General features: G+C 49.8%; 56 protein-coding genes, 1 riboswitch and 1 other annotated feature (2 of these 58 only partly in view). Of the genes, 34 read left to right on the top strand and 22 right to left on the bottom strand.

The features are described from left to right. Positions 1-424: the 5' portion of a gamma-glutamyl-gamma-aminobutyrate hydrolase family protein gene (locus tag QL223_RS06040; protein ID WP_002542161.1), read on the bottom strand. 356 nt of this gene lie to the left of the window's left edge; only the first 424 of its 780 coding nucleotides appear in the window; it begins with the start codon at positions 422-424; the stop codon falls past the left edge of the window. A 313-nt stretch (positions 425-737) separates the two neighbouring features. Between QL223_RS06040 and QL223_RS06035 the strand changes: the two genes are divergently transcribed. From QL223_RS06035 to arsJ, 20 genes are all read left to right on the top strand, one after another. Further along, positions 738-2147 carry a glutamine synthetase family protein gene (locus tag QL223_RS06035; RefSeq protein WP_281544190.1) on the top strand — a complete coding sequence of 470 codons (1410 nt, stop codon included), beginning with the start codon at positions 738-740 and terminating at the stop codon, positions 2145-2147. A 115-nt stretch (positions 2148-2262) separates the two neighbouring features. Further along, on the top strand, positions 2263-2739 hold the full coding sequence (locus QL223_RS06030; protein WP_281544189.1) for a YchJ family metal-binding protein: 477 nt from the start codon (positions 2263-2265) through the stop codon (positions 2737-2739). A 63-nt stretch (positions 2740-2802) separates the two neighbouring features. Next, entirely contained in the window at positions 2803-2988 is a 186-nt protein-coding gene (locus tag QL223_RS06025; RefSeq protein ID WP_002542157.1) for a hypothetical protein, read from the top strand. A 199-nt stretch (positions 2989-3187) separates the two neighbouring features. Continuing rightward, on the top strand, positions 3188-4441 hold the full coding sequence (locus tag QL223_RS06020; protein ID WP_281544188.1) for a beta-propeller fold lactonase family protein: 1254 nt from the start codon (positions 3188-3190) through the stop codon (positions 4439-4441). Positions 4442-4677: 236 nt separating this feature from the next. Beyond that, positions 4678-4817: a sequence feature (His leader region), on the top strand. Positions 4818-4894: 77 nt separating this feature from the next. Continuing rightward, positions 4895-5791 (top strand): ATP phosphoribosyltransferase, encoded by an 897-nt coding sequence (gene hisG, locus QL223_RS06015; RefSeq protein ID WP_281544187.1) that lies wholly within the window; start codon positions 4895-4897, stop codon positions 5789-5791. A gap of 3 nt (positions 5792-5794) precedes the next feature. Next, entirely contained in the window at positions 5795-7090 is a 1296-nt protein-coding gene (gene hisD, locus QL223_RS06010; protein WP_281544186.1) for a histidinol dehydrogenase, read from the top strand. Between the two features lie 19 nt (positions 7091-7109). Next, positions 7110-8150, top strand: a complete 1041-nt coding sequence (gene hisC, locus QL223_RS06005; RefSeq protein ID WP_156168218.1) for a histidinol-phosphate transaminase — start codon at positions 7110-7112, stop codon at positions 8148-8150. Positions 8151-8174: 24 nt separating this feature from the next. After that, positions 8175-9242: a bifunctional histidinol-phosphatase/imidazoleglycerol-phosphate dehydratase HisB gene (hisB, locus tag QL223_RS06000; RefSeq protein WP_046305804.1), complete on the top strand. Its 1068-nt coding sequence runs from the start codon at positions 8175-8177 to the stop codon at positions 9240-9242. Further along, positions 9242-9844 (top strand): imidazole glycerol phosphate synthase subunit HisH, encoded by a 603-nt coding sequence (gene hisH / locus QL223_RS05995; RefSeq protein WP_062662602.1) that lies wholly within the window; start codon positions 9242-9244, stop codon positions 9842-9844. The genes hisB and hisH overlap by 1 nt, the downstream gene beginning before the upstream one ends. 6 nt (positions 9845-9850) lie before the next feature. Continuing rightward, positions 9851-10588, top strand: coding sequence for a 1-(5-phosphoribosyl)-5-[(5-phosphoribosylamino)methylideneamino]imidazole-4-carboxamide isomerase (gene hisA / locus QL223_RS05990; RefSeq protein WP_002542149.1), 738 nt, complete (start codon positions 9851-9853; stop codon positions 10586-10588). Then, positions 10570-11343 carry an imidazole glycerol phosphate synthase subunit HisF gene (hisF, locus tag QL223_RS05985; protein WP_002542147.1) on the top strand — a complete coding sequence of 258 codons (774 nt, stop codon included), beginning with the start codon at positions 10570-10572 and terminating at the stop codon, positions 11341-11343. The genes hisA and hisF overlap by 19 nt, the downstream gene beginning before the upstream one ends. Beyond that, complete coding sequence (gene hisIE / locus QL223_RS05980) at positions 11340-11972, top strand: bifunctional phosphoribosyl-AMP cyclohydrolase/phosphoribosyl-ATP diphosphatase HisIE (RefSeq protein ID WP_054778798.1); 633 nt, start codon at positions 11340-11342, stop codon at positions 11970-11972. The genes hisF and hisIE overlap by 4 nt, the downstream gene beginning before the upstream one ends. A 151-nt stretch (positions 11973-12123) precedes the next feature. Continuing rightward, on the top strand, positions 12124-13119 hold the full coding sequence (gene pseB, locus QL223_RS05975; RefSeq protein ID WP_281544185.1) for a UDP-N-acetylglucosamine 4,6-dehydratase (inverting): 996 nt from the start codon (positions 12124-12126) through the stop codon (positions 13117-13119). Further along, on the top strand, positions 13116-14264 hold the full coding sequence (pseC, locus tag QL223_RS05970; RefSeq protein ID WP_281544184.1) for a UDP-4-amino-4,6-dideoxy-N-acetyl-beta-L-altrosamine transaminase: 1149 nt from the start codon (positions 13116-13118) through the stop codon (positions 14262-14264). Before pseB ends, pseC begins: the two co-directional genes overlap by 4 nt. 7 nt (positions 14265-14271) lie before the next feature. Then, complete coding sequence (gene pseF / locus QL223_RS05965) at positions 14272-14973, top strand: pseudaminic acid cytidylyltransferase (protein ID WP_002542141.1); 702 nt, start codon at positions 14272-14274, stop codon at positions 14971-14973. Continuing rightward, the gene (gene pseG, locus QL223_RS05960) at positions 14970-16556 is read left to right on the top strand and encodes a UDP-2,4-diacetamido-2,4,6-trideoxy-beta-L-altropyranose hydrolase (protein WP_281544183.1); all 1587 of its coding nucleotides are present in this window, start codon (positions 14970-14972) and stop codon (positions 16554-16556) included. Before pseF ends, pseG begins: the two co-directional genes overlap by 4 nt. Further along, entirely contained in the window at positions 16553-17605 is a 1053-nt protein-coding gene (pseI, locus tag QL223_RS05955) for a pseudaminic acid synthase (protein WP_281544182.1), read from the top strand. Before pseG ends, pseI begins: the two co-directional genes overlap by 4 nt. Positions 17606-17751: 146 nt before the next feature. Then, positions 17752-18093 carry a metalloregulator ArsR/SmtB family transcription factor gene (locus tag QL223_RS05950; protein ID WP_002542138.1) on the top strand — a complete coding sequence of 114 codons (342 nt, stop codon included), beginning with the start codon at positions 17752-17754 and terminating at the stop codon, positions 18091-18093. A 12-nt stretch (positions 18094-18105) separates the two neighbouring features. Next, positions 18106-19107, top strand: coding sequence for an ArsJ-associated glyceraldehyde-3-phosphate dehydrogenase (locus QL223_RS05945; protein ID WP_281544181.1), 1002 nt, complete (start codon positions 18106-18108; stop codon positions 19105-19107). 54 nt (positions 19108-19161) lie between these two features. Further along, complete coding sequence (gene arsJ, locus QL223_RS05940) at positions 19162-20382, top strand: organoarsenical effux MFS transporter ArsJ (protein WP_281544180.1); 1221 nt, start codon at positions 19162-19164, stop codon at positions 20380-20382. Positions 20383-20429: 47 nt separating this feature from the next. Here arsJ and QL223_RS05935 read toward each other — a convergent pair whose 3' ends face one another. The 8 genes from QL223_RS05935 to QL223_RS05900 all read right to left on the bottom strand — a co-directional run bounded on the left by QL223_RS05935 (position 20430) and on the right by QL223_RS05900 (position 28797). Continuing rightward, a complete protein-coding gene (locus tag QL223_RS05935) occupies positions 20430-21428 on the bottom strand; it encodes a formate dehydrogenase subunit gamma (protein ID WP_281544179.1) in 999 nt (332 codons plus the stop codon). Between the two features lie 54 nt (positions 21429-21482). Next, positions 21483-22088 carry a formate dehydrogenase FDH3 subunit beta gene (gene fdh3B, locus QL223_RS05930; protein WP_002542131.1) on the bottom strand — a complete coding sequence of 202 codons (606 nt, stop codon included), beginning with the start codon at positions 22086-22088 and terminating at the stop codon, positions 21483-21485. 15 nt (positions 22089-22103) lie between these two features. After that, positions 22104-24959 (bottom strand): formate dehydrogenase subunit alpha, encoded by a 2856-nt coding sequence (locus tag QL223_RS05925; protein WP_281544272.1) that lies wholly within the window; start codon positions 24957-24959, stop codon positions 22104-22106. Between the two features lie 21 nt (positions 24960-24980). Beyond that, the gene (locus QL223_RS05920) at positions 24981-25190 is read right to left on the bottom strand and encodes a twin-arginine translocation signal domain-containing protein (RefSeq protein WP_281544178.1); all 210 of its coding nucleotides are present in this window, start codon (positions 25188-25190) and stop codon (positions 24981-24983) included. A 56-nt stretch (positions 25191-25246) separates the two neighbouring features. Next, positions 25247-25858 carry a molecular chaperone TorD family protein gene (locus QL223_RS05915; protein WP_002542128.1) on the bottom strand — a complete coding sequence of 204 codons (612 nt, stop codon included), beginning with the start codon at positions 25856-25858 and terminating at the stop codon, positions 25247-25249. Between the two features lie 9 nt (positions 25859-25867). Next, entirely contained in the window at positions 25868-27553 is a 1686-nt protein-coding gene (locus QL223_RS05910) for a 4Fe-4S binding protein (RefSeq protein WP_281544271.1), read from the bottom strand. 211 nt (positions 27554-27764) lie between these two features. Beyond that, the gene (locus QL223_RS05905) at positions 27765-28355 is read right to left on the bottom strand and encodes a DUF3306 domain-containing protein (protein WP_281544177.1); all 591 of its coding nucleotides are present in this window, start codon (positions 28353-28355) and stop codon (positions 27765-27767) included. Beyond that, complete coding sequence (locus QL223_RS05900) at positions 28345-28797, bottom strand: DUF3305 domain-containing protein (protein WP_062662628.1); 453 nt, start codon at positions 28795-28797, stop codon at positions 28345-28347. The genes QL223_RS05905 and QL223_RS05900 overlap by 11 nt, the downstream gene beginning before the upstream one ends. Positions 28798-28986: 189 nt before the next feature. Here QL223_RS05900 and QL223_RS05895 point away from each other — a divergent pair, with 189 nt between their 5' ends. After that, on the top strand, positions 28987-29817 hold the full coding sequence (locus QL223_RS05895) for a formate dehydrogenase accessory sulfurtransferase FdhD (protein ID WP_002542124.1): 831 nt from the start codon (positions 28987-28989) through the stop codon (positions 29815-29817). Further along, complete coding sequence (locus QL223_RS05890) at positions 29810-30709, top strand: helix-turn-helix transcriptional regulator (RefSeq protein WP_281544176.1); 900 nt, start codon at positions 29810-29812, stop codon at positions 30707-30709. Before QL223_RS05895 ends, QL223_RS05890 begins: the two co-directional genes overlap by 8 nt. 9 nt (positions 30710-30718) lie before the next feature. Here the strand turns inward: QL223_RS05890 and QL223_RS05885 are convergent, their stop codons facing one another. Both QL223_RS05885 and QL223_RS05880 read right to left on the bottom strand, forming a co-directional pair. Continuing rightward, on the bottom strand, positions 30719-32755 hold the full coding sequence (locus QL223_RS05885) for a cache domain-containing protein (protein WP_002542122.1): 2037 nt from the start codon (positions 32753-32755) through the stop codon (positions 30719-30721). Positions 32756-32773: 18 nt separating this feature from the next. Next, on the bottom strand, positions 32774-34153 hold the full coding sequence (locus tag QL223_RS05880; protein WP_281544175.1) for a sigma-54 dependent transcriptional regulator: 1380 nt from the start codon (positions 34151-34153) through the stop codon (positions 32774-32776). 327 nt (positions 34154-34480) lie between these two features. Here QL223_RS05880 and QL223_RS05875 point away from each other — a divergent pair, with 327 nt between their 5' ends. The 5 genes from QL223_RS05875 to QL223_RS05855 are packed head-to-tail and all read left to right on the top strand — an operon-like array spanning position 34481 to position 38975. Next, complete coding sequence (locus QL223_RS05875) at positions 34481-35233, top strand: substrate-binding domain-containing protein (RefSeq protein WP_239644012.1); 753 nt, start codon at positions 34481-34483, stop codon at positions 35231-35233. After that, complete coding sequence (locus tag QL223_RS05870) at positions 35233-35934, top strand: ABC transporter permease (RefSeq protein WP_046305761.1); 702 nt, start codon at positions 35233-35235, stop codon at positions 35932-35934. The genes QL223_RS05875 and QL223_RS05870 overlap by 1 nt, the downstream gene beginning before the upstream one ends. Positions 35935-35942: 8 nt before the next feature. Next, positions 35943-36644, top strand: coding sequence for an energy-coupling factor ABC transporter ATP-binding protein (locus QL223_RS05865; RefSeq protein ID WP_281544174.1), 702 nt, complete (start codon positions 35943-35945; stop codon positions 36642-36644). Beyond that, a complete protein-coding gene (mobA, locus tag QL223_RS05860; RefSeq protein WP_002542117.1) occupies positions 36628-37212 on the top strand; it encodes a molybdenum cofactor guanylyltransferase MobA in 585 nt (194 codons plus the stop codon). The genes QL223_RS05865 and mobA overlap by 17 nt, the downstream gene beginning before the upstream one ends. Continuing rightward, positions 37209-38975: a bifunctional molybdopterin-guanine dinucleotide biosynthesis adaptor protein MobB/molybdopterin molybdotransferase MoeA gene (locus tag QL223_RS05855; protein ID WP_281544173.1), complete on the top strand. Its 1767-nt coding sequence runs from the start codon at positions 37209-37211 to the stop codon at positions 38973-38975. The genes mobA and QL223_RS05855 overlap by 4 nt, the downstream gene beginning before the upstream one ends. A gap of 225 nt (positions 38976-39200) precedes the next feature. Here QL223_RS05855 and QL223_RS05850 read toward each other — a convergent pair whose 3' ends face one another. Both QL223_RS05850 and QL223_RS05845 read right to left on the bottom strand, forming a co-directional pair. After that, positions 39201-39779, bottom strand: a complete 579-nt coding sequence (locus QL223_RS05850) for a thymidine kinase (protein ID WP_281544172.1) — start codon at positions 39777-39779, stop codon at positions 39201-39203. 115 nt (positions 39780-39894) lie between these two features. Continuing rightward, positions 39895-41475 (bottom strand): Na+/H+ antiporter NhaC family protein, encoded by a 1581-nt coding sequence (locus QL223_RS05845; RefSeq protein ID WP_281544171.1) that lies wholly within the window; start codon positions 41473-41475, stop codon positions 39895-39897. Positions 41476-41564: 89 nt separating this feature from the next. Continuing rightward, positions 41565-41746, bottom strand: a riboswitch (Lysine riboswitch). Between the two features lie 415 nt (positions 41747-42161). On the opposite strand from QL223_RS05845, the gene QL223_RS05840 reads away from it, so the two are divergent. After that, positions 42162-42560 carry an H-NS family nucleoid-associated regulatory protein gene (locus tag QL223_RS05840; protein ID WP_002539529.1) on the top strand — a complete coding sequence of 133 codons (399 nt, stop codon included), beginning with the start codon at positions 42162-42164 and terminating at the stop codon, positions 42558-42560. A 156-nt stretch (positions 42561-42716) separates the two neighbouring features. Here QL223_RS05840 and QL223_RS05835 read toward each other — a convergent pair whose 3' ends face one another. Beyond that, positions 42717-43694 carry a lytic murein transglycosylase gene (locus QL223_RS05835; protein WP_281544170.1) on the bottom strand — a complete coding sequence of 326 codons (978 nt, stop codon included), beginning with the start codon at positions 43692-43694 and terminating at the stop codon, positions 42717-42719. 9 nt (positions 43695-43703) lie between these two features. Then, positions 43704-43979 carry a YcgL domain-containing protein gene (locus QL223_RS05830; protein ID WP_039850128.1) on the bottom strand — a complete coding sequence of 92 codons (276 nt, stop codon included), beginning with the start codon at positions 43977-43979 and terminating at the stop codon, positions 43704-43706. Positions 43980-44288: 309 nt separating this feature from the next. Here QL223_RS05830 and minC point away from each other — a divergent pair, with 309 nt between their 5' ends. The 3 genes from minC to minE are packed head-to-tail and all read left to right on the top strand — an operon-like array spanning position 44289 to position 46050. Next, on the top strand, positions 44289-44954 hold the full coding sequence (gene minC, locus QL223_RS05825) for a septum site-determining protein MinC (RefSeq protein WP_281544169.1): 666 nt from the start codon (positions 44289-44291) through the stop codon (positions 44952-44954). A 19-nt stretch (positions 44955-44973) separates the two neighbouring features. Further along, the gene (gene minD / locus QL223_RS05820; RefSeq protein WP_002539537.1) at positions 44974-45786 is read left to right on the top strand and encodes a septum site-determining protein MinD; all 813 of its coding nucleotides are present in this window, start codon (positions 44974-44976) and stop codon (positions 45784-45786) included. A 3-nt stretch (positions 45787-45789) separates the two neighbouring features. After that, a complete protein-coding gene (gene minE / locus QL223_RS05815) occupies positions 45790-46050 on the top strand; it encodes a cell division topological specificity factor MinE (RefSeq protein WP_002539539.1) in 261 nt (86 codons plus the stop codon). Positions 46051-46123: 73 nt separating this feature from the next. Here minE and rnd read toward each other — a convergent pair whose 3' ends face one another. The 6 genes from rnd to QL223_RS05785 all read right to left on the bottom strand — a co-directional run bounded on the left by rnd (position 46124) and on the right by QL223_RS05785 (position 53090). Continuing rightward, positions 46124-47245, bottom strand: coding sequence for a ribonuclease D (gene rnd, locus QL223_RS05810; RefSeq protein ID WP_281544168.1), 1122 nt, complete (start codon positions 47243-47245; stop codon positions 46124-46126). A gap of 142 nt (positions 47246-47387) precedes the next feature. Beyond that, positions 47388-49073, bottom strand: a complete 1686-nt coding sequence (gene fadD, locus QL223_RS05805; RefSeq protein WP_002539541.1) for a long-chain-fatty-acid--CoA ligase FadD — start codon at positions 49071-49073, stop codon at positions 47388-47390. A 99-nt stretch (positions 49074-49172) separates the two neighbouring features. After that, the gene (locus QL223_RS05800) at positions 49173-50051 is read right to left on the bottom strand and encodes an alpha/beta hydrolase (protein WP_002539543.1); all 879 of its coding nucleotides are present in this window, start codon (positions 50049-50051) and stop codon (positions 49173-49175) included. A 67-nt stretch (positions 50052-50118) separates the two neighbouring features. Continuing rightward, positions 50119-50409: a hypothetical protein gene (locus tag QL223_RS05795; RefSeq protein ID WP_002539544.1), complete on the bottom strand. Its 291-nt coding sequence runs from the start codon at positions 50407-50409 to the stop codon at positions 50119-50121. 29 nt (positions 50410-50438) lie between these two features. Beyond that, positions 50439-51134 (bottom strand): tRNA (adenosine(37)-N6)-threonylcarbamoyltransferase complex dimerization subunit type 1 TsaB, encoded by a 696-nt coding sequence (tsaB, locus tag QL223_RS05790; protein WP_281544167.1) that lies wholly within the window; start codon positions 51132-51134, stop codon positions 50439-50441. Then, entirely contained in the window at positions 51135-53090 is a 1956-nt protein-coding gene (locus QL223_RS05785) for an ATP-dependent DNA helicase (RefSeq protein WP_046305744.1), read from the bottom strand. Between the two features lie 160 nt (positions 53091-53250). Here QL223_RS05785 and purU point away from each other — a divergent pair, with 160 nt between their 5' ends. Beyond that, complete coding sequence (purU, locus tag QL223_RS05780) at positions 53251-54087, top strand: formyltetrahydrofolate deformylase (RefSeq protein ID WP_281544166.1); 837 nt, start codon at positions 53251-53253, stop codon at positions 54085-54087. Positions 54088-54116: 29 nt separating this feature from the next. Here the strand turns inward: purU and QL223_RS05775 are convergent, their stop codons facing one another. Continuing rightward, positions 54117-54695, bottom strand: a complete 579-nt coding sequence (locus tag QL223_RS05775; protein ID WP_281544165.1) for a VOC family protein — start codon at positions 54693-54695, stop codon at positions 54117-54119. Positions 54696-54990: 295 nt separating this feature from the next. Between QL223_RS05775 and argS the strand changes: the two genes are divergently transcribed. Both argS and QL223_RS05765 read left to right on the top strand, forming a co-directional pair. Further along, complete coding sequence (argS, locus tag QL223_RS05770; RefSeq protein WP_281544164.1) at positions 54991-56721, top strand: arginine--tRNA ligase; 1731 nt, start codon at positions 54991-54993, stop codon at positions 56719-56721. Positions 56722-56855: 134 nt separating this feature from the next. After that, a protein-coding gene (locus tag QL223_RS05765; RefSeq protein ID WP_281544163.1) for a GGDEF domain-containing protein crosses the window boundary here: on the top strand, positions 56856-57671 show its 5' portion. The gene runs 207 nt beyond the window's last position; the window shows 816 of its 1023 coding nt (coding positions 1-816); its start codon is at positions 56856-56858; the stop codon falls past the right edge of the window.

Below are 57671 nucleotides of genomic sequence, written 5' to 3'. Positions count from 1 at the left end.
GTTCGATAAATCCGCCCACCTCATGAAGTTTTTGATGCAGGCTTCCCCCCATGACCACGTTCATTTCCTGAAAGCCGCGGCAAATCGCTAAAACGGGGACGCCCATTTCTATGGCTAATGCAAGGAGGGGTAAGGTGGTGGCGTCCCGGGCTGGGTCATGATCTGTGCCCGCTTCGCTCGGTGAGCCTTTGTAATGATGAGGCTCAATGTTTGATGGAGATCCTGTGAAGAGTATCCCGTCGAGTGAAGCTAAAACGCGTTTCATGGGCAAAGCTTTGCCCAACGCAGGGATCACCATTGGGCAACCCCCAAAAGTGTCAGCCACACTCCTGACGTACTTATCGCCAACAATATGGAAAGGATGCAGACCCAGCTGAGAGGTACACCCTGTCACGCCAATCATTGGGATAGTTGAGTCTTCCATATCTTCCTCTGCATTGACTACCGAATCACAAAGCAAATCGCTACCTACTATCAGTATGCTATGCGTTCGTTTTTTTTCACGCTACACGTTAAAAATAAATTACGCAAGTGACACGCACAACAAAAACGCACGAATTATTTATCATTTCATTAACATTATTAAACCCATGAAGTTTCGAGGCTTATCGTATTGATTTGCAGTAAAAACAGAGGTTTTGTGACGTGAAACGCTGTTGACATAATCAAGGCTTTACTATTCACTCAGAACTACACATAGAGGTGATTGATATAATTTACATTCAGGTAGGTGTTTCATGCGATATCAAACAGACAGGGAAATGTTTACGTCTGAAGATGCACAATTGCCAGATGCGAACGAAGCCATTGAATTTCTTGAACAGAACCCGGATATAGAATTCGTTGACCTTCTCTTGCTCGACATGAATGGCATCGTGCGGGGTAAACGTGTAGAGAAAGATAAGCTGCAAAAAGCCTATGAAAATGGCATAGCCTTACCCATCTCCATATACGGTATGAATATCAAAGGCACGCCAGTTGAAGAAACGGGGCTTGGGCTAGAAATCGGCGAGTCTGATGCGATTTGTTACCCAGTAGCAGGTTCACTCACCCGCCAGCCTTGGCAAAAACGCCCTATCGCCCAGTTAATGCTGGAAATGTATGAAGACAGAGAAACGCCACTCTTTGCTGATCCGCGGATGATCTTACGCCGCATTGTCCGCCAGTTTAAAGCCCGCGGACTGAAACCCGTTTCGGCCTACGAGCTAGAGTTCTACCTGATTGACAGCAAGGCGCCCGGCAACGCGCCTCTCCCTCCTGTTTCACCTATCACTGGCAAGCGACCTGAAAACACCCAGGTTTATTCGCTGGATGAACTGGATGAGTATGCAGAGCTTCTTACCCAAATCATCGAAGCCGCCCGCGAACAAGGCTTGCCCGCAGATACCATTGTTGCGGAGTCCGCACCCGGTCAGTTTGAAATTAACCTTAAGCACACGGATGATGCATTGGCCGCCTGTGATCATTCCATCCTGCTCAAGCGTGTCATTAAGCAAGTCGCCCATGACAATGACCTTGATACCACCTTTATGGCGAAGCCCTATGCTGATCAAGCGGGCAATGGCATGCACCTGCACATCAGCCTTCTCGATGACGATGGCAACAACGTGTTCGAGCCAGAAGCCGAAGGTGAAATGACAGATATGCTTCGTTACGCGCTGGGAGGAATGTTAGCGCTGATGCCACAGTACTTGGCAATCATGTGTCCAAACATCAATTCTTACCGACGGTTCGCGCCTGATTTTTATGTGCCGAATGCTGCAACTTGGGGTATCGAAAACCGCACCACTGCCCTTCGTATTCCGGGGGATGTACCCGCTGCGACGCGCATCGAACACCGCGTAGCAGGAACGGATGCCAACCCTTACCTGATGATGGCAGCTTTGCTGGCATCCATCATGTATGGCATTGACAACAAAATCGAACCTTCAGAGCCTGTGGTTGGTAATGCTTACGATTTGGATAACGAACCACTGCCAACCAACCTTCGCGATGCTTTGCGTGAACTTTCTTCCTCTGATGCAATGCGACAGTTCCTCGGCACGGACTTTGTAGACGTGTTCGTCACCTGCAAAGAAAAAGAGCTTGAAGAGTTCGAGCAGCACGTTACTGCGCTCGAATACGATTGGTACTTGCACGCCTTCTGATTTCTCGCCTTTCCCCAGACCGTTTTTATCGCGGTCTGGGTCGGCACTTCACCTTGACTCACTTCGCACTCACTTGGACAATACCGCCGTTATTTATTCAACGCGGTTTCTAGCTATGACGACAGCGCTTTGCCCTTGTGGCAGCCAAAAACCTTACAGCGAATGCTGTGAGCCAATCCATCAAAATCACGCCAATGCCGACCATCCAGAAAAGCTGATGCGTTCTCGCTACTCTGCACACGTAAAGGGGCTGGTTGATTATGTGGTGAAAACCTATCATCCCTCTTGTGGCGCGGAGCAACATCGTGACGCAATTGCTGATTCGGTTAACAGCGAATGGTTGATGCTGGAAGTGCTATCAAGCTCAGTTGAACCGGGCGAAAAACAAGGTTTCGTTGAATTCAAAGCCCATTACAAAGACGCTGATAAACAATATTGCCTGCACGAGAAATCTCGCTTCGTCACCGAAGTAAAGGACGGCGAGACACTTTGGTATTACATCGACGGTGAATACCCGAAGGCTGAGAAAGTTGGGCGTAATGACCCCTGCCCATGCGGTAGCGGAAAAAAACACAAGAAGTGCTGCGGTTAAAAAACCATCAAGTAACTACGGTAATTGCCGATAAAGAGGGGAAGCAACCATGAGGATAATACGATGGATTGGTTCCCCAAAATCTCAGATTACTCGCCACAAAAAGTGGGTAACGTCGTCAAACAGGATAAGACCAAGCAACAGCAACAAAAGCGCGCTGAGGAAGAAGAACGCCACGACGACAATAAAGAAACCACCACAGAGGAAAACAAGAAGAACAACGATGGTTTGCTCGATATCTATGTTTGATCCTGATTGGAAAAGCTGACTTTCTCCAGTTCCTAGTTTCTGATTCCCTGCCTTTTTTCTCTACTAACCTCCTACTTTTCGGCCCGAAAGACTCACATGCCGTTCAAAGCGAATCAAATACGGTAAATCAGATTTAACTTATAGAAATACCTCCTAGGATGAAGTTTCGGCTGGTTCATCTCTAAATAGGACGTTTTATATGAAACAGAAGTTATCTCTTATCGCGACACTATTTGTCTCCACCTATGTAACGCAAGCAGCTGCAACCGATATCTACGTCGTTACCAATAAAGCTGACGGCAACACGATCGCCCATTTCAAAGATGACAAAGGAACCTTTGCAATGGTCGCTGAATATTCTTCCGGCGGCACAGGAACAGGCGATTTGGAAATCCCTGCTCTTGAGAAAAATCCAGACCATCCGTTAGCTAATGGCGATGACCCACTCATCTCAGCCAATGCCATTCGCGCTTCTGCAGACGGTGATCTCATTGTCTCGGTCAATCCCGGTGACACCACCATCGCGCTGTCTGAAAGGCAAAAAGGCGGAAAACTCGCCTTGGTGAACACGGCGAAAGCATCCGATCTGTTCCCTATCTCTGTCGATATTTCCGGTGATTTAGTCGTTGCAGCGAGCGTGGGTGACAACAATGGCTCAGGTTCCATCGCGCTTTACCAAATCAAAGATGGCAAACTGATGATGGTGGCAGATAGCCGACGCGACCTAAAAGCCCGCCCTTCTACGATCAGTTTCTCAACCAATGGTGAGTTTGTTTACGTCAATGAATTGGTCACAGGAAAAGTGAAGGTTTTCGGTATTGAAAACGACAACCTGACTGAGTCCCCAGTTTCCAGCATCGACAGTCCCCGTGCTGAGGCATCCCGCTTTCAGGCCATTCCAGTTGGGTTTGATGTGCGTGGTGACAACAATAAAGATGTCATCCTGATGTCGGAAGCACGCTTCCTGACACCAGATTTCAAGCTCCGAGAGGGTAATGGCGAAGTGGTACAAAGCCCGCTTTATAGCTGGCAAACGGGTTCACTCTCGACATACACCGTAGATAAAAAAGGCCAGATTGCGGCCGTATCACAGGACATGCTCACCGGAAGCAATGTAGAGGGCGATGAAATTGCCAACTGTTGGGTAGCCCTCTCTCCGGATGGCAAAACCCTGTGGGCTGCGAATGCACTTTCTAGCTCAATCAGTTCGTTTTCGGTCAGCAAAAAAGGCGATGTCACGTTAAAAAATGACGTTGCGTATAAAGACAGTTCAGAGACAGCATTTTACAGTGATATGACAGTGAGCCGCGACGGCAAACACCTCTATCAATTAGTCGGTAACCAAGGCGCGATTCTGGTTTTCGACATCAAGCCCAATGGCGACCTGACACTGAACCAACAAGTTGGCGGAATGCCAGAACTTGGCACCTACGGTATGCTCGCGCTCGATTGATGCATCTTAGGGGTTTCCTACTAAACGTCCGGCAAATCAGCTGGGCGTTTTCATTTCAATTTCCATCAATTTCAAGCATTCCCTCCAATAAGCACTGCTAAGGTTGTTTTTAAGTCGTTTTTAATCGAAATAATGTGTTGCAATCTTTATCGATTTTGTTAGTGTTGATGCCAAGCAAACGTTAAATCGTTACAGCACTTAGAGAAGAAAAATATGCAAAAATCGCTCATGACCATTCATCACCATCATCATCCTGACTAGTCTTTCGGGAGATGTGGTTTCGACTGGAAGACAAGGAGTAAGGTTCTTCCACCGGTCATCAAAGCGAACACAAGATTCAGACCCCCGGAAGCGAACCTTCCGGGGGTTTTTACTTTTAGGATTCAAAAAAATTGCGATGACACTTTAAGGAAACGGGAAGTCGTCATTGCGAAAAGATACAGGGAATAGATCATGCAAACAGAACGTCTAAGAATTGCCATTCAGAAAAAAGGCCGTCTTGCAAAAGAGTGTCACGAACTACTCAAGCGCTGCGGTGTAAAAATTAACTTTTCCGGCGACCGTCTGATCGTTCACGCCGAGAATATGCCAATCGATTTGCTGCTGGTACGTGACGACGATATCCCAGGCCTCATCATGGATGGTGTGGTTGATTTGGGTGTTATCGGCGAAAACGAACTCGAAGAAGTGCGTTTAGAGCGCGTTGCACTGGGCGAGCCAAGCGAGTATGTGAAGCTTCGTCGTCTCGACTTTGGTGGCTGCCGCCTGTCTGTGGCTATCGATAAAGACAAAACTTACAACGGCCCACAGGATTTGGCTGGCAAGCGTATTGCAACTACTTATCCAAATATCCTCAAAGATTACCTCGACAAACAAGACGTTAAATTCAGCACCTGTATGTTGAACGGCTCTGTTGAAGTCGCGCCGCGCGCCGGTCTAGCGGATGCTATCTGTGACCTGGTGTCTACAGGTGCAACGCTTGAAGCTAACGGCCTGAAAGAAGCAGAAGTTATCTTCCGCTCTAAAGCGGTACTTATTCAGCGCATGGGTGAGTTCGATGCAGACAAAACTGCACTAATTGAACGCCTGCTGACCCGCATCAAAGGCGTTATCCAAGCAAAAGAATCAAAATACATCATGCTTCACGCGCCAAGCGAAACCTTGGAGCAAGTGGTTGAATTGCTGCCAGGCGCAGAAGACCCAACTATCCTGCCTCTTGCACACGACAGACAACGTGTCGCTGTTCACCTGGTGAGTACCGAGAACCTGTTCTGGGAAACCATGGAAAAACTGAAGGCCTTGGGTGCGAGCTCCATTCTGGTGCTGCCAATCGAGAAGATGATGGAGTAAGCCATGAAAACAGTGGTTTGGAAATCCCTCAGTGATACACAGCAGGCAAAAGCGCTTGAGCGCCCTGCTATCTCTGAAAGTGCATCAATCACTGAAGCCGTTGAAGGCGTGATCAAACAAGTCCGCACTGGCGGTGATGCTGCGCTGAAAGCACTGACAGAGAAATTCGATAAAGTGGTACCTGAGAATATTCAGGTTTCACAAAACGAAATCGATGCGGCAGAAGCTCGTCTGGGCGAGGAAATCAAAACAGCACTCAAACAGGCTTATGACAACATCGCTTGCTTCCACAAAGCGCAAAAAGCAGAGCCACTGACGGTAGAAACTATGCCGGGTGTTGTGTGTGAGCTGGTAACCCGCCCGATTAACCGTGTTGGTCTTTACATTCCGGGTGGCAGTGCGCCGCTACCATCAACCGTATTGATGCTGGGTGTGCCTTCTCAAATCGCCGGATGCCGTAAAGTAGTACTTTGTTCACCTCCGCCAATCGCTGATGAAATTCTTTACGTTGCCAAGCTTTGTGGCATCGATGAAGTCTACAACCTCGGTGGCGCACAGGCTGTTGCAGCCATGGCTTACGGCACTGAAACAGTGAGCAAGGTTGATAAGATATTTGGCCCAGGTAACGCCTTCGTGACCGAAGCTAAGCGTCAGGTCAGCAATGACCACCAAGGTGCCGCGATTGATATGCCAGCTGGCCCTTCTGAAGTGCTGGTGATTGCGGATGAAGATGCTGATGCGGATTTCGTTGCTGCAGATTTGCTGAGTCAGGCTGAACACGGCCCAGATTCTCAGGTTGTGCTTGTCACTCCGTCGCCTGTGTTGGCAGAGAAAGTGGCTGACGCCGTCAAAGCCCAGCTCAGGGTACTGAGCCGCGCTGACATCGCAAGCCAGGCTCTGGGGTCTAGCATCATCATCATTGCAGACAGCCTGACCCAGTGTGTTGCGATTTCAAACAACTACGGTCCTGAGCACTTGATTGTCCAGACCAAGAACCCACGTGAATTGCTGCCACTGCTGGATAACGCAGGCTCGATTTTCCTGGGGGCATGGTCACCGGAATCTGTTGGCGATTACGCATCTGGCACCAACCACGTGCTGCCAACTTACGGCTATACGCGCACCTACTCGAGCCTCGGCCTTGCCGATTTCAGCAAGCGCATGACAGTGCAAGAGTTGTCATCTGATGGCCTGCAAGCATTGGCCCCTACTGTCGTTGCGATGGCCAATGCTGAAGGTCTGGATGCGCACAGAAACGCCGTGACCCTTCGTGTTGAAAAACTCAATAACAAAAAATAATAAAGGGGAAGCAATGGACATTGAAAAATTAGCCCGTAAGGACGTTCAGGCACTGACCCCTTACATGTCCGCCCGCCGACTGGGTGGTTCTGGTGATGTTTGGCTGAATGCTAACGAATCACCATTTAACAACGAATATACCATCAATGGCGCGGGCCTGAACCGCTACAGCACCTGTCAGCCTGAAGAACTGATCCGTGCTTACGCAGACTACGCAGGCGTTCGCCCAGAGCAGGTCCTGACCTCTCGTGGCGCAGATGAAAGCATCGAACTGCTGATCCGTACTTTCTGTGAAACCGGTGAAGACAGCATTCTGTTCTGCCCACCAACGTATGGCATGTATGCCATCAGCGCAGAAACAACCGGCGTTGCACGCAAAACAGTGCCGCTGACCGATGAGTGGCAATTGAACCTGCCTGAAATCGAAAAGAACCTCGATAGCGTCAAACTGGTGTTTGTGTGTAGCCCAAACAACCCGACCGGTAACCTGATTAACCGTGACGATATTGAAACGCTACTGGAAATGACGGCTGGCCGCGCGCTGGTAGTGATGGACGAAGCCTACATCGACTTCTGTCCAGAAGCCTCAACTGTGGACCTACTGGTACGCTACCCCAACCTTGCGATTCTTCGTACGCTGTCAAAAGCCTTCGCTTTAGCGGGCTTGCGCTGTGGCTTCACGCTGGCGAATCAGCAGATCATTCAATTGATGACCAAAGTGATTGCGCCATACCCAGTGCCAGTGCCTGTTACTGAAATCGCGGTACAGGCGTTAAGTGAAGCAGGCCTTGCCCGAATGAAATATCAGGTGCTGGATTTGAATGCCAACCGCGCCTATCTGCAGGCGGGCCTTGCGATGCTGCCGGGCGTGGAAGTGTTCGATGGCTACGGCAACTACCTGCTGGTGAAATTCCCAGACGCTGACCTTCTGTTCTCAGCCCTATGGGACAACGGCATCATCTTGCGCCGTTCGCCAATTGAAGGATGCATCCGAATCAGCGTGGGCAACCGCGAAGAGTGTGAAAAGACCCTGACCTTTATCCGCCAGCAACTGGCATAAAGAGCGCAACAAAAGGAATTTGTAGTGAAAGAAAAAATCCTCTTTATCGACCGCGATGGCACGCTGATTGTTGAGCCACCTGTAGATTTTCAGGTCGACCGCCTCGACAAACTCAAGCTTGAGCCTTTCGTGATCCCTGCCCTGCTGGCACTGCAAGACGCTGGCTACAAGCTGGTGATGGTGACCAACCAGGATGGTCTGGGCACAGATAGCTACCCACAGGAAGATTTCGACGCTCCACACAACATGATGATGGAGATTTTCGAATCTCAAGGCGTGAAATTTGCTGACGTTTTGATTTGCCCGCACTTCGACCACGAAGATTGTAGCTGCCGCAAGCCAAAGCTTGGTTTGGTTAAAGACTATCTCCAGCAAGGCCGTGTAGATTTCAAAACCTCTGCCGTGATTGGCGACCGTCAGACCGACCTGCAGCTTGCTGAAAACATGGCAATCCGCGGTATTCAATACAACCCGGAAACCATGGGCTGGCAGCAAATTCTGAAGGATTTGACCACCAACCCTCGTGTGGCAACGGTTGTTCGTACCACTAAAGAAACGGATATCCGAATCACGGTGAACCTCGATGAAACTGGCGGCAATAAGATCAGCACAGGACTTGGTTTCTTCGACCACATGCTGGATCAAATCGCGACCCATGGTGGCTTCCGTATGGAAGTGGCAGTTGATGGCGACCTGCACATCGACGACCACCACACAGTAGAAGACACGGCGCTGGCGCTGGGTCAGGCGCTGAAAGAAGCGCTGGGTGACAAACGCGGTATTGGCCGTTTCGGTTTCAGTCTGCCAATGGATGAGTGTTTGGCGCAATGTGCTCTGGATTTGTCTGGCCGCCCTTACCTCAAGTTCGAAGCGACGTTCTCTCAGGACAAGGTTGGCGACCTCTCTACTGAAATGGTCGAACACTTCTTCCGCTCTCTGACTGACACCATGGCGTGTACCTTGCACCTGTCATCAGACGGCGACAATACACACCACATCGTGGAAAGCCTGTTTAAAGCCTATGGCCGCACATTGCGTCAGGCGATTCGCGTAGAAGGTAACGAGCTGCCAAGCAGCAAAGGGGTGCTGTAATGAGCGATGCAAAGATTGTCATCATCGACACGGGTTGTGCGAACGTCAGCTCTGTGCGTTTTGCGATTGAGCGCCTCGGTTACGATGTCACGATCAGCCGCGACCCAGACGTTGTGCTGGCAGCAGATAAACTCTTTCTGCCGGGTGTAGGCACCGCGTCCGAGGCGATGAAAAACCTGGAAGAGCGAGACCTGATTTCGCTGGTACGCGAAGTCAAACAGCCTCTTCTCGGCATTTGCCTTGGTATGCAGCTTCTGGGTAAATCCTCACAAGAAGGCAAAGAGCAGGTGAACTGCCTAGGCCATGTTGATGCCGACACCAGCTTGATGGAAACCGGCGAGTTGCCGCTTCCCCACATGGGTTGGAACACGGTCACCCCAGTGAACAATCACCCGCTGTTTAAAGACATTCCAGAAAACAGCTACTTCTATTTTGTTCACAGCTACGCCATGCCAGTCGGTGATTACACCATTGGTCAGTGCGATTACGGCAAGCCGTTTACCGCAGCAGTGCAAAGTGGCAACTATTACGGTGTGCAATTCCACCCTGAGCGCTCAAGCAAAGCTGGTGCGCAACTGATTAAGAACTTTTTGGAGATGTAATTAAGGATGATTATTCCCGCTTTGGATTTAATCGATGGGCAGGTCGTCCGTCTCTATCAGGGTGACTACGGACAAGTTACCGAATACAAAGTTGACCCAAGCGAACAGTTCGCGATTTACCACAACGCAGGCGCAAACTGGCTGCACTTGGTAGACCTGACGGGTGCTAAAGATACTTCTGCCCGTCAGCTGCCATTGATTGAAAAGCTGATTGCCAGCACACCAGCCAACATCCAAATTGGCGGTGGCGTGCGCAAAGAAAGCGACGTGGTAGAGCTGCTACGTGCCGGCGCAAAACGTGTTGTCATTGGTTCTACTGCTGTTAAGCAGCCTGAACTGGTTAAAGGCTGGATGGAAAAATACGGCGCCGAGCAAATCGTACTGGCGCTCGACATCAACATTGATGACAACGGCAACCGCATGGTCGCGGTTTCCGGCTGGCAGGAAGACTCTGGCGTGACTATCGAAGCGCTGCTGGACGATTTCCTGACTGTTGGTCTCAAGCACGTGCTTTGTACTGATATCTCCCGTGACGGCACCTTGGCAGGTTCCAACGTCGATCTATACAAAGACTTGTGTGCGGCGTACCCTCAGGTTCAGTTCCAGTCTTCTGGCGGTATCGGTTCTCTGGCTGACATCGAAGCGCTGAAAGGCACAGGTGTCGCAGGCGTTATCGTGGGCCGTGCATTGCTGGACGGCAAGTTCACTGCAGAGGAGGCATTCGCATGTTGGCAAGAAGGATAATCCCATGTCTTGATGTTCGCGATGGTCAGGTGGTGAAAGGTGTTCAGTTCCGTAACCACGAAATCATCGGCGATATCGTCCCGCTGGCTGCACGTTACGCGGCAGAAGGCGCAGACGAACTGGTGTTTTACGATATCACCGCATCCAGTGATGGCCGTGTGGTCGATAAAAGCTGGGTAGCGCGTGTGGCAGAAGTCATCGACATTCCATTTTGTGTCGCTGGCGGCATTAAAACCGCAGAGGACGCTAAACGTATTCTGGAATTCGGTGCAGATAAAATCTCCATCAACTCCCCTGCACTGGCGAACCCAGAGCTCATCACCGAGCTTGCGGAGAAATTTGGCGTGCAGTGTATCGTAGTCGGTATCGACTCCTACTACGACAAAGACACAGGCAAGTATCAGGTTTATCAGTTCACGGGTGACGAAACCCGCACCAAAGCAACCCAATGGGAAACCCGCGACTGGGTGCAGGAAGTGCAAAAACGTGGTGCCGGTGAAATCGTACTGAACATGATGAACCAGGATGGCGTGCGCAACGGCTACGACCTCAAGCAATTGAACATGGTTCGCGAAGTGTGCCACGTCCCACTGATCGCTTCGGGCGGCGCAGGTGAAATGGTGCACTTTGCCGAAGCTTACAAGAAAGCGAATGTTGACGGTGCGTTGGCAGCGTCTGTATTCCACAAGCAGATCATCAACATTGGTGAACTGAAACAATACTTAAAACAACAAGACGTGGAGATCCGCTTATGAGCCAGACACCATCAAACGCGGCGCTCGCTGAAAGCATCGACTGGGAAAAAGTCGACGGCTTGGTACCTGCCATTGTCCAAAACTCGCAGAGCGGACAGGTTCTGATGATGGGTTACATGAATCAGGACGCGCTGGCAAAAACGCTCGATACCGAGCAAGTGACCTTTTTCTCGCGCACCAAGGAGCGTCTTTGGACCAAAGGCGAAACCTCTGGTAACGTGCTGCGTCTCAAGCACATCGCTGTGGACTGCGATAAAGACACCCTGCTGGTGCAAGCCGACCCAATCGGCCCAACCTGCCACCTCGGCACTGAAACCTGCTGGGGCGAAGACGACGCGAACAAACCTGCTCTGGTGTTTCTTCATCAATTGGAGCAGGTGCTGGCTTCCCGTCGAGGATCCGATCCTTCAACGTCTTATACGGCGTCCTTGTATGCCAAGGGCACCAAGCGCATTTCGCAGAAAGTGGGCGAAGAAGGCGTCGAAGTCGCGCTTGCAGCGACGTCGGGCGATAAGGAGGAGCTAATCAACGAGTCTGCAGACCTGATGTACCACTTGCTGGTGCTACTGCAAGACCAAGGCTTCTCGCTCGAAGATGTAGCAAATAAGCTGAAGGAACGTCACAAGTAAGCTTCTAAGCAAACCGCAGAAAAAGGCAATTTCGAAAGAGATTGCCTTTTTTTTCGTCATCCAATCACGGTGTAGGCAATTTTCTCCCACCGAAATTGGCGCTATCAGTTAAAATTTCAATCAGATACTGAGACTAATGCTAAGGATTGAAATGTTTAACGGCAAGTCGATTTTGATCACCGGTGGTACCGGATCATTTGGAAAGAAATACACCAAGACCATCCTTGCGCGTTACAAGCCTAAGCGACTCATCATTCTCTCGCGCGATGAATTAAAGCAATTCGAAATGCAGCAAGAGTTTAATGACCCTTGCATGCGCTACTTTATCGGCGATGTACGCGACGCTAGCCGCATGATGGAAGCCATGAATGGCGTGGATTATGTCATTCATGCAGCTGCTCTCAAGCAGGTTCCTGCCGCCGAATATAACCCGATGGAATGCATCAAGACCAACGTCCACGGGGCGGAGAATATTATTCGTGCCGCCATTGCTAACAAGGTCGAAAAGGTTATCGCCCTTTCTACTGACAAAGCCGCCAGCCCAAATAACCTCTACGGTGCCACCAAACTTTGTTCAGACAAACTCTTCGTTGCAGCGAACAACATGACCGGTGGCGGACAAACCCGTTTTGCGGTTGTTCGTTACGGCAATGTGGTGGGCTCCCGTGGTTCTGTGGTGCCGTTTTTCAAAAAGTTGGTTGAAGAAGGTGCAGATGCGCTGCCAATTACCCACCCTGACATGACCCGTTTTTGGATTACCTTGCAGCAAGGCGTCGACTTTGTTCTGAAGAACTTCGAACGCATGCAAGGCGGCGAAATCTTTGTCCCGAAAATCCCATCAGTCCGCTTGATGGACCTAGCGACCGCTTACGGTAATGGTTTGCCGGTGAAAGAGATTGGTATTCGTCCGGGCGAGAAAATGCATGAAATCATGTGCCCAAGTGATGACTCTCATCTGACACTGGAATTTGCTGACCACTATGTGATGCGCCCAACCATCAAATTCTATGCGGCAGATTACGACTATTCAGTGAATCCTCTTGGCGAAAAAGGCGAGCCTGTCGCGGCGGGTTTTGAATACCATTCAGGCAGTAACCCGGATTTTCTGAACGTCGAGCAGATCCTGGAATTTGAGCAACAAGCATGATCCCTTACGGCAAACAAAACATTAGCCAAGACGATATCGATGCTGTCGTTGACGCTTTAACGTCTGACTTCATCACTCAAGGACCGCGCGTTACCGAGTTCGAAAACGCTGTCGCCCAAAAAGTCGGGGCGAAACATGCCATCGCAGTTAACAGTGCAACTTCCGCGCTGCATATCGCTTGCCTGGCGCTGGAGCTTGGCAAAGGTCAGCGTTTATGGACCTCTCCCAATACCTTTGTGGCGTCAGCAAACTGCGGTTTGTATTGTGGCGCAGATGTCGACTTTGTCGATATCGACCCAGCTACTTACAACCTTTGTCCAAAGCGTTTAGCTGAGAAACTGGGACACGCAAAGCTGACGGACACCCTGCCGCATATTGTGGTCGTCGTACATATGTGCGGCCAAAGCTGCGATATGGAAGCTATCCACCAGCTTTCTGAGCAGTATGGTTTCCGCATCATCGAAGACGCCTCTCACGCCATCGGCGGCAAATATCAGGATCAGTATGTTGGCAATTGCCAATACAGCGACATCACGGTTTTCAGCTTTCACCCGGTGAAAATCATCACCACCGCAGAAGGCGGTATGGCGCTGACCAATAATCCAGCGCTCGCCAAAGCGATGGAGAATCTTCGCAGCCACGGTGTTACACGGGATTTAGAATCTTTGGTCGACAGCAACCAAGGCACTTGGTACTACGAGCAGCAGTCACTGGGTTTTAACTACCGGATGACGGATCTGCAAGCCGCACTGGGAACTTCTCAGCTGGCGAGACTGGATGCATTTGTAGAACGCCGACAAGTACTTGCAGGTCGCTACACTGAAAAGCTGTCGGCACTGCCACTGACCACACCAACATTGCTTCCCGCCAGTAAATCGGCATGGCATTTGTATGTCATCCAGTTAGCGGAACCAGATTGCCGCCGCAGCGTGTTTGATGAACTTCGCGCGAAAGGCATCGGTGTACACGTGCATTACATTCCGGTTCACACCCAACCGTATTACCGCGAATTGGGATTTGAGTGGGGACAATTCCCTGCTGCAGAACATTATTATCAAGCTGCGCTCAGCCTGCCTCTTTACTTTGATATGACGGAAGATGAGCAGGACACAGTGATTCAGGCACTGGCTGACGCGCTGCGCTGAGGACGAAATGAAAGTCTGTATTATTCCTGCCCGTGGTGGCAGCAAACGTATTCCGGGAAAAAACCTCAAGACCTTTATTGGCAAGCCAATTATTGCCTATGCCATTGATGTCGCCAAAAAGTCTGGCCTGTTTGACCGCATCATTGTCTCGACAGACAGCGAGGATATTGCCGGTGTTGCCAAAGAACATGGCGCAGAAGTGCCTTTCCTTCGTCCTGCTGATATCGCGAATGACCACGCCACAACGCTGGATGTGATCAAACATGCCATCGAATGGCTTCAGGAGAACGACACCCGCCCACTGGGCTCGGTCTGCTGTCTTTATGCCACCGTGCCGTTTACCCGCGCGAAGGATCTGGAAGAGGGTCTGGCGCTATTGGAAAAAGAACAGACTCAATATACCTTCGCTGCCACACGCTTTTCATTCCCCATTCAGCGCAGTATCCGAATGAATGGCGAAGGTAATGTGGAAATGTTCTGGCCTGAGCATTTTTCCACCCGCTCACAGGATTTGGAGACTGCTTATCACGATGCGGGGATGTTTTACTGGGGCAAGCCGGACGCTTTCCTTTCCGGCAAACCGATTTTCGCACCACACTCCAAAGCCGTTCAGATCCCTCATTTCCGGGTTCAGGATATCGATGAGCCCGACGATTGGATCCGCGCTGAAATGCTCTATCAAATTCTTGAACAGCGGGGAGAGCTATGAAGGTTGCCATTCGGTCCGATGCCTCCAGCCAGATTGGTACCGGACATATCATGCGCTGTCTGGTGCTGGCAAAAAAGCTGATTGAGCGCGGCCATAAGGTTGTGCTTCTGAGCCGCCCTCTGACGGGCAACCTTATCGATTACAGCAAAGCTCAGGGTGTCGAGGTGATTTCCCTGAAAACCATTCAGGAAACCTTCTTACCCGATGCCGGTGATTACAAGCACTGGCTTGGCGTGACACAGGAGGCTGATGCAAAGGAATGCTTGGCTGCACTGAAAGGGTTTCAGCCTGACTGGATTGCCATGGATCATTATGCGATCGACAGCGAGTGGCAAAACCTGATGCGTGCATCGGGTGCCAGAATTTTTACCATCGACGATCTGGCTAACCGCGAACACAAGTGTGATGTGCTCTTGGACCACAACCCGTGGCCGGATTTTGAAAACCGCTATCATCAGGTTGTGTCAAAGGAATGCACTCAACTTCTGGGACCCAAATTTGGCCTGCTGCGCCCACGCTTTTCCGAGCTTCGCCAACAGCCCCCAGCGCTCAAGAATGTGGTACTGGCTTTTTTCAGTGGCACAGACCCAAGTGGTGAGTGCATTAAGCTTTTAAACGCCAGCAGACACTTTGATTCACTCCCCTTCCGGCTGCATGTTGTGCACGGGTTAGCGAATCCGAGAAAAGATGAAATTGCGTCGCTGCCTTTACCGGAGTTCGTGACGCTTTCTGAAAATCTGCCCGACTACGAAGCTGAACTCGCCGCCTGCCGATATGCTTTTGGCGGCGCGGGTGTCAGCGCGATAGAACGCGCCAGTCTCGGTGTGCCGGGAACCCTCGTTTCCGTGGCAGAAAACCAACGCCAAATGGCCGAACACCTTGGGGCCAGCGGCCTGTATCGTTACCTTGGTGTCAGCGATAAAACCACCGAGCACGATTACGCCAATGAGCTGAAGTGGTTGGCAGAACATTGGAAGACTTTGCCTTATCGCTTGGAAAAATCAGACATCGATGGCAATGGTGCGCAGCGTGTAGTCGAAGTCATGGAAAGATTGTGTCCGCCAGAAACGAATAATCAGATGACATTCCGCCCCATGACGACCGAAGATTTACCCATGGTTCGAGGTTGGCGAAATGACCCTGGCGTTCGCGAGATGATGTTCACCCAACATGAAATCAGTGCTGAGGAGCATGAGCGCTGGTTTGCCAAAGCTTCAACTGACGCCACGAAACAGTTTTTTATTGCGCACGCTGAGGGAACGCCGGTTGGCATGCTCTCTTTCACCGAGATTGAAAGACAATCAAACACCGCAGAATGGGGGTTTTATAAATCCCCTGAAGCGCCCTCAGGCACTGGCTTTACGCTGTTATCGGAAGCATTGCACCTAGGCTTTGATAAGCTGGGCCTTGAAGGTATTCGCAGCCGGGTGCTTTGCAGCAATCCAAAAGTCCTTTACCTCCACCACAAGCTTGGCTTTTCAAAGGAAAAGGACACGCAAACCCTAATCACAGCAGAGGAAGACAAAGATTATTTTGCTTTCTTCCTTTCACGTGAAGACTGGAACGGTAACACAGCATCATGACCCCGTTTATTACCATCGATGGCCGTAAAATTGGCCCAGACCACAAGCCTTACATCATCGCTGAAATGTCAGCGAACCATAACGGCTCCATCGAACGTGCTTTCCAGACCATTGAAATGGCCAAACGCGCTGGCGCTGATGCGATTAAGATGCAGAGCTACACCGCTGACACCATCACCCTGAATTGCGATTCTGACGAATTCCAAATCAAAGGCGGACTCTGGGATGGTCGCACTCTTTATGACCTTTACCAAGAAGCACACACGCCCTTTGAATGGCACAAGCCTCTATTTGATAAAGCACGCGACGTTGGCATTACACTGTTTAGTACGCCGTTTGATTTTACAGCAGTAGACTTGCTGGAAGATCTCAATGCGCCCGCTTACAAGATAGCGTCGTTTGAAGCGGTCGATTTACCGCTTATCCGTTATGTGGCGCAAACCGGAAAACCGATGATCATCTCCACAGGCATGGCTAACGGTGATGAAATTTCCGAAGCGGTAGCGACTGCCCGTGACAATGGTTGTGGGCAATTGGTGCTTCTTCATTGCATCAGCGCCTACCCTGCCCCAGCTTCCCAAAGCCATCTGCGCACCATTCCCGATCTCGCGGAGAAGTTCGGTGTCATTGGCGGTCTGTCTGACCACACATTGGGTACCACAGTGTCTGTTGCTGCTGTTGCGCTCGGCGCGTCCGTGATTGAAAAACACGTCACTCTGAGCCGCAATGACCCAGGCCCAGACTCTACTTTCTCTCTTGAGCCTGATGAATTGGCATCGCTCTGTAGGGACACAGAAACCGCATGGCAAGCATTGGGACAAGCAGGCTATCAACTTAAAGAAGCGGAGAAAGGCAATGTGCAATTTCGCCGTTCGCTCTATGTTGCTCAAGACATCAAAAAAGGTGAAACCCTCAATCCAGACAACGTAAAAAGCGTTCGTCCGGGGTTTGGTTTAGAGCCTAAGCACTATGATGTTGTCATGGGACGAATCGCGCTCTCAGATATTCCCGCGGGCACGGCCCTTAATTGGGGACTCATTTCTAAATAACCACTTCCAAATGAGCAACAGTGCTCCAGAGACTCTGTTGCTTAATTCTAGCTCCAAATATGAAGCTTTCATGACACACCTTCTTTCCTGTTGACTCATGCCTTATTGAAATTAATATATGGATATTCGCATATGGAGATATTCAAATGTTACCTCATCAGTTTTTCAAACTGCTCGCAGATGAAACCCGCGTGAGATGTTTATTGCTCATCGCACGGGAAGAAAAAATCTGCGTGGGCGAGCTAACGGAAGCGCTCAACGAGAGCCAGCCAAAGATCTCCCGACACTTGGCACAACTTCGCTCAAGCGGCGTGATTTTGGATACCCGCCAAGGTCAGTGGGTGTTTTACCGTCTGTCTGACCAACTTCCCGGTTGGATGCGCAAACAAATTCAGGGGCTGGTCGATTCGAACTGCCTTAAACAAGAATACCAGCAAGATATCCAGCGTCTCTCGGAGATGAAATCTCGCCCAGAGTGCTGTGTTTAGAGGAAAATTGAGATGTCTATTAAAGTAGGAATTAATGGTTTTGGCCGCATTGGTCGTCTGGCACTTCGCGCCGCTTTCGACTGGCCTGAACTTGAGTTTGTTCAAATCAACGATGTCGCTGGCGATACAGCAACACTGGCTCACCTTCTGGAGTTCGACTCTGTTCAGGGTCGCTGGCACCACGAAGTCACTACCGATGGCGATGCCATGCTGATCAATGGCAAGAGCATCCGTACTACACAGCAAAAGAACATCAGTGATATCGACTGGTCTGGCTGTGATGTTGTTATCGAAGCAACAGGCGTGCATCGTAAATCCGAGTTCCTGAATCAATACCTCGAGCAAGGCGTTAAACGCGTCGTTGTCTCTGCACCCGTGAAAGAAGACGGTATTGCCAACATTGTTGTAGGCATCAACGACGACATCTTCGATCCAGAGGTCCACCGTATCGTGACTGCGGCCTCGTGCACCACCAACTGTATCGCTCCTGTAGTGAAAGTGATTCACGAGAAGCTGGGTATCGAGCAATCTGCTTTCACAACGATTCACGATCTCACCAACACCCAAACCATTCTGGATGCACCGCACAAAGACCTTCGTCGTGCGCGCGCCTGTGGCATGAGTTTGATCCCAACCACCACAGGATCAGCAAAAGCTATCGTTGAAATCTTCCCTGAGCTGGAAGGTAAAATTAACGGCCACGCAGTCCGTGTTCCGCTGGCGAACGCCTCTCTGACTGACATCATCTTCGATGTGAAGCGCGACACTACCGCAGAAGAAGTGAATGCCCTGCTGAAAGAAGCGTCTGAAGGCGAGCTGAAAGGTATTCTTGGCTTTGAAGAGCGCCCACTGGTATCTATCGATTATAAAGGCGACCAGCGCTCTACCATCGTCGATGCCCTCTCGACTATGGTCGTTGGAAAGCGCATGGTGAAAGTCTACGCCTGGTATGACAATGAAATGGGCTACGCAACGCGCACCGCAGAGTTGGTTCGCAAAGTAGGCTTGGCATAAACATAAAAGAGATATCAAGAGCTGCAAACGCAGCTCTTTTTTGGGCGAGTTGTTATGCTGTCTCAATTAAATTCCCACGTTCGCCAGTACATGCTGGTGACATTCAATTATTGGAATTTCACCATCACTGACGGTGCCCTGCGCATGTTGGTGGTGCTTTATTTTTATGACCTGGGTTACTCCAGTCTGGAAATCGCTTCACTCTTTCTTTTCTATGAATTCTTTGGTGTGGTGACCAACCTGATTGGCGGCTGGCTCGGCGCAAGGTTGGGTCTTAACCGGACCATGAACATTGGTCTAGGCATGCAAATTGTCGCGCTCGCCATGCTGGCGGTACCGACAGCTTGGCTCAGTATTCCCTGGGTAATGGCAGCGCAAGCCATGTCCGGTATAGCCAAAGACCTCAATAAGATGAGCGCAAAGAGCTCAATCAAAACACTGGTTCCTGAAGATGCACAAGGCGCACTCTACAAGTGGATTGCAATTCTCACAGGATCTAAGAACGCATTGAAAGGTGCCGGTTTCTTCCTGGGCGGTGCACTGCTTTCCTTGATTGGTTTCCAATCTGCGGTTGCTGCGATGGCAGGTGTCTTGCTGCTGGTATTTTTCGGCAGTCTGCTGTTCCTGAAGTCAGACATGGGCAAAGCGAAAACCAAGCCTAAGTTCTCAGAGATATTCTCGAAATCCAGCAGTGTGAATATTCTGTCTGCTGCCCGTATGTTCCTGTTCGGTGCCCGTGATGTCTGGTTTGTGATTGCCCTTCCCATCTATCTCGGTACCACCTTTGGCTGGGACCACAGTGCCGTCGGTGCATTTCTGGCGACTTGGGTGATTGGCTATGGCTTTATTCAGGGGATTGCTCCGAAGATCACAGGTAAAGCTTCTGGTAAAACGCCGGATGGCAAAGCCGCAATTTATTGGGCTATGTTGCTTTCCGTCGTCACCGGAATCATCGCCATCAGTGTGCAACAACAGTGGCATCCGGAAACCGTTATCATTGTTGGCTTGATGGTGTTCGGTGCGGTGTTCGCTGTGAACTCTTCACTGCACTCTTATCTGATTGTTAGTTATGCAAAAGGTGACGGCGTTTCGCTGGATGTGGGTTTCTATTACATGGCGAACGCGATGGGACGCTTGATTGGTACCATTCTCTCGGGGTGGGTTTTCCAGGCCTGGGGATTCGCAGCGTGCCTGTGGGTGTCTTTCGCTTTCCTAGCGACAACCGCAGTGATTTCGTTTTGGCTGCCTACGACCAAAAATGAGTCTCAGCAATAAGCACAAAAAAGCCCGCATCTGCGGGCTTCCATTTGTTTACCTATACGTCAGGTACTTTGTTGCTCTTTCGCTTCTGTCGTTTGAGCACTGCTTTGGCCTTGTACTTCATCCAGCCAAAGCTTGTGGTGTTGCTTCGCCCAACTCTCATCGACATAACCTGTTGCCATGCCTTCAAGCGCACCTTCAGTACCCACTGTACCGATGTAGATGTGCCCTAACGCCGCAGCGAACAGGCCCAAAGAAGCAATGCCATGAAGCAGATTTGCTATTTGCATATCTTCACGGGTTTGACCAAAGAGTGGGAAATCCATCACTAGACCACTAATACAGACCACCACACCAACGGTTGCCAGCAGCCAGAACCAAATCTTCTCGCCACCATTACAAAAACCTGCGTCCGGGTGTTTACCGTTTGGCAGAATACCACCGCCCTGCTTGAACCATTCAATGTCGACTTTGTTGATGAAATTGTTCTTCATCCACTTCACCAACATACAAAGCAGTCCGAGCACAAACAGCGGACCCAGATAGTTATGCGACACTTTAGCCGCATAGATGATGCTGCCCCAAACTGCTTCAGGCGCCACAGGTTTAATAAAGTGCTTACCGTATAGCAAGAGCACGCCACTGAACCCCAGAATCAGGAAGTTGATGGCGGTAAACCAATGCATGGCACGCTCAAAAGGTGTCCAACGCATCACCTTTTTGCCAGTACGCTTATGCGATAACTCTATGCGTCCAGCCCAAAAGTAAAACAGCAGCAGACTACCTGCAGATACACCGAGAAAAATCAGCCCGAGTGGACTGATCCACTCATTACGAATTTCCCGCCAGCGTTGACCGTCAACATTAATAAGTTGACCAGCTTCTGCTCCCGTCGCAACCGTGTATCCCGACTCTCCGCCTCGCACTTCTCTCCAGAATTCAGGGCCAGCCAGTTGCACCATTTCTTTCTGGGGATCCGCCTTGGCACCGTCTTCTGCAAGACTGATTGGAGACCAAAAGGTTGCTATCACCATTAGCATGGCGAGCAATGTTCTAAACATATCTCTCCTCCTGACACTGTCGGACGAACTGCGTCCTACAGGGTTCCATGCTAATCAGCTTTTGGTCGCGTCGTAGGCGAGGTCATCGCCCTTAGTCCAGCCAGCCCCTTTTGCGCCACGTTCTACAACGCGCTGACGGAATACTGCAGAAATTTTCTCTGCATCCCCCGCCAACAGAGCTTTGGTAGAACACATTTCAGCACACAAAGGCAACTTACCTTCCGCAATACGGTTTGCACCATATAGCTCTCGCTCTTTTGCCGAACCGTCCGGCTCGGGGCCACCAGCACAGAAGGTACATTTGTCCATCTTGCCTCGCTCACCGAATGCCGCTGTTTTCGGGAACTGAGGCGCCCCAAACGGACAAGCAAACAGACAGTAGCCGCAGCCAATGCAGGTCTCCTTGTTGTGCAAAACAATGCCATCTTCTGTTTTGTAGAAACAGTCAGCGGGACACACAGCCATACAAGGGGCATCGGCACAGTGCATACAGGCAACTGACACCGAGTTCTCACCCGCTTCACCATCATTCAGCGTGACGACACGACGACGCTGGGTTCCCCAGGTCACCACTTCAGAGTTAGCGTTACTACACGCAGTGACACAGCCATTACATTCAATGCAGCGTTTGGTGTCACATAAGAATTTCATATCAGCCATAACTATGCGCTCCCTTTACGCCGGTAAGATCTTACAAAGTGTCACTTTGGTTTCCTGCATCAGGGTAACCGGGTCGTAACCGTAGGTGGTTGCAGTGTTCGCCGCTTCACCAACGACGTACGGGTCAGCCCCCTCTGGATATTTCGATCTCAGATCTTCACCTTGGAACACACCACCGAAGTGGAATGGCATAAAGGCGAGTCCTTTGTATACACGAGGCGTAATCATGGCCTTCACTTTCACGCGGCCTTTATCAGGGCCTTCAACCCAGACATCCTGTCCATCCACAATCCCCAGATCGTTCGCGTCAGCAATGTTGACTTCCACAAACATCTCTTGCTGCAGTTTCGCCAGCCATGGGTTTGAACGGGTCTCTTCACCACCACCCTCATACTCAACCAATCGGCCAGATGTGAGAATGATTGGATACTCTTTCGCCGCATCGATTTCCTGAATCGATTTGTACAGCGTTGGCAGACGATAGATATCCGCTTTGTCATCCCAGGTTGCGTATTCAGGCAACAAGTCACGGCGCGGGGTATACAGTGGTTCACGGTGAAGTGGCACTTTGTCTGGGAAGGTCCAGACAATCGCACGGGCTTTGGCGTTACCAAATGGGATACACCCGTGATTGATGGCAACACGCTGAATACCGCCAGACAGGTCTGTCTTCCAGTTTTTACCTTCAGCAGCAGCTTTCTCTTCTGCTGTCAGATCATCCCACCAACCAAGTTGTTTGAGCATCTTGTCAGTGAACTCCGGATATCCGTCTTCCAACTCACAGCCTTTTGAATAGCTATCGACTGCCAGCAGGCTTTCACCTTCATATTCCACACCAAAACGTGCGCGGAAGTTACCACCACCGCGGGCGACTTCTTTTGATGTGTCATAGAGGATGTGTGTACCCGGATGTTTCATTTCCGGTGTTCCCCAACAAGGCCATGGCAGACCATAGGTCTCCCCATTAACCGGGCCACCTTCTGCTTCCAGTGATGTTTTGTTGAAGGTGTGCCAGTTTTGCTGGTGCGTTTTGATACGTTCTGGGCTCTGGCCTGTATAGCCGATTGTCCACATACCACGGTTGAACTCGCGGGTAATGTCTTCAATCAGAGGTTCATCGCCATTCACCTTCACGTTCTTAAACAGCTGGTCTGAGAAACCCAGTTTTTGGGAAAGCAGATACATGATGTTGTGATCAGGCTTTGAATCAAACAGAGGCTCAATCACCTTGTCACGCCATTGCAGTGAACGGTTAGATGCGGTCACCGATCCGTAGGTTTCAAACTGAGTGGTCGTTGGCAGCAGGTAAACGCCGTTTTTACGGTTGTTCATGACTGCAGCAACGGTTGGATAAGGGTCGACGATGACCATCATATCCAGTTTTTCCATTGCCTTTTGCATCTCGGGACCACGGGTTTGCGAGTTCACCGCATGCCCCCAGTAAAACATGGCGCGGATATTGGCTTTCTGGGCAATTTTATCTGGGTCTTCCAGCACGCCATCAATCCAGCGTGAAACCGGTATACCGTTGCTGTTCATTGGTTTAGAGCCGTTGTATTCCGTTTGGTCAAAACGCCCCTGAACCCAGTCATAGTCCAGATCCCAGACTTTCGACCAATGCTTCCATGCACCGTTAGACAAGCCGTAATAGCCCGGCAAGGTGTGGGACAACACGCCAAGGTCGGTGGCACCCTGCACGTTATCGTGTCCACGGAAAATATTGGCACCACCGCCTGATTTACCGATGTTCCCTAGAGCAAGCTCCAGCACACAATAAGCGCGGGTGTTGTTGTTACCTGTGGTGTGTTGCGTACCACCCATACACCAAACCACACAGCCTGGGCGGTTTTCGGCAAGGATTTTCGCCGCCTGATACATGTCGTCACGTCCAACACCGGACACACGCTCTACTTCTTCAGGATTCCATTTCGCAACTTCTTCACGGATTTCATCCATGCCAAACACGCGCTGGTAAATGAATTCCTTGTCTTCCCAGTTGTTATCGAAAATGTGCCATAGCAGGCCCCAGATAAACGCAATATCTGTACCAGGACGTAGAGAAACAAAGTGGTCACCTTTCGCGGCAGTGCGGGTGCGACGAGGATCAGCCACAACAATCTTACAGCCGTTTTTCTCTTTCGCGATGAGGATATGCTGCATCGCGACAGGGTGTGCTTCGGCAGGGTTGGAGCCGACAAAAAGGATCGACTTACAGTTATGCATGTCATTAAAGGAGTTGGTCATCGCACCGTAACCCCAGGTATTCGCCACCCCTGCTACCGTGGTGGAGTGACAGATACGTGCCTGATGATCGACGTTATTGGTTCCCCAAAGCGATGCCATTTTACGGAACATGTAGGCCTGTTCGTTGCTATGCTTTGCCGAACCCAGAAAGTACACAGAGTCAGGGCCGTCTTGCTTGCGGATTTCCAGACATTTGTCGCCAATTTCATTGATGGCGGTGTCCCAGCTGATTTTCTGCCACTTGCCATCCACCAGTTTCATTGGGTATTTGAGGCGACGTTCACCATGGCCATGTTCACGAAGTGCAGCCCCTTTGGCGCAGTGTCCACCGGCATTGAATGGGTGGTCAAACGCAGGCTCCTGACCCGTCCAGACACCATCCTGTACTTCTGCATACACGCCACAACCCACTGAGCAGTGAGAACAAATCGTGCGTTTTTGTTCAACCGGTTTGTTTGGGTCAACGTCTTTCGCTGCAGCTTTTTTCATCATACCTGGTGCAAACATGCCAGCAGCGGCAATACCACCTGCGGTAGCCAGTGTAGAATTACGCATAAAGGTACGGCGGGAAACACCCAGTTGCTTTTCGTCCTTGCTGACGGTGTCAGACCGTTTCGTCAGTTTCATCATCTCACTCCATCAGCCAGGTTAGAGGGAATCGTAGTAATCACGAACATGTTGCGTTTCGCGATAGCCCGAGGGGTTTTCCTGTTCCGGCTTAGCCACCGTGACTTCCGCTTGAGCCGCACCGCTCACCACAGTAGTGGCCGCTCCAGCTGCTGCAGCAACACCCAGTCCTTTAAGGAACTGGCGTCGCGCTTCATTTCGCTTGTCTGTCTCTTTTTGCTTCTCTGACATCACATTGCTCCTTGTACTTTTTATCAGCGCTTCTGTCCGCTTTCTGCAAGGCGGAACTACCACGGACGCTGGGTAAAGCTTATTTTTTCTATCGTTAAGAACTGTTTCGCGAGTGCAGCAACAGAGGAGTAAAACACGGCTGCATTCGCACGAATCACGTCGTCACACAATCGCTCAAACCACGGCGCAATATGACGGTTGAAAAAAGCCTTCTGGCTTTCCATATCCTCTTCATCCACCAGCATCGCCATCACTTCCAGCAATGCGGCGATATGATCTTCTGGCTCTTTGGTTTCTTCCTGACGCTCAAACCCCAATCGTCGTAAATCCTGACGAAGGTGTGCCAACGGCAGTTCCATCAAAGACCCGGTTAGATACCAGGAACCGAATGGCACCACTTCACCACGTCCGACACCGATAAATAGCTGTTGATACTCATCGGCCGCCTGCATGGGTGTGGTTTTACTAGCGGAAAGCCTGAGAACAGACCAAGCCGCTGCCATGCCTGCCTCTTCGTCGCCTTCCACTTCCAGTGTCGCAAGCCAGTTCAGTGCATCCTGATCAGGTGCCTGTCTGAACAGATGCGCCAGAAGGTGATAAATGTTGAGACGAATTTCATTTTCTTCACGGGTGACATCTTCCACGTTGATGATTTCCTGCATTGCCATTCGTCCCTCCTAAACCTTCATCTGTTTCTCTGGGTTGTTGATCATTGTTTCAGCGACAATGTCGCGAACCCGGCAGTCTTCGCACATCGAGAGACGTTTGATGGCATCACCTTCAAAGTGACTGTGGTTTTGCAGTTTTTCTATCAGCATGTTCACCATGGAAACCGGCGCAAATGGCTTACCGCAACTGATGCATTCCGCGGCTTCCTCTTCATAAACGGTGTCACGCTGCTGACGCGATTCTGTATCCCAGTTAAAACGAGGTTCCAGTGTGATGACAGATTCAGGGCAGCTGGATTCACAAAGGCCACACTGCACACAATCCTGCTCGCGGAAGGTCATGCCTGGGCGAGAACCAATGGAAGAAAGCGCCTCAGTCGGACATACCGCCACACACCCCATACAAAGGGTGCAATCATCGGTGTTAACGTTAACGCGACCGTAAGGCGCGCCTTGGGGCACAGGTGTAGTTGTCAGGTTTTGAGTAGATTGCGCAGCCAGAAGATCCAACGCTGCGCTCAGTTTCTCGCGCTTGGTGCCAGTAAGCTTCTCTGTATGAGAAAGCAGCGCATTGGAGTATTGGGTGAGTGACGCAAGTGAGTCGACAGCTTTCAGCACAATGCGGTCTGGTTCGATATTGAGGTCACTAAGGAAGGAAGCAGATACCGCAAGTTCCTGCTCCAGCACATGACGTGTTTTAAAGTGAAGGTTTGGCGCCATGGCCAATATCACCTGAGAAGCACCGTAAACCAATACGCTCAGCCAGGTATCCAAACCGACGGAAGCCAGCTCTTCCAGTCGGACTGGAATAGTGTTGTTCGGCAACATTGACATAGCATCGACCAAATCGTCTTCATCCGCTTCGGCGTAGAAAAGGATTGCTGGAACCTCACCACCTTTTTGACGGTAACCTTGAATCAGGTCGAAGACAAAATGCTGGGTATTTTCCGGATCAGGTAAGGCGTAGCTGATGGCTTCTGTCGGGCACGCCGTCGCGCAAGAGCCCATCCCCTGACACAAGTAGGGATTGATGGTGATGGTTTGATTCATTGAACTTAGTGCGTCGGCAGGACAGGCATCGATGCAACGGGTGCAGCCTTCAAGGCCACGGGATGCATGAGCACAACGCTCATTGTCCAAACGGAAAAATTTAGGCTTGTCGAAGGTTCCTACCGTTTCAGATATCGCCTCTAACGCTTCTTCTGCAGACACCAAGTCACGACCTACAGCGTGATATCCCAGAGGAGGCAATTGTGCTGCATGGATACCGTTTTCAGTGAGGTCGACGATCAGGTCAAAATGCTCCCGCCCGACAGCAATTTGCGCCAGATTTTGCGGCGTTCCGTTTCGCTTCAAGGTGACTTGAAAAGCTCCTAAGAAGCCTTCGATACTGACGTCGCTGCCATAGAACAGCGCAAGACCCCCTGAAGGGTTCGCTAATGTCGCGCCCGCTTGATTGCAAAGCAGCACAACGCGGTCACGGATATCATCTGCGATTGATTCACTGAAAGTAGACAATGCTTCAGCCGTTCCCACAACGAGAGCAAGCCCACGGCTTTCAAAGCTCACCGTAGGCGGGATAAGATTTACTAACGTGACTGTGCTTTTCAGAGCATGCAGTCTGGCCAATCCATTGGTATCTGTTTGTTTTTCTAGATACTGATTGAGTGTTGTTGTGTTGTTTTCCGTCGACATATTCTCAATTGCTGTTGTCTGTGTAGCCATAAACACCTGCGTCCCTAGCCGGCAAACGGCGTTAATCTGCTTCAATGCGAGAGTTCTTCAAGGCTGGCTTTACGCCGTTTAGCTTTGCTGAACAGGGGTTTAGCTACGTCTTCGAGTAAGACACTTCTGTTACAGCAAGTAGCGAACCAGCTTTGAAGGAAGAAAAATGACCTAAACGGAGTCAGGATCCGTCCAAATTCTTATCCACACTTTCTATTGGGACATTTTGTCCCTCCGGGTGAGACAAATTGTCCCCTGATTCCTCATGGGTACTTTTTGTCTCACCTTCTGGTAATTCCTTGAGACTGTCCTCGTTAACTGGTTGATCACTTGAGGTTTCCTGAGCCAACGCTTCGTCTTCCGGCTTCTCCTCTGTCGCTTCTTCCAGCTTTTCCTTGGTCCACTTTCTTAAGGATTCAGCCACTTCCGCACTGAGGTTGGCAGTTTTGGAATAATCGAGGTCATAGTCGTTCATGCCATCAAGCACGTTGTAAGCATCACTGTGGAATAGCTTGCGCAGCGCCGCTTTCTTCACCTGTGAGGACACACCTTTCGCCAGGAATGCTGCAGCGGAATCCCCTTCTCTCAAACGCTCAACGTCGTCCATGGACGGTGGGGGAAGTTCTGAGTCTTCCGACTCAGGCGTAGCCTCGGAGACCACCAGCTCGGCATCGTCCTCAATCAGCTCAGTCTCTGGCGGCTTTTCATCTTCCGCCGTGTTTTGTTCCTGCTTTCGCTTGGACCAACGGTGTAAAAAGGAATCAGTTGCCACTCGCCCTCCCCGCGCCTTTGCGCTTCTTCTTACGCACTTCGAGGAGCTCGCCATGACGACCAATAAAGGCTTCCATCCAAGCCTGAACAGGCAATGGCATAGGCACCGACTGCACCAGATAATCACCATCCATAAAGCTGGCTGCGTTGGTCTGCGATGCCGTAACTTTCAGGGGTTTTAGGGATTCATCGTCTTCGACTTCGAAGATGAAAAAGAGGTGGGGATCACGGGAACTGAGGTTAAACCGATAGTCCGTGCGTTCGTCTTTAAATAGCTCTAAAGGCAAGGAAATCTGTTCCCCTGAACACTCTTCCTCCGTACGGGGCAGGTTCAGGTTCGCAATAGACCAGCGCTTAGTTTTCCAGCGACCGACATCAACCTCTGTGGCTTCAAGGTCAAATTGCATTAGCCAGTATTGAGGGTCTTTTATTATTTTCGTCACACATCACTCCTTGAGGTTCCAGGCTTCAAAAACGCTACCGCAGGCACGCAGAAGTCTGGTTTTCTAACCCCACAAAGCAAAACACATACCATAGCCCTGATGACCCTGCGTGATTGGAACGGGAATTGCTAACTTTGCTGATGATGTTCAGTTTTCGTGTCTCTACACACCCAAAAGGAAGCCGGGTAAATGACCCAACCAAAAATTATTCAAACCCAAACCGACATTCCTCAAACCATTGATGTGACAGTGTTCGACGAGTATGGCGAACCCATGACCAAGCAAATTGCCTGCGAACGCGCCTTGACGGTTTATCTCAACTGGAAGGAAATCGTGACCCTAATGACCTTGGGTGCCCGTCCGGACATGCTGGTATTGGGGTATCTCAAAAACCAAGGGTTAATTAACGATGCCGACGCGCTGGATTCAGTGATCATCGATTGGGAAACCCAATCCGCTGCTGTGGTTACCGCAGAGCAAAACGACGATATCGACGAGACGCTTTCCAAGAAAACCGTCACTTCGGGATGCGGTCAGGGCACCATGTTTGGCAACGTGATGAAAAAGCTCGAAGACCTGAAATTACCAGAGCACCGCATTACTCAGTCTTCCCTGTATGGCCTGCTGGAAGCGCTCACTCACCATAATGACACCTACAAAGCGGCAGGCGCTGTTCACGGTTGTGCGGTATGTAAAGGCACAGAAATTCTCTCTTTCGTCGAAGATATCGGCCGTCACAATGCGGTCGATACCCTGACAGGCGAGATGTGGCTGAAAGGTGAAACTGGCGAAGATAAAGTCTTCTACACCACAGGGCGGTTGACGTCAGAGATGGTGATTAAAGTGGCGCAAATGGGGATCCCTGTGCTGCTTTCTCGCTCCGGCGTGACACAGATGGGTTATGACCTTGCCAAACAACTTGGCATTACCATGATTGCCCGCGCTAAAGGCCACCGTTTTCAGGTCTTCAATGGCGCAGAGAACATCGACTTCGATGTAAAAGGTGGTTCAGATGAGTGACTTCCCGGAGTTCATGAATGCCCGTCAGGTTGCGGAGTATCTCGATCTGAACGAAAAGAAGGTCTACAGCCTAGCCAATGACGGTGTGCTTCCAGCCACCAAGGTCACAGGCAAATGGCTTTTTCCTAAAAGTCTCCTTGACCGTTGGCTGCTGGAATCCAGCCACAACGGTGTATTCAGCGACAGACTTTTGATTGCAGGCTCTGATGATCCTTTGCTGCAACACATTGTGAGCAAAATGGCGAACGTATTGGGAAGTACAGCATTGGTTGGCTACACCGCCACAGGCACCAAACAGGGTTTGTCGATGCTGGAAAAAGGTCATGTCGATATCTGCGCGATTCACTGGGGAAATGCCGAGGAAGCCAAGCTCCGTCACCCTGCACTTATCCAACAATATGCCGGACACAAAAACTGGGTGTTACTCCATGCTTTCGAACGTCAACAAGGCCTGATTGTTCGCCCTGAACTCGCCGAGCAATTGAACGACCCGCACCATTTCACGGGAAAAGAATGGCGATGGGCTGGTCGTCAAGGCGGCGCTGGCAGTGCTCGTGCGATGGAAGAGTGGCTATTTAGAAACGGCATTACCACTGACATGCTCAATACGGTCACTGTGTGTCTGAATGAACGGGAATTAGGCTCTGCGATTGCCCGGGGGGCGGCTGATATTGGATTTGGTAGTCAAAGTGCCGCGGGAGAATTTGGCCTCGCTTTTCATCCCATTGCCAATGAGGCCTTTGAACTGGTCATCCCGAAAAACATCTATTTCCGCTCCTTGGTTCAACAGCTGATGCAACATCTGGATGACGAGGAAATCGTCAATCAGAGCGAGCAGTTCGGCGGTTACAATCTTCAATATGCAGGCAAGCAAATGTGGGCAGCTGGCTAAACGCCAGCCTTATTCCATTACCTGCAGCGAAGTAATTTCATCATCGGTCTGAATCTTCTCACGCAGATAAAGCGTGAAAGTGGTGCCCTCGCCAAGTTCGGATTCCACCTTAATCTCTCCACCCAATCCACTGACAATGCCGTGGGTTACCGCAAGCCCAAGCCCAGTTCCTGAGCGGCGCGTGGTGAAGAACGGGTCGAAGATTTTGGTGAGGTTTTCATTAGCAATACCACAGCCAAAATCCTGTACAGAAATGGTCGCTCCGATGGGGTTGCCACTCTCATCTAACCAATCAGACGAACGCACCACCAGCTTTCCCTTGTCATTCATGGCATGAACACCATTCATCTGCAAATTCACCAGTACCTGCAATAACTGATGGCGGTTGATTTCCACACAGCACTTGGCATTGAGTTCTGTTACGACTTCCACATCAGATTTCTTGGTACCGGAACGAACGAGGGTAACACTCTCTTCAATCACCGGATTGACGTGCTGCCAAGTGATTTCATCTTGCACACCACCCTGGCGGCTGTATTGGAGCAAGCTCCGGGTGATATTGCGAATACGGTCAATTTGCTCCAAGACCGCACTCATTTCTTCGGACACCAGCGTCGCGTTTTTTCCCAGCTCGTATTCCATCAACTCAATGTTGCCAAGGATCACCGCAGTCGGATTATTGATTTCGTGGGCAATCCCCGCTGTCAGCTCACCCAGAGCAGCAAGCTTCTCGTTTAGTAGCAGCTTACTTCGGGTTTGCTCTAATAAGGTGATGTTCCGGCGGAGCTCTTCAGTGGTTTCATGAAGACTCGCTGTGCGCTCTTTAACTTTGTCCTCAAGCTCCAAAGCATTCTGTCGAATGGCTTCATTTTGCTGTTTGAGCTGATCGAGCATGGTGTCGAACTGACGGGCAAGAATCGCGAGTTCGTGCTGCGGGTCTAGCCCCAACTTGCCAATGCGTGCATCCTGATCAAAGCGAACCAGACGTACGACCCGGTGAATACGCTCTATGGGCCGGAACAAGTCTTTCGCACCGCGATACACTAATAGCCCCGTCACAAACAACGTGGCGAGAATACCGAAGCCTAATTCCACCAAGTTAGTAAGATAACGGGAGATCAATGGCCATTCGAGATAGCCAGTGTACAGCATGCCAATCACCCGGTTATTGAAGTCTCGGATTGGCTTGTACGCCGAGATGTACCAAGCATCATAAACGTAGGCACGGTTGACCCACACATCACCATTTTCGAGTACTGACTTTCTCACTTCATCCGAAACGCGGGTACCGATCGCACGGCCAAACTTGTTGTCGGAATCAAGCGGGACATTGGTACTGACGCGAATGTCATCCATAAACAGGGTGACGGTTCCCACACTGGCATCAGGCAGCGTGCCTTCTGGAAAAACAAGGTCACGAATTCTGTCCACCAACTCGGTACTGTTGTTGAGCAAAATACCGCCGTCGATTATCCACTCAAGCTCTCCTGTTTCATTGAATAAAGGGAGCAGACTACGGCTGATCAAACCGCGAGATTCGATTACTTGTTCATTCAGAAGCGGGATTTCAGCCCGAGCAGAAAGCTCAGGGGTAATGGATTCCAGTTCTATATCCGACATCACCTGAAAGAAAGTGCGCTCGCGACCTTCAATCAGTGGTTTTCGCAGGCTTTGCGGTAGTCTGTCTATTTCGTTGGCTGGGTAGACCGCAAGGAAATCAACATCATATTTCCCAGCTCTTGATTGCGCCCAGGAAAAGATACCCTCAGGGTCACGTTCAATCTGCATTTGGAAATCATAAGAGCCCGCAATGGCATTCAATTGCAGTCGCTGTTCGCGCTGTAACACTTCCATACTGTTACTGGCGACAGCAAGGTCAGCGTTCACACCCGCCAAGGCACTTTTCCAGGAATACGCCAAAGTCCAGTACATGGTGAGTGCAATCAGCGCAAGCAGAGTAATAATGATGGGAACAGACGTCAGCACCAAGAGACGATAACGCACCATAGTGCGAAAACGCTGTCGCCATTTATTGAGCCATTTCATCCTTTATGCTCCATCATGTTACTCGTCGTTCCACTCTTTAAATTTGCGCTCCAATGTCTTTCTTGCCACACCAAGTTTTCGCGCAGCAGCAGATTTATTTCCTTCATGAGCATCGACGACTTTTTCGATGTGCGCGCGTTCTACGTCTTTTAATTGCCATTCTTGCGGATAGCCATCTTCACAGACTGTCACGACTTGTGTTTCTCCGCCGGCGGTGGCTTTTGGCAATTCTCCGTCACTCCAGTGTTGCAGATCCGGTTTACCCAGCAATACCGCCCTTTCAACGGTATTCTTGAGCTCACGAATGTTGCCCGGCCACTCATAGCCTTGCATTGCGGTTAATTCTTCCGCTGACCACACCACAGGTTTTAATCCCATTTCCCGCGACAGTGTTTCGGAGAAATGATTGAGTAGTAATCCGATATCTTCAGTACGCTCTCGAAGCGGAGGTAATTCGACGGAAAGCACATTCAGGCGATAGAAGAGGTCTTTTCGGAATCGCCCTTCTTCTACTTCTTCCTGCAAGTTTCGGTTGGTCGCCGCGACGATACGCACATCGACTTGTACTTCCCGCTCGGCGCCGACCGGACGAATAGTTTTCTGTTCAAGGGTTCGTAAAAGTGAAGCCTGCATCGGCAGTGGCATTTCACCGATTTCATCTAAGAATAAAGTCCCTTTATCTGCAACTCTGAACAGGCCATCTTTGCTCTTGCGCGCACCAGTAAAGGCCCCGGAGACATGACCAAACAATTCACTCTCCAATAGCTCAGGTGCAATGGCACCACAGTTAAGCGGAACAAAAGGCCCACCCCGCCCACTTAGTGAATGCAGTGCGCGTGCCACTAGCTCTTTACCAGTCCCTGACTCCCCTTCAATCAAGACGGCTGCCGGAGATGGTGCCAGTCGGGAGACCATCTCTCGCATCGCGAGGGTTTTGGGCGCTTCACCAATAATATCGACAGGGAATGATCGGGCGACATCGCGCTGCAAGGCGACATTGCGTCGCTCCATCATGCGTTTGTCGAGACAACGCTGAACCGATCGCAGCATTTGTTCGAGGTTGAAGGGTTTGAGAATAAAGTCGGAGGCACCAGCGCGAAGGGCTTTGATGGCAGTTTCGAGTTCCGCATAACCTGTCATGAAAATGATGTCGCTGCGACGTTCATCATCCGTGAAGGCTTCATGCCAATCGATACCAGATCGCCCGGGCAGGTTGATATCGACAATCAATAAGTCGAAATGATTGCGCTGTCTTAGCGCTTCAGCTTCTTCCAATGAAGAGGCTGTTTCCACTTGGGTAAGCTTCTTGGAGAGTGCTTTATTTAAGATTGCGCGCATACCAGGTTCGTCGTCGACGACCAGCGCGGAGAAACCGAATTGCTGTAATGCGTCCTTCATTCAGTCATAAGCCTTCATGTTCTCGAGAGTTTCATCATACATGCGACATTTTGACTCAGTCCAACAAAGCCTTAAATGAATCATGTATATAAAGCTGGTCATCAGATCGCAGAACTGTGACGAACCTATTTAATTTTCAATTATTTATGCGCTTAAATGCACGCGCTCAATTTTTGGCATTTTTGTTGCAATGTCCACAATTCGACCCATCCCAAGTGGGCGAGGCAACACCCTAAAACAAGAAAAGCAATCAAACGTCAGGAAGACAAAATGAACTTCATTAAAAACTCGAAAATATTTGCGCTCATCACTTTCCTCACTTTTTCCATGACGGCAAATGCCGCGGAGATCATCAGGCTAGCCACAACTACCAGCACCTATCATTCAGGTTTGCTTGATTATCTGTTACCTGAATTCAAAAAAGACACAGGTTACGAAGTACAGATCCTGGCGGCAGGCACCGGCAAAGCACTCAAAATGGGTGAAAACGGAGACGTAGATTTGGTCATGACACACGCGCCAAATGCTGAAGCCAAGTTTGTCGACAAGGGCTTTGGCGTTCTGCCTCGCGGCCTGATGTATAACGATTTTGTTTTGGTCGGCCCATTGTCAGATCCTGCGGGTGTAAAAGGCGGGAAAGACGTCGCCGCCGCATTTAATGAGATTGCAGCGAAAAATGCTGATTTTATCTCCCGCGGTGATGACTCAGGTACCAATAAGAAAGAGCTGCTTCTATGGGAAAAGGCTGGTCAACGTCCTGAATTTGGTGCTTATAAAGCAGTCGGCCAAGGCATGGGGCCAACGTTGACCATGGCGAATGAAATGCAGGGCTACACACTGACTGACCGTGGTACCTGGTTAGCGTATGAAAGCAAGCTGGATATGGAAGTGTTGGTGGAAGGCGATACGCGTCTTTTTAACCCTTACCAAGTCATTTTGATCAACCCAAGCCGTTACCCAGACATGAACTACGAAGGCGCAAAAGTCTTCAGTGACTGGCTGGTTAATCCAAAGGCTCAAGCCATGATTAATGGCTTTAAAGTGAACGGCCAACAACTATTCGTGGCGGATGCTGGCTAATGGATATGATGGAAACAACCCGACAGGCAGTTACCTTGCTGTTTAGTGGCGATACAACACTATGGGGTATTGTCGGGGTATCGTTTTCAGTGTCATTGTTTGCAATTGGGTTGGTGATTCTACCAGCCCTTTTGATTAGCTTCGCCCTCGCGTATTGGGATATTCCCGGAAAATGGGTGGTGTTGTCACTGGTTAACACCCTTCAATCTGTTCCTACCGTGGTCATCGGCCTGCTGCTGTACATGATGCTTTCAAGAGCAGGACCAATGGGCGACTGGAAAATGCTCTTCACCCAAAAAGCCATGATCCTCGGACAGATTTTAATTGCGATGCCGATCTTGATCGCCATGATGCATGCGGCCTTTCAAAACAGCGATCGCCGCGCTTGGGAAACCGCCTACACGCTGGGCGCTTCTATCCCCCGCGCCATGCTGACACTGATGTGGGAAATTCGCTTCCCATTGCTGGCAGCTGTCATCACAGCATTTAGCCGAATTATCACGGAAGTGGGTTGTTCCATGATGGTCGGCGGCAACATATTGAATTACACACGAAACATCCCCACGGCCATTGCGCTTGAAACGTCAAAAGGGGCATTTGCCCAAGGCGTTGCCCTGGGCATGGTTTTGTTGATCCTCGCGCTGACGATGAACTTCTTCATTAGCTACGCGCGTGGCAATGGTCACCTGAGAACAAGTTAGGGGCAAGGATGAGTCAGATAACATTGGAAGCCAGCGACCTGTCGGTGAAATACAAGCATCGACTTCTGTTCCATATTCCTTCGCTGAAAATCGCTCCTGGGGATGCCATCTATCTCACCGGGCAAAATGGCATCGGCAAAACCTCCTTGCTCAAGGTACTGGCTGGTATCCAAAAACCAACCAGCGGTAATTTGAACCTCCGCAAGCCGACACTCATGCAACGTTTGGCAGGCTTTGCTGGGCAAAGTGGGGTTATCTACATGCACCAAGCCGCTTATCTTTTCGACGGCACCGTGGCTGAAAACGTAGCTTATGGTCTGAAAGGCAGGCATTTCTGTCAAAGAACCTGCCGCCAGCTTACAATGCAGGCCTTGCGAATGATTGGGCTGGAAAGCCTGAGCCGGGAGCATATCTCTGTGCTTTCCGGCGGAGAAAAACAAAAAGTGGCGATGGCTCGCGCCTGGGCGCTAAACCCTTCTATCCTTTTGATGGATGAGTCCTGCGCCAACCTTGACCCTGATGCCATCGAAGCACAGAAGGTCATGGTCGAAGATCTATTAGATCGTGGCTCAAGTCTGGTGATCACCAGCCATCACCCTAACTCGCTAACTGCTTGCTGCAATCAGCGCTGGTCGATCGAAAACCAGCGTTTGATCCATAAGCCAAAACTTAACTTAATCAACAAGGATAACCATGCAGTCGCTTCCTGAAACCACGTGGGTCATTCTTGCCGGCGGCCAAGCTCGCCGCATGGGCGGAAAAGACAAGGGCCTTGTGACCCTGAATAACAAACCTCTCATCGATTATGTTCACGACCGCCTGGCTGAACAAGGCGCGCATGTCGCGGTCAACGCCAATCGCAATCAGGAAACCTACGCACAATACGGACAGGTTTTCAGTGATGTGTTTGAAGGTTTTCCCGGGCCTTTGGGTGGTATCCATGCTGCCATGGCACAACTGGACAGTGAGTGGTACGGCTTCGTCCCTTGTGACTGTCCTAACCTGCCCCATAACCTGCTGGAAAAGATGTATCAAACTATCTCTGATGATACCGAAATTGTGGTCGCCCATGATGGCGAGTCCGTCCAGCCCGTGGTGACTATGTACAAACGCATTGTGTTTGAGCGATTAGAAAACTTCCTCAATAACGGTGACCGCAAAATCGTTCTGCTCTACGACATTTGTAAGACTGAATTCGTCGATTTCAGTGATGAGCATGATGCCTTCATTAATCTGAATACACCTGATGAGCTGGAAAAATTCGGGGCGCTTTCATGAGTCTTTCCAACTGTTCCTTACCTGTACTTGGGTTCGCAGCCTTCAGTGGTACAGGTAAAACCACCCTGCTTGAAAAACTCATTCCACAGTTAGTGGAATCGGGCGTGCGCATTGCCATGGTAAAACATGCGCACCACGAGTTTGATGTCGATAAACCGGGTAAAGACAGTTATCGCCTCAGAAAAGCTGGCGCCTCCCAAATGCTGATCAGCTCTCGCAATCGCAATGCCTTGATGACAGAAACACCGGAAGAAGAATATACCCTCAACCAATTGCTCGGTCGTCTCGACCAAAACCGCGCCGACCTTGTTCTTGTAGAGGGCTTCAAGCATGAGAGCTTCCCAAAAATCGAACTTCGCCGCGATGAGCTCGCTAAGCAGTGGCTTCACAAAGAAGATAAAAACATCATCGCGATTGCCTGCGACAGCCACCCGGATTCGGATTTGCCAACGCTAGACATCAATGATGTACCCGCAATTTGCAGCTTTGTCTTGCGCTGGATGGAAGGCCACAAAGCACAGACAGCCACCTGTGATTCCTTATCCCCAACCATGCTTTCAGTGGATGCCGGAAGGGAAAAGATTTTAGCAACCATTGATGAGCCAACCTCCAGCGAAGTTCACCCGCTGGAGTCTTTATCTGGACGGGTTTTGTCAGAAGATGTTATCGCACCGGTCAATGTGCCTTCGAGCACCAACTCGGCCATGGACGGTTTCGCGATTCGCAGTGATGATTTAGAGCGCGACAGCTATCAAATCGTAGGCGAAATTTATGCAGGCCATGGTCTTGGCATACCACTGCAAAAAGGCGAGTGTGTCCGCATCATGACAGGCGCCCCTGTTCCCGAAGGTGCTGACACTGTCGTGATGCGAGAGCAAGCAGCGATGGACGGCGATTTGGTGATGTTCGATACCCGAAAAGGTGCCATCCGTCCCGGACAAAATGTGCGTCAAGCTGGCGAAGACCTTAAAAAAGGAGCTGCGGTATTTAGCGCAGGCACCCGCCTCAATGCAGCATCAGTGGGTATGATGGCGTCACTGGGTTTCAATAAAGCCAAGTGTTACAAACCTCTCACCGTTGCTCTGTTTTCAACCGGTGATGAAGTACAGGCCCCCGGAACTCTTGCCAAAGAAAGCTGCATCTATGATGCCAATCGTTTTACGGTTCGCAGCATGTTGGAATGCCTCAGTTGTCGGATTCTTGATTTAGGCATTATTAAAGACAGTGAGCAAGCACTCACAAACACACTGACCACGGCAATGGAAAAAGCCGATATGGTGATTTCCTCCGGTGGTGTATCAGTCGGTGATGCGGATTACATCAAGAACGTTCTGGATACTTTGGGTGATATTAACTTCTGGCGTGTAAATATGCGTCCAGGCCGTCCTCTCGCCTTCGGCAAATTGGGCAATACACCTTTCTTTGGCTTACCGGGTAATCCAGTAGCGGTTATGGTGACCTTCCTGCAGTTTGTAGAACCTGCCATTCGTAAAATGCAGGGTGATGTGAACTGGCAACCTCAGCTCTTCTCGGCAGTGACCCAAGAGAAGATCCGGTCCCGTCTCGGCCGCACAGAATACACACGCGGTATTTATTCCATCAGCGCCAATGGGCAGATTGAAGTGCGTTCAACGGGCTCGCAGGGCTCGGGTATTTTGCGCTCGATGCATGAAGCAAACTGCCTGATTGAGGTGTCACCGGAAGTGGAAAGCGCAGAAGTGGGTGATCGCGTTAGCATCATTCCTCTCGCTTCAAGGCTCTAAGCTTATACCAATCACAGTAAGTAGGTGATCAGAGATAGCGCAGGAAAAATGCTCGAGAACAAGGCAGAAAATTTCGATAAGTAGTTATTCTACAATCAAATTTTTCAACGCAGTTATCGAGCATTTTAACAAGCTAGGATGAGCAGATATTTACTACGATTGGTATTGGGACACCCAAAACAAAAATGCCGCTGAATTCAGCGGCATTTTTTATCGATTTTATACTTATTTGCCTAGCGCTTCTTTGTAGTGCACACGACACACTGACACGTATCTGTCGTTACCACCAATCACGACTTGATCACCATCAGCAATGGCATTGCCTTCTGCGTCGGTGCGGATCACCATGTTCGCTTTGCGGCCGCAGTGACAAATGGTTTTCAGTTCTACCAGTTTGTCTGCCCATGCCAGCAGGTATTTCGCCCCTTCAAACAGCTCACCACGGAAGTCTGTACGCAGACCATAACAAAGCACAGGAATACGCAGTTTATCGACCACTTCGGTGATTTGATAAACCTGCTTTTCGGTCAAGAACTGGCATTCATCAATCAGAAGGCAATCAACCTTATTGTTGGCATTGATATTGCAAACAGCTGCGTAGATATCGTCTTTCGGCGAGTAAAGTTGGGCTTCTGCCTGAAGACCAATTCGAGAGCTGACTTTACCCACACCGTAGCGGTCATCAATTGCAGCGGTAAAAATCAGCGGGTTCATACCGCGTTCCTGATAGTTAAACGAAGACTGCAAAAGCGTGGTGGATTTACCTGCGTTCATCGCAGAGTAATAGAAGTACAGCTGGGCCATGGAATTCTCCCGAAATTAAGACTGACGAATGCTACCGAAAAATGGAGAACGGTAAAAGCGGCGCAAAGCGCGTTACAAGAAAAAAGCCCCCGAAATCGGAGGCTCAGAGAGTTGTTTACGCCAACTTACCCGGTCGACGTGACATCCAGCCAAATAGCGCACACACCAAGACGAACACACATATACCTGCCAGCAGGGAAATGCTCAGTGAATCCGTGAAACCCAGCACCAAATAAGACACAGCTGCAATCAGTGCTCCAGCCAAAGCGTAAGGTAACTGAGTCGCTACGTGGTCGATGTGGCCACAGCGCGCGCCGGTAGAAGACAGGATAGTGGTATCTGAAATCGGAGAACAGTGGTCACCAAATACCGCACCCGCCAGAACCGCTGACAGCATAGGCAGCATTAGCGCGATATCAGTTGCGCCTGCAAGGTCACCCGCGATTGGCAGCATGATACCGAAGGTACCCCAAGATGTGCCGGTGGAGAAAGCCATCGCCGCTGACAAAAGGAACAGCAGCACTGGAAGCAATTGAACTGGCAGGTTGCCCTGAATCAGTGTCGACAGGAATTTGCCGGTCGCCATGTCACCAATGACACTACCTATTGACCATGCAAAGAACAGGATCAGGATGGCACCAAACATAGATTTCGCACCAATCCATGTGGTACGGGCGATATCAGAAACCGCCAAGCCTTGTTTCGCCACAGTGATCAACGCTGATAGCAAGCCCATCGCACCACCATAAAGCAGTGACGTGCCTACATCTGTGTTCTCAAATGCACCCAGCACAGAGAACGCTTTACCGTCGGCTTCTAGCGCCTGTGCACCTGAGTAAACCATCCAAGACATGGTCGCCACGATAAGGACGATAATTGGCACAACCAAATCAGACACTCGGCCTTTTTCGCTTTCTTCAATGCCAAGTTCGTCATCGATTGGCTCATGACCACTTTCTTCATCACCCAGACGACTGCCGGTTGATGCTTGGTATTCAAAGCGACGCATCGGACCCACATCCATCTGGAACCAAGCCACAGCAAAGACCAATAGCAGTGCGAAAACGGCATAGAAGTTCATTGGGATCATGTGTGCGAATGCGCTTAGCGGGCTGTAATCAGTGACCCCGTGACTGACCAAAATGCCGCCAATCACAGTAATGATGTAAGCACCCCAGCTTGAAGCAGGCATAATCACGCACATTGGCGCTGCAGTTGAGTCGAGGATATAAGCCAGTTTCGCACGGGAGACGTGGAAACGGTCCGTTACTGGACGACTGATGGCACCGACAGCCAGGCTGTTGAAGTAATCATCAACAAAGATAAATACGCCCAGAAATGCTGCCAGCAGTTTCGCGCCGCGTTTACTTTTCACGCGGCTCTGTGCCCATTCTGCAAATGCACGTGTACCACCAGAAAGCGTCAGCAATGCTGTGATTGCACCCAACAACAGAAGAAAGGCAACAATGCTCATGTTCCATGAGTTAATGCTGCCATCTGAAATAAACAGTCCCTTAATCAGGTTGCCAAGATAAGAGGCAGTGCCGGAAACGGAAAAATCGTTGAGCAAAAATGCACCGGACAGAATACCCAGACCCAAAGAGAGTAAAACGCGGCGAGTGACAATAGCCAGTCCCAACGCCAAAATGGCGGGGAGCAAAGAAAGAGAAGAAGAAGAAAAATCGACTAAATTCATGATCTCTATATCAACCTATTCGGTTGGAGATCTACTGCAGAAATGGAAAACCAGACTGAACGAAGACAACGGTTATACACATCGTTAAATCCTACAGTAGCGCTCCATAGTTAAATCCCAATACTATGGCAGTGTTGTGCCTGTTCGGTCACAACCCCAGCAGAGTCCCCAGATAAGCGACATTCTACTTCGGCGCTATCTCCTTTCATTTGTCCTCACTGGCATCACCCTAAGACAAACTACTGATAAACCGCGCACCTCTACGTGTATCAACTCAAACCTTTTTATACGATTGACGGTTTTTGCACCGGTAAACATATACAAAGTAAGCCCGTTTGAGCATAAAGCTAGCGTATTTTATGTGACATTGGTCTATTTGCAATACAAAGATAAAAAGTTTTACACACCAAGCTCAACATGGTTACAAACTGGATACATTTTACGATTTGGTTATTCTTTCCGCACATAAACTCACACAAGTATGACGGATTTATTGTACAGCCTACCGATTAAGGAGGGGTTTTCTATGAAATCAAAGGGCAGATTAATATTAAATTTGCACTTTAATTAAAATAGATATCTAATAAGCGGGAAACTTATTTATTAAATATTGCAAAGAATTATTTATTCTTGCTACTCTTAGTGAAGCAATAAATATTACATAACGAGAGAATAGGATTGGCATAATGTCTGATGCACTGAAAGTATTGTTAAACCTGCGCAGCCTGCGTGCCGTTGCGCGTGAACTTACTCTGGAACAACTACAAGAAGCGCTGGAAAAACTACAAGCAGTAGTTAGCGAGCGTGAAGAAGCCGAAGCAGAAGCACGTGAAGCGGAAAAAGAGCGCGTTGAGAAGCTTGAGAAATATCGTGAAATGCTGATCAAAGACGGTATTGACCCAGAAGAACTTCTGGCAACGCTTGGCGGTACTAAGCCAAAATCTAAGCGTGCAGCACGCCCAGCGAAATACAAATACACTGACGTAGACGGTTCAGAAAAAACTTGGACTGGTCAGGGTCGTACACCAAAAGTTATCAAAGACGCTATTGAAGCTGGTGGTAAAGTAGAAGACTTCCTGATCTAATTGGATCACATCTAATACTACGATAGAAAACTATCATTACGAAAAGGAGCAGTTTGCTCCTTTTTTTGTGCCTGAGGTAAAACGACGCCTCTCAAGACACCAAGACCAGATACAAAAAAGCGCGCATAGCGCGCGCGTTCCTATTTACTACTTATCTCAGCCAAATTTAATACGATCAGCTAAGTGGCTCACCGCTAACGCAAAGTAGTGAGAACGGTTCCACTTCATCAAGCTTTGATAATTGCCATAAACCAAATAGCTTCGGCCATATTCATCATCAGGCTGAATTAGCCACGCTTTAATGTCGACATTAGGCAGCGAAGCATTATTCATACGTCGTACGCCAAGTGCTTGCCATTCAGCCAAAGTTTTTGCTTTATCCTGACTCAAACCTGACAAATCGTTGTCGAGGTTTTTTGGAATGATAACTTGGCGTCCCCAGGTATATTCATCATTCCATCCCGCATTCTTTAAATAGTTAGCGGAAGAAGCGAACACGTCAGGCTTAGAATTCCAGATATCTTTTTTGCCGTCATTATTGCCATCAGCTGCAAAGGCATTAAAAGAGCTTGGCATAAACTGACACTGTCCCATAGCGCCAGCCCAAGAGCCTTTAAATTCATCGATGCCTATATGACCTTGCTGTAAAATAGAGAGGGCTTCAAAAACCTCATTGCGGAAAAAGGCTTCACGGCGACCGTCATAGGCCATGGTTGATAGCGCTTCAATCACGTTGAAGTTACCAGTGAACTTACCGAAGTTACTTTCTACACCCCACAAGGCGACAAGAAACCTCGGTTGAACACCGTATATTTCACCGATACGCTTTAAATCATCGTAGTGCTTGTTATATAGATCACGCGCTTGCGCTACTTTCCAATCTGGCACTGCGCGCGGAATATACTCGTCCAGTGTTAAACGTTTTTCTGGCTGATTACGATCAGCTTTTACCGCTCGCTCACGGTAATTCAGATTACTGAATGCCTGTTCAATCAGTGTGGAGTCATAACCTCTTTCCACACTTTCTTTCTTCAAACCCTCAACGTAGCTGTCAAAACTCTGCTTCTCAGCCATCGCTGGTGCAGACAAAGATAACGCAGCCCCAATGAGGATCGAGATTAATCCCTTACGCATAGCGCTCCTTTATAATTTGGTGTTTTTTTGTCGAATGTGCTGCAGCGCCGCATCTGGTGCAGGTGGAAGCTGCAGATAAAATCCATCATTTTTAAGGTTTTCACGTACTTTATTGATATCGGCAATTGCCAGCTTTTCGCGCTTGTCTAAGTTGACCATCATAACGAACTGCGGGTTCCCGAAAGTTTGTAACAATTGTTCAGGCACGTCTGAAAAATCATCCTTACGGCTTACGTAAAGATAGGTCGATTCCTTTTTCGTGCTCTTATAAATTGCGCAATACACCTTGTACCTCTCACTATTCATGTCAGTTTGCAGCAAACGTTTTTTGCGCTGTTCCCAATTTAGAGAAATGGCTTAGAAAATCGCAATGAAATCGGCGATTAAAGCAGCACAATCAGCGTTGATGCTTGCCGCAAAGATGCCATGAATATACCATGCAGAACACTGTCTGATAATGCACGAAACCCGCTTTCTTCCTCCTGAAAATGGCACACAAATAAAATTTGTCCGCCACCGGAAAAATTGGGTGACGAAAATCCACGTTAGTGTTGTCAAATCCAACAATACCGTGCCAGCTGGATAACTACCCGAATGACAAAAAACGCTGAACTCAAAGGCAGTTCGTTTACTCTTTCTGTGCTCCATTTAATGGACGATGATTTGGATGGCGCAATGCAAGTGCTGTCTGACAAAGTGAGCCAGGCACCCGCTTTTTTCGACGGTGCTCCTGTTGTTGTCGACATCTCCCGACTTCACTCCCAGCCTGACTTCTTCCAGCTGAAAGCCACCGTCGAAAAGACTGGTATGCTGGTTGTTGGAGTCACAGGTTGCAAGCAAAATCAGGTACGTGACGCCGCAAAACTCGCTGGATTGGCGGTGATGAACCCCGCCAAACAAGCCGTACGCGTTAACGACCCTATTCAAACCCCAACAAAAGTTATCACCACGCCGATTCGCTCCGGCCAGCAGGTTTATGCCAAGAATGCTGATTTGGTCGTGCTGAACCATGTCAGCGCTGGTGCGGAAATTATTGCTGATGGCAGTATTCATATTTACGGCGTGCTCCGCGGACGTGCCATTGCTGGCGCAAGCGGACAAAAAGAAGCCCACATTTTTTGCCAGAACCTACAATCCGAGCTGCTTTCCATTGCAGGCACATACTGGCTCAGCGAAACCATCCCGGAGCAGTACGCTGCCCGTCCGGTGAAAGTCTCGCTGCAAGACGACTCATTGAACATTGAACACCTCACACTCTAACTTTCCAAAGGACTGAGGAATGACTCGAATTATCGTAATCACTTCTGGCAAAGGCGGCGTGGGTAAAACCACCTCAAGCGCTGCCATTGCTACCGGCCTTGCGCTGTCGGGGAAGAAAACCGCTGTTATCGACTTTGATATTGGTCTGCGTAACCTAGATCTCATCATGGGCTGTGAACGTCGCGTGGTTTATGACTTTGTTAACGTCATCAACGGCGAGGCCAACCTCCATCAGGCACTGATCAAAGACAAACGCGTTGAAAACCTGTTTGTCCTGCCTGCGTCCCAAACCCGCGATAAAGATGCCCTGACCAAAGAAGGCGTGGCCCGCGTGTTGGAAGATATGAAGGCGATGGATTTCGACTTCATCATCTGTGACTCTCCAGCAGGTATCGAAGCTGGCGCACTGATGGCGCTTTACTTTGCCGATGAAGCCATCGTCACAACTAATCCTGAAGTCTCGTCTGTTCGTGACTCAGACCGTATTCTGGGCATCCTGGATTCTAAATCTCGCCGCGCTGAGAACGGCGAAGAGCCAGTGAAAACTCACCTGCTGCTGACCCGCTACAACCCAGCGCGTGTTGCACGTGGTGAGATGCTGAGCGTCGCAGACGTCGAAGAAATCCTGCGCATACCGCTACTGAGTGTTATCCCAGAAAGCCCTTCGGTGTTGCACGCGTCGAATAAAGGTGAGCCAGTGATTCTGGATCAGGAGTCTGATGCAGGTCTGGCATACAGCGACGCCATCACCCGTCTGCTGGGTAACGAGTGTCCTTTCCGCTTCCTGGAGGAAGAGAAGAAAGGCTTTTTGAAGCGACTGTTCGGAGGGTAATTCATGGCACTGCTGGAGTTTTTCCGTCCAAAGAAGAAGACGTCCGCATCGCTTGCTAAAGAGCGTCTGCAGATCATCGTTGCAGAACGCCGCAGCGCAGGGAGTGCTGAGCCAACGTACTTACCCCAGCTGAAGCAAGACATCCTTGAGGTTATCCGCAAATACGTGGATATCTCCCCTGAGCAGGTATCTGTAGCTCTTGAACAACGTGATGACGATTTGTCTGTTCTCGAGCTCAACGTTACTCTGCCGGAAGACAAGTAACCGACATAGTTACTGATCGGTATAAATGAAAAAACCGGCGAAATCGCCGGTTTTTCTTATTTCAGAGTTCGGATTATTTATCCAGAACTGCCAACACTTTTTCTTCCAGATACGGCTTACGCCAACCCGAGAGAATATCCGGTGCTTTGTCTGGATTCCGGTCATTCATCCACGCCCATTTAAGCACCTGGTGAATTTGCTTTTTCGACCCGATGAATTCAGGCACCATGCCCAGTTGCTCGGCGACTGCGTTGGTTTGTTCTTTGATGTTTTTCACTGCCTGTTTGTAGCCCGGCATATCGACAAGACGCTGAATCTCTTCAGGATAATGAGCAACAGGCGTTTTATCCGCCTCCCGCGCCATGCGAATCAGGCGGCTGCCGTGGCGTTCAATCTCAAATCGGTCAAAGCCTTCATCCACCATTTTGTCCAATGAACGAATGTTAAAACGCGCCATTTTCCAGAGGTGCAGCTCTTTCACCACAAAGTTCAACGCCAAGTCCCGGCGCTGCGCTTCTCTTAATCGCCAGCTCGCGAGCTTTTGCAGCACAGCCAGTTGTTTCGGACGCAGTTGCCATGCATTTTTAATATCAAGGTAGGCTTTTTCTGGCTCCGGGGTTTTGCCGCGTTTGCTTACCATCAGCGCACATTCTTGCTTCACCGCCTCTTCCCAGCCTTCTTCGGTGATGCGTTTCGCAAGCAGATTATAGAGTGGTAACAGGTAGTAAACGTCGGCAGCAGCATACTCGAGTTGCTTTTCACTTAGCGGGCGAGCACACCAATCTGTTCTGGCCTCACCTTTATCCAAGGTCACCTCGAGATACTCGTCCACTAGCGTTGCAAAGCCCGTCGACAGACCATAACCCAAGAATGCCGACATGATTTGGGTATCGACCATTGGCGTAGGCATCACACCCGCATGATGATGAAAGACCTCCAGGTCTTCACTGCATGCGTGTAACACTTTTACCACCGACTCGTCCGTCAGTAACGCCCAAAGTGGCGACATGTCTTCCAGCTCAATCGGGTCAATCAAGGACAGCGTTTCGCCGTCATAAAGCTGGATAAGACCAAGGCGCGGATAGAGTGTGCGGGTACGAACGAATTCGGTATCCAGCATCACTGCTGGCACTTGGCGTGCTCTCTCACACACACGTTCGAGTTGGGATAGCTCAGTTACAATGTCAAAATTCACGCTGTCATCCACATTTAGGTTCCGGGTTCAATCTTTGAGCCCAGAAAACAAACATGCCGGCCTGAGCCAGCATGTTTTCAAAGGCATAGGTAGTTTAGTTACTACCTATTGTACGCGCTTAAGCGACTCGACGCATGTCCGATTATGCTTCTGCGCTTTTGGCGTCCTGCTCTTCACGAAGAGCGCGGCGCAAAATCTTACCGACGTTGGTTTTCGGCAGATCTTCGCGGAATTCGATCACCTTAGGCACTTTGTAACCCGTCAGGTGTTCACGACAATGCGCAAGAAGCTCATCTTTCGTCAGGCTTGGATCGCGTTTCACCACACAGATCTTCACGATCTCACCAGACGTTTCGTGTGGCTGGCCGATTGCCGCAACTTCCAACACTTTACCGTGCAGTGCGACAACATCTTCGATTTCGTTTGGATAAACGTTGAAGCCAGACACCAGAATCATGTCTTTCTTGCGGTCAACAATGTGCAGGAAACCGTCGTCGTCGAATTTGACGATGTCGCCCGTTGAAAGCCAACCGTCTTCGGTAATCACTTCTTTGGTTGCTTCTGGACGCTGCCAGTAACCCTGCATGACCTGAGGACCTTTCACCTGCAACTCACCAATCTGATCGTTTGGCAGCACGTTGCCTTCCTCATCAACGATGCGGACATCGGTTGACGGCACAGGCAAACCGATAGAGCCGTTGTACTCTTTCAGATCATACGGGTACGCCGCCACCAGCGGAGAACACTCGGTCAGGCCGTAACCTTCCAGCAGGTGTTTACCCGTCAGCTTCATCCAGCTTTCAGCCACGGCACGTTGAACCGCCATGCCACCGCCAACTGTCAGGCTGAGATTGCTGAAATCCAACTCATGGAAGTCTTCATTGTTCAGCAGCGCATTGAACAGAGTGTTTACGCCAGTGATTGCCGTAAACGGATGCTGTTTCAGCTCTTTCACAAATGCAGGAATATCGCGCGGGTTTGTGATCAACAGGTTTTGGCCACCCATTTCGATAAACAGTAAGCCATTAACAGTCAGCGCAAATACGTGGTAAAGCGGCAACGCAGTGACCACTAACTCACGACCTTCTTTCAAGACAGGCGCATACATAGCTTTCGCCTGGTTCAGGTTCGCCAGCATGTTGTTGTGGGTCAGAACCGCCCCTTTCGCCACGCCTGTGGTGCCGCCGGTGTACTGCAGGAAAGCAATGTCATCGCCGGTCATAAACGGCTTCACGTACTGCATACGGCGGCCGCGCTTCAATGCAAGGCGCATAGAAGTCGCATGTGGCAGATTGTATTTCGGCACCATCTTCTTGATGTACTTCACCACGAAGTTAACGATGGTTCCTTTGGCGCGTGGCAGTTGGTCGCCAAGGCTGGTCAGAATAACGTGACGCACACTGGTGTTATCGACGATTTTTTCCAGCGTATGCGCAAAGTTCGACACGATAACAATCGCGGTCGCACCTGAGTCATTCAGCTGATGCTCGAGTTCACGAGGGGTGTACAGCGGGTTAACGTTTACCACTACGCAGCCAGCACGCAGAATACCGAACAGCGCAATCGGATATTGCAGCAGGTTTGGCATCATGACAGCCACGCGGTCGCCTTTTTTAAGGCCAAGATCGTTTTGCAGGTAAGCTGCAAAAGCACGGCTGCGTTCTTCCAGCTTACGGAAGGTCATCACCTGCCCCATATTAATGAAGGCAGTCTGATCAGCATATTTCTGCACCGACTTTTCGAACATCTCTACCAGTGATGGGTACATGTTCGGTGAGATTTCCGCTGGTACATCTGATGGGTAGCGGTTAAGCCAAACCTTATCCACTTGATCTCTCCTATTTTTTACCGCAGGCAGAAAAGGCCCACGACAGACGCAATAAATTCAAACGAGTGTTTTAACTCGCAATTAGACCAGAAGTAACATTCAATTAACATCGCTAAGCGCTGTGAGATGTAGCTTGGTCACAAAATCAATGATCAGAGACGCCGTTTTCGCCTGACTCTGAAGGTGGCAGTGATGTGTACCTTCTACCATTTCTACGGTCAGGTTCTTGAACCACGCCTTACGTTTTTCAGCCATGGGGCTACGAAGTTCCGGATAACCGTCTTCGCCAATAATCGCCATCACCGGACATTCAATACCACGGACCAAATGTTCAGCATGATGTGTCGACATCCGGTAAATCGATTCCGTCTTCAACTTGGCATCATGACGCCAGCGCCAGATATCGCCTACTTGCTCAATGCCGCGCGTAACCAAGGGTGTCAGATCTTCAATGCTGACTTTGTTGATACCCCGGCGAAGTTTCAGCGCCGCATCCAGCGAGGGTAAGTCACGAGGCAACTTCATATTCTCGCGGCTTTCAACGCCGTGTTTCAGCCTTTCGACGACTTTATCTTCACGCTCAGACATTGGGCCAAGCGCTTCTATCATCACCAACCCTTTCGCCCTTTCAGCGAAAGCAGCACTCCAGCAAGACGCTACCAATGCGCCCAACGAATGCCCGACCAGATAGATCGGCCTGTCGCCCAACTGAAGGATCAGTTGGTGCAGGTCGTCCACATAATCAAAGAAGGGATAGAAGCTGTCGGCACCTTTATGGTCGGAATAACCGTGCCCGGGCCAATCTGGCATGACCAAATCAAAGTGCTCGCTGAGCTGCGGGGCGAGTGGCGCAAAGCTTCCGCTATTATCTTGCCACCCATGCAACATCAGAAGAGTCGGCGTGTTTCGCTCGGTCAGATAAACCTGCGCGGCGAGATCGCCAAATCTCACTGCATATTTTTTTTCTTGTAATGTCATATTGGACCGTTTGAGAGCGCGCGAAGCCTACCACAGAGAGTGCAGACCAAGTGGTACGAGGAGTTACTTAAACGAAGACATCTACGCCGAACATGGCGATAAGTTCTTCACGACGGGCCTGGTTTTTTACATCCATATAAGACGCCAGCGCATGGCGGCTACGCCCATCGGGTAAATCATAATGAATGTTTTGAAAGGCATCTTCCGCCATTTCAGGGTTTCGAATACCACGGGATACCGCTTTTGCCACCACGGAAGGCTCGGAGACATCACGGGCCTCCTCCTTCTTCTGCGCGGGTTTGCGTCCAGCTTTTCCTGGACGCTGTATCTGCTGTGGTAATCCCTGTATTGAAACCATGAAAGACCTTATCGGTTAGCTTTAGATAACTATTCGCGACCTGGTATTTTCTTCCATGCCACAGTATCACGAAGGTATACCGGGCTGGCATGTTCTGCATCCACTGCCTCTCCACGCGCAAACGCATGATGAGCAAGGATTAACATATCCTGCGATTCAGGATACAACACACCGCTGTCGCTTACTGACAAGTGTAGCTGGCCTTGCAGATCAGGGTAAGCTTGCCAGCCCGTTCCTGCTACAAACCACTCACCTTCTGCCAATTCTGGCTTGAACATTTCAGGAGGCAGTACTGCTTCTTCGACGACTGTTTCCCAATCGCCGTTTTCAAGGCGTACATAGCCACCTGCATAGATTTCATTCATGCGTGCATCGATGGTAGACAGCACGTGTGTGGTCTGCTGTTTACGATGAGCTTGCTCCGCCATTGCAGCCAGCGTGGATACACCGACCATTGGCAGGCCTGCTCCAAATGCTAGACCCTGAGCGATACCAATACCAATACGCACACCGGTAAAACTGCCTGGACCACGACCAAACGCCAGCGCATCCAACTGGTTCAGCTTTAAGCCCGCTTCAGCCAATACGCTATCGACCATAGGCAGGATTTTCGTGGTGTGTTCACGCGGTGCCATTTCACAACGCGCGATAATGTCGTTCCCCACCTTCAGAGCGACGGAGCAGTTTTCAGTGGCCGTATCGACGGCAAGGATCTTAGAAGCCATTTATACCTCTGACGCTGCAGACGATTCTGCAGACTGGTTGTTCGTATCTATTTCAGCGAGAAATTCGCTGACTTTTGCCAGATCACGCGTTCGCGGGATTGGCGGTAAGCTGCGCAGGAAGGTTTCACCATAATTTCTGCTTACCAAGCGGTTATCACAGATAATAAGCGCACCATGATCGTTTCTATCACGGATGAGTCGACCAACTCCCTGCTTGAGGGTGATCACTGCATCAGGGATTTGAACCTGGGAAAACGGGTCGCCGCCCTGAAGGCGACAATCTTCAATCCGTGCTTTGAGCAGCGGATCATCCGGCGCAGTAAAAGGCAATTTGTCGATAATAACACAGCTCAGCGCCTGCCCTCTAACGTCTATGCCTTCCCAGAAGGCACCTGTGGCAACCAAAAGCGCATTACCCAGCTCTAAAAATTCAGCGAGCAGTTTCTGTTTCGACATTTCCCCTTGCACCAATACGGGCAAGTCTGACAATTCGCGGAAACGCTCAGACAAATCACGCACCATTTGATGTGACGTACAAAGGAAGAAACAGCGTCCGTTGTTTTGCTCAATCACTGGCTTAAGCATGTCCACCAGCTTGTCAGCCAAGCCATAGCTGTTTGGCTCTGGCAAAAAGCGTGGAACACAGAGAATCGCCTGAGATTCGTAATCGAATGGACTAGGCAGGGTAAACTGCTCTGTGGGCTCTAAACCCAAGCGGTTGCTAAAGTGACTGAAGTCATCGTTCACCGCGAGCGTTGCAGAGGTAAATATCCACGCCCCTTCCTGCTGCTGAATTTGCTCGCGGAATTTTTCAGCCACGGACAATGGTGTGATGTTCAGACTGAAATGATGGCGGCTGCATTCGTACCAATAGGAATAGCCAGGGATAGAGGTATCTTTTACCCGCTCAAGTCTGGCTTTAAATAAAGTAGCGCGATCGAAGGCGGCATCCAACAACTGGCTTCGACCCAATGACAGCTTCATCACGTCATGGGCAAGCTCTAGTGCGTCGGTCAAACGCACCAGCTCCCTTGCTACCGCCGGAGAAGTGCTTATTTCACGCCAGTTACCACGAAAGCCTGGCTCGCCCAGTACAATGCGCAAATCCGATGCCGATTGAGAGAGGCGATCAGCGACTTTCTCAAGCTGTTTGGTATCGCGAAGTTCAGTGCGATACGCAATGTTGATGTCTTTGGCTAGCTCCTGAAGCTGACGACTGGAAAGACTCTGGCCGAAATACTGGCTGGCGATATCGGGGATCTGGTGCGCTTCATCGAAGATAAACACTTCCGCTTCCGGGATCAGCTCACCAAACCCTGTCTCTTTGATTGCCAGATCGGCTAAGAAAAGATGGTGATTCACGACCACCAAATCTGCATCCATGGCGCGCTTGCGGGCCTTCACGACAAAACAGTCTTCATAGCTTGGGCATTCTTTACCCAGGCAGTTGTCGTTGGTCGAAGTAATTGTGGGGATGATTGGGCTGTCTTCTGCCAAATCATCGCATTCGCCCAAATCGCCGGTTTTGGTTTCTGAAGACCAGCTGCGTACTTTTACTAACTGGCTGAGCAGCGTCGGATCGGCGTGACCGTCGTGACTCTCAATCATCTGCCGGCTCAAGCGTTCTGGGCAAAGGTAGTTTGCACGCCCTTTCAGCAAGGCAACACGACCTGAGAAGCCGAGGGTGTCGACCATTAATGGCAGATCACGGTGAAACAACTGTTCCTGAAGATTTTTCGAACCTGTACTGACAATGGTTTTCTTTCCGCTGAGCAGCGCAGGCACCAGATAAGCATAAGTTTTACCGGTACCCGTCCCAGCCTCGACCACAAGTTGAGTTTGGTTTTTGATTGAACGCTCAACTGACAACGCCATGTCGGTCTGTGGCTGGCGTGGCTGGAAGCCCTTTATCGCTCGAGCCAACGCACCTGTGGTGGAGAAAACCTTCGAAATCATTGGTCATTTATACAGTATTTGAAAGGATTGCATTATGCCAACAATCCCCGCTTATCGCCAGACATGCAGAGCCTCACCGTCAAGTCTTTGACCTTGAGGCCAATTCAGAGTAAAACGTGATGAATAGCAAATTAAAATTCATCACGAGTAATACGTTTCTATGGAAAGAAAAATCCTGCTGACGGACTGCCCTGACGCTCAAGGCCTCATCGCCAAGATCACCAACATCTGTTACAAACACCAACTCAACATCATCCATAACAATGAGTACGTTGACCACAGTACCGGTCAGTTCTTCATGCGTACTGAACTGGAAGGGATTTTCAATGATGAAACCTTCCTGATGGATATCGATCAGTCGCTCCCGGCAGGCAGCCACCGCAATCTCGTTGACACCAGTCGCCGTAAACGTGTGGTGATCATGGTGACCAAAGAGTCACATTGTCTGGGTGACATCCTGATGAAAGCCTATGACGGTTCTTTGGATGTGGACATTGCCGCCGTAATTGGTAACCACGATAAGCTGGCCGCATTAACGGAAAAATTCGATATTCCGTTCCACTTTGTGAGCCACGAAGGCTTGGAACGTGAAGCGCATGAAAACCAAATCATCGACATCATCGAAGGGTATGCACCGGACCATATTGTTCTGGCAAAATTTATGCGTGTGCTGACACCAAACTTCGTTGCACGTTTCCCTCGTAAAATCATCAACATTCACCACAGCTTCCTGCCCGCATTCATCGGCGCACGCCCTTATCATCAGGCGTGGGAACGTGGCGTGAAAATCATTGGTGCTACGGCACATTTCGTGACCAACGATTTGGATGAAGGTCCAATCATCGACCAGAACGTGAAACATGTCGACCACACCTTCAGTGCAGAAGACATGGTGAAAGCGGGTCGTGACGTAGAGAAAACCGTGCTGAGTAATGCACTGAGCCAAGTGATCGAAGACAAAGTCTTCGTTTATGGCAATAAGACCGTCATTCTGTAAGCCGTAAATCGACCAAAGAAAAAGGAGCCTCAGGCTCCTTTTTCACTTTCTATCACTTGCTCCAGAGTCACCGGGTGGAGCTTGACGCAAACGCCCTTGAACTTGAATGCCACTGTCGGGTTGGCAATACGCTCGCCTTCGCCTGCGGGAGAACTCAGCTTCACCTTCACACCCAGTGATGCCAGTTGATCCCACTTTGCTGCAAGCGCTGGGAACAAACCAAACACATCCTCAAGCAACGCTTCTGGTGTTGTCGCCTTTGACGGTACCACCCATTCAGCGTGTTCCCACCCATCTTCCGGATAAAGCTTATCGCCCGGATAAGGCAACTCGACACAATGCGTTTGCCATTGACCGAAAGACAGAGACTCGTTCGCTTTGATCACCACAATTGGACGACCATTGATGTTATTCACGGAAAGTTCTTCACCCGAAGAAAGCCAGGATTGGTGAAGTTCCTCAGCCGCTTTTCTGTCGTTAATGCGCAAAGCGATGTGGTCGGCCTGATAGGCGCTAAGATCCAACTCCAACACTTCTAACAGCGCATCCAAGCGAGCAGAGAATTCAGGGAGCGTGGCGAAGAGGGATTCGACGGTTAATGCTGACATGGTCATCTCGTTACCTTCAAAGATGACAGGAATTTACCACAGCGTTGATATCACTGGAACGCACACGCTTTTACTTGTTATGAAATCCACCTATTTCGCAGGATTCAGCTTTTAAACTGCGCCTGTTTGTGGGTATTATTACGCCTACATACGCGCATCACACTTTGATGCCCAAGTTTCAGTGCTAAAGCCGTCAACCATGCCCTGTTTGCCTCAAATTGCAGTGGGTATTGTTGACGGATTTTTTGCTTTAACCCGGCTGCATTTTGCCGGGTGTCAGAATTAAGGTAAGCAAGTGAATATTCAAGCCCTTCTTAACGACAAAGTCGCTGCAGCCATGGTTGCTGCAGGTGCACCTGAAGGCAGCCCAGCGGCTGTCCGTCAATCAGCGAAACCACAGTTTGGTGACTACCAGGCAAACGGCATCATGGGTGTTGCCAAAAAGCTGGGTTGTAACCCACGCGAATTCGCGCAGAAAGTGCTGGATGTTCTGGATCTGGATGGCATGGCGGAAAAAACCGAAATCGCTGGCCCAGGATTTATCAATATTTTCTTGAGCACTGAATGGCTCGCAGCCAAAGCAGACGAAGCGCTGGCGAGTGACCGTCTGGGTGTAGCAGAAGCTGAAAAACAAAACATTGTGGTTGACTACTCTGCACCAAACGTAGCGAAAGAAATGCACGTTGGTCACTTGCGTTCAACCATCATTGGTGATGCGGTTGTACGCACTCTGGAGTTCATGGGTCACAACGTTATCCGCGCTAACCACCTTGGCGACTGGGGTACTCAGTTCGGCATGCTGATCGCAAACCTTGAGCGCCATGAAGCGCAAGGCGGCGACATTTCAATGGATCTTAGCGACATTGAAGGCTTCTACCGTGAATCGAAGAAGCTTTACGACGAAGACGAAGAGTTCGCAAAGACTGCGCGTAACTACGTAGTTCGCCTGCAAAGCGGTGACGAATACTGCAAAGAAAAATGGCAGCAACTGGTTAAGATCACCCTTGAGCAAAACCAGCGCAACTACGATCGTCTGAACGTGTCCCTTACAGACAAAGACGTGATGGGCGAAAGCATGTACAACAGCATGCTGGCTGGCATTGTTGAAGACCTGAAAGCACAAGGTCTGGCAGTCGAAGATGACGGCGCCATGGTTGTGTTCCTAGAGGAATACAAGAACAAAGATGGCGAGCCTATGGGTGTGATCATCCAAAAGCGTGATGGCGGCTTCCTGTACACCACGACGGATATCGCATGTGCGAAATACCGTTACGAAACCTTCAACGCAGATCGCGTGCTGTACTTCATCGACTCACGTCAACACCAGCACCTCATGCAGGCATGGACTATCGTTCGCAAAGCCGGTTATGTACCTGAAAGCATGAGCCTTGAGCACCATGCGTTCGGCATGATGCTGGGTAAAGACGGTAAGCCGTTCAAGACCCGTGCAGGCGGTACCGTTCGTCTGGCAGACCTGCTGGACGAAGCAGAAGTGCGCGCGAAGAAGCTGATTGAAGAGAAAAACCCTGAACTGTCAGCGGAAGAAAAAGATAACATTGCTAACACAGTAGCAATGGCAGCCGTAAAATACGCTGACCTGTCTAAGCACCGCACCACTGACTACGTGTTTGACTGGGACAACATGCTGGCGTTTGAAGGCAATACTGCGCCTTACATGCAATACGCTTACACCCGTGTGGCCTCTATCTTCAACAAAGCTGGCATTGATGCGAACAGCATCGAAGGCCAAATCATTGTGTCTGAAGAGAAAGAGAAAGCACTGGTTTCCAAACTTCTGCAATTTGAAGAAGCCGTTGATGGTGTCGCCCGCGAAGGTCAGCCACACATCATGTGTAGCTACCTGTTTGATCTGGCTGGTACCTTCTCAAGTTTCTACGAAGCGTGCCCGATCCTGAATGCTGAAGGTGAAACTAAGCAAAGCAGAATGAAACTAGCTGCACTGACATCACGCACTATAAAACAAGGCCTTGATCTGCTTGGAATTAATACGCTAGAACGTATGTAACCAATTAAAATAAGATTAAGATCACAATTCTCAAAAACCCTGTACCAATGTACGGGGTTTTTTACACCTAGTGTTAATTTATCGCACATAATCCTGTATCAATAGCGGAGAAAGTGTTCGTTAAGGAGACACTAATGAGTGATTACGCCTTTTTTGAAGCCACCAGTATTTTCAAGCGTGCCGTACCTTTAATGGTAAAATACAAGGTACCGACAACGCCTCACTATTTCTCGCTTTGGTATACCTATTGTGCAGGTACAAACCCCCAGTTAAATCAAGCTGTTGATAACAAAGTCAGCCGTTTTGGATCCTGCTCGATTAAACACTGCGACGAAATTATCGATACGTATCTGATTGATGATGCCAGGCGGGAAGTGAACAATTTCCGTCAAAAGCTTCAGAACCTGACTGCTGATCTTGGCGAATCCATGGAACACACGGTATCGGATACCGAAGAGTTTCGAGACATCCTAAGCAGTTCTGTAGATAAACTGAAAAACGTAAAAGGTGATATCGCCAAAAACGGAGAAAGCAAGCAAGTGCTGCATGAACTTCTCAAAGGTTCACAGCATCTGCTGAGTGCTACGTCCCAATACCAGTTACAAGTTACCTCACAAAAAACTGAAATTGACGCACTAAAAAAACAACTTCAGGAATATCAGAAACAAGCCTCACATGATGCTTTGACAGGCTGCTTAAACCGTCGTGAATTTGAAAAGCAGCTCGATGAAAACGTTAGCCAAAACAACGTATTCAGTGTCATGATGGTAGATATCGATCACTTCAAATCTTTCAACGATGAGTTTGGTCATCAAATGGGAGACAAGGTACTTCAGATTGTTGCAGCCAAACTGCAGCAGGTGGTTGATGAATCAGGGGCAGTATTTAGATACGGCGGAGAAGAGTTCGTGACTATTTTGCCAAGTCTGCCTCTAAAGTCGACGTTTATG

This window comes from Grimontia sp. SpTr1 (assembly GCF_947387585.1).
GTDB classification, from domain to species: Bacteria; Pseudomonadota; Gammaproteobacteria; order Enterobacterales; family Vibrionaceae; genus Enterovibrio; species Enterovibrio indicus.
Note: the sequence above shows the minus strand (reverse complement) of the source record. Positions and strands in the feature narration are given on the sequence as shown.

Excerpts from the sequence above, each read along its gene's own strand:
- QL223_RS06035 (WP_281544190.1), top strand. The coding sequence starts at position 738 with ATGCGATATCAAACAGACAGGGAAATGTTTACGTCTGAAGATGCACAA.
- QL223_RS06030 (WP_281544189.1), top strand. The coding sequence starts at position 2,263 with ATGACGACAGCGCTTTGCCCTTGTGGCAGCCAAAAACCTTACAGCGAA.
- QL223_RS06025 (WP_002542157.1), top strand. The coding sequence starts at position 2,803 with ATGGATTGGTTCCCCAAAATCTCAGATTACTCGCCACAAAAAGTGGGT.
- QL223_RS06020 (WP_281544188.1), top strand. The coding sequence starts at position 3,188 with ATGAAACAGAAGTTATCTCTTATCGCGACACTATTTGTCTCCACCTAT.
- hisG (WP_281544187.1), top strand. The coding sequence starts at position 4,895 with ATGCAAACAGAACGTCTAAGAATTGCCATTCAGAAAAAAGGCCGTCTT.
- hisD (WP_281544186.1), top strand. The coding sequence starts at position 5,795 with ATGAAAACAGTGGTTTGGAAATCCCTCAGTGATACACAGCAGGCAAAA.
- hisH (WP_062662602.1), top strand. The coding sequence starts at position 9,242 with ATGAGCGATGCAAAGATTGTCATCATCGACACGGGTTGTGCGAACGTC.
- hisA (WP_002542149.1), top strand. The coding sequence starts at position 9,851 with ATGATTATTCCCGCTTTGGATTTAATCGATGGGCAGGTCGTCCGTCTC.
- hisF (WP_002542147.1), top strand. The coding sequence starts at position 10,570 with ATGTTGGCAAGAAGGATAATCCCATGTCTTGATGTTCGCGATGGTCAG.
- hisIE (WP_054778798.1), top strand. The coding sequence starts at position 11,340 with ATGAGCCAGACACCATCAAACGCGGCGCTCGCTGAAAGCATCGACTGG.
- pseB (WP_281544185.1), top strand. The coding sequence starts at position 12,124 with ATGTTTAACGGCAAGTCGATTTTGATCACCGGTGGTACCGGATCATTT.
- pseC (WP_281544184.1), top strand. The coding sequence starts at position 13,116 with ATGATCCCTTACGGCAAACAAAACATTAGCCAAGACGATATCGATGCT.
- pseF (WP_002542141.1), top strand. The coding sequence starts at position 14,272 with ATGAAAGTCTGTATTATTCCTGCCCGTGGTGGCAGCAAACGTATTCCG.
- pseG (WP_281544183.1), top strand. The coding sequence starts at position 14,970 with ATGAAGGTTGCCATTCGGTCCGATGCCTCCAGCCAGATTGGTACCGGA.
- pseI (WP_281544182.1), top strand. The coding sequence starts at position 16,553 with ATGACCCCGTTTATTACCATCGATGGCCGTAAAATTGGCCCAGACCAC.
- QL223_RS05950 (WP_002542138.1), top strand. The coding sequence starts at position 17,752 with ATGTTACCTCATCAGTTTTTCAAACTGCTCGCAGATGAAACCCGCGTG.
- QL223_RS05945 (WP_281544181.1), top strand. The coding sequence starts at position 18,106 with ATGTCTATTAAAGTAGGAATTAATGGTTTTGGCCGCATTGGTCGTCTG.
- arsJ (WP_281544180.1), top strand. The coding sequence starts at position 19,162 with ATGCTGTCTCAATTAAATTCCCACGTTCGCCAGTACATGCTGGTGACA.
- QL223_RS05935 (WP_281544179.1), bottom strand. The coding sequence starts at position 21,428 with ATGTTTAGAACATTGCTCGCCATGCTAATGGTGATAGCAACCTTTTGG.
- fdh3B (WP_002542131.1), bottom strand. The coding sequence starts at position 22,088 with ATGGCTGATATGAAATTCTTATGTGACACCAAACGCTGCATTGAATGT.
- QL223_RS05925 (WP_281544272.1), bottom strand. The coding sequence starts at position 24,959 with ATGAAACTGACGAAACGGTCTGACACCGTCAGCAAGGACGAAAAGCAA.
- QL223_RS05920 (WP_281544178.1), bottom strand. The coding sequence starts at position 25,190 with ATGTCAGAGAAGCAAAAAGAGACAGACAAGCGAAATGAAGCGCGACGC.
- QL223_RS05915 (WP_002542128.1), bottom strand. The coding sequence starts at position 25,858 with ATGGCAATGCAGGAAATCATCAACGTGGAAGATGTCACCCGTGAAGAA.
- QL223_RS05910 (WP_281544271.1), bottom strand. The coding sequence starts at position 27,553 with ATGTCGACGGAAAACAACACAACAACACTCAATCAGTATCTAGAAAAA.
- QL223_RS05895 (WP_002542124.1), top strand. The coding sequence starts at position 28,987 with ATGACCCAACCAAAAATTATTCAAACCCAAACCGACATTCCTCAAACC.
- QL223_RS05890 (WP_281544176.1), top strand. The coding sequence starts at position 29,810 with ATGAGTGACTTCCCGGAGTTCATGAATGCCCGTCAGGTTGCGGAGTAT.
- QL223_RS05885 (WP_002542122.1), bottom strand. The coding sequence starts at position 32,755 with ATGAAATGGCTCAATAAATGGCGACAGCGTTTTCGCACTATGGTGCGT.
- QL223_RS05880 (WP_281544175.1), bottom strand. The coding sequence starts at position 34,153 with ATGAAGGACGCATTACAGCAATTCGGTTTCTCCGCGCTGGTCGTCGAC.
- QL223_RS05875 (WP_239644012.1), top strand. The coding sequence starts at position 34,481 with ATGACGGCAAATGCCGCGGAGATCATCAGGCTAGCCACAACTACCAGC.
- QL223_RS05870 (WP_046305761.1), top strand. The coding sequence starts at position 35,233 with ATGGATATGATGGAAACAACCCGACAGGCAGTTACCTTGCTGTTTAGT.
- QL223_RS05865 (WP_281544174.1), top strand. The coding sequence starts at position 35,943 with ATGAGTCAGATAACATTGGAAGCCAGCGACCTGTCGGTGAAATACAAG.
- mobA (WP_002542117.1), top strand. The coding sequence starts at position 36,628 with ATGCAGTCGCTTCCTGAAACCACGTGGGTCATTCTTGCCGGCGGCCAA.
- QL223_RS05855 (WP_281544173.1), top strand. The coding sequence starts at position 37,209 with ATGAGTCTTTCCAACTGTTCCTTACCTGTACTTGGGTTCGCAGCCTTC.
- QL223_RS05850 (WP_281544172.1), bottom strand. The coding sequence starts at position 39,779 with ATGGCCCAGCTGTACTTCTATTACTCTGCGATGAACGCAGGTAAATCC.
- QL223_RS05845 (WP_281544171.1), bottom strand. The coding sequence starts at position 41,475 with ATGAATTTAGTCGATTTTTCTTCTTCTTCTCTTTCTTTGCTCCCCGCC.
- QL223_RS05840 (WP_002539529.1), top strand. The coding sequence starts at position 42,162 with ATGTCTGATGCACTGAAAGTATTGTTAAACCTGCGCAGCCTGCGTGCC.
- QL223_RS05835 (WP_281544170.1), bottom strand. The coding sequence starts at position 43,694 with ATGCGTAAGGGATTAATCTCGATCCTCATTGGGGCTGCGTTATCTTTG.
- minC (WP_281544169.1), top strand. The coding sequence starts at position 44,289 with ATGACAAAAAACGCTGAACTCAAAGGCAGTTCGTTTACTCTTTCTGTG.
- minD (WP_002539537.1), top strand. The coding sequence starts at position 44,974 with ATGACTCGAATTATCGTAATCACTTCTGGCAAAGGCGGCGTGGGTAAA.
- minE (WP_002539539.1), top strand. The coding sequence starts at position 45,790 with ATGGCACTGCTGGAGTTTTTCCGTCCAAAGAAGAAGACGTCCGCATCG.
- QL223_RS05800 (WP_002539543.1), bottom strand. The coding sequence starts at position 50,051 with ATGACATTACAAGAAAAAAAATATGCAGTGAGATTTGGCGATCTCGCC.
- QL223_RS05795 (WP_002539544.1), bottom strand. The coding sequence starts at position 50,409 with ATGGTTTCAATACAGGGATTACCACAGCAGATACAGCGTCCAGGAAAA.
- tsaB (WP_281544167.1), bottom strand. The coding sequence starts at position 51,134 with ATGGCTTCTAAGATCCTTGCCGTCGATACGGCCACTGAAAACTGCTCC.
- QL223_RS05785 (WP_046305744.1), bottom strand. The coding sequence starts at position 53,090 with ATGATTTCGAAGGTTTTCTCCACCACAGGTGCGTTGGCTCGAGCGATA.
- purU (WP_281544166.1), top strand. The coding sequence starts at position 53,251 with ATGGAAAGAAAAATCCTGCTGACGGACTGCCCTGACGCTCAAGGCCTC.
- QL223_RS05775 (WP_281544165.1), bottom strand. The coding sequence starts at position 54,695 with ATGTCAGCATTAACCGTCGAATCCCTCTTCGCCACGCTCCCTGAATTC.